The organism is Anaerobutyricum soehngenii, from assembly GCF_009697165.1.
Classification (GTDB): Bacteria; Bacillota; Clostridia; order Lachnospirales; family Lachnospiraceae; genus Anaerobutyricum; species Anaerobutyricum soehngenii.
This window is the reverse complement of record NZ_VULP01000009.1, coordinates 1-57,671: the sequence shown is the minus strand read 5'-3', so window position 1 is coordinate 57,671 and position 57,671 is coordinate 1. Positions and strand designations below refer to the sequence as shown.

The window sequence follows — 57,671 nt, the reverse complement described above, 5'->3', positions numbered from 1 at the left end:
TATTGCCACAACCGCTTCGTCTCCTGTTTTAGCAAGTGCGATAATGTCTCTGTCATCCCCACCGGTATCATTAATCTTTTGTTTTTCCCCGATTCGCTTTACATTTTCAATCAGATCGCGGTACTCTGCTGCCTGTTCAAATTCCAGTTCTGCTGCCGCTTTCTTCATTTTATCTTCCAGATTATTTATGATTTCTTTTTCATCGCCATTTAAAAACTTTAGGGCTTTATCCACATATTTCCGATACTCTTCTCTTGAAATATAATTTTGACATGGTGCATCACACTGATTTATCTGATGATAAAGACAGGGCCGGCCCTTCCCTATCTCTTTAGGCAAAGACCGGCTACAACTCCGTATTTTGTATACTTTTCTCATTAGTTCAATTGTATCTTTCACCGCCCCCGCACTTGTATACGGACCGAAATATTTCGATTTATCTCTCTTTACCTGTCGGCAAAATAAAATTCTTGGATAATCTTCCTGCACCGTAACACGAATGTATGGATAACTTTTATCATCTTTCAACATCGTGTTATAATGCGGGCGGTGTTCTTTAATCAGATTGCATTCCAAAACCAGAGCCTCTAACTCCGAGTCTGTAATGATATATTCAAAATAAGCAATATGAGAAACCATGTGCTGGATTTTTACACTCTTATTATAACTGCTCTGAAAATACTGACGCACACGATTTTTAAGAATTCGTGCTTTGCCAACATAGATAATTTCATCCTTGGCATTATGCATCAGATAAACTCCTGGCTTTGCCGGAAGTTTTTTCAGTTCTTCCTGAATATCAAACATAATTTACTCTTCCTGTTTTACTTCCTCACTGTCTTTCTTTTCGGTAACTTTCTGTGCATCCTGACTTTCCGCATCTTTTAATGAAGATTCTTCTGATACCGTTTCTACTTCGGATAACTCTGTTTTCTCCTTATCCTCTTCAACACTTTCCGGTTCATCTTTCTTTAAAGATTTATTGTAAATTTCCATAAATTCTTTACCGGTAATTGTCTCTCTTTCGATCAGGAATTCTGCGATCTCATCCATAACTTCTCTGTGATCTTCAATAATCTTCTTCGCCTTATCGTATGCCACTTTGAGCATTTCTTTTACTTCTTCATCGATGAGTGCACCTGTTGCATCGGAACAGTTCATTACCGCCCGTCCGTCAAGATAACGATTCTGAATGGATTCCAGACCCATAAGACCAAACTTCTCAGACATACCGTACTGTGTCACCATCGCTCTTGCAATCTGTGTTGCTCTTTCGATATCATTAGAAGCTCCTGTTGTAACAGAATGGAATACAACTTCCTCTGCTGCACGCCCTCCAAAAAGTGTTACAAGTTCTCCAAGCATCTGCTCTTTGCTCATAAGGTACTTTTCTTCTTCCGGAACCTGCATCGTATAACCAAGCGCTCCCATTGTTCTTGGAACAATCGTAATCTTTTGAACCGGTTCTGTATTCTTCTGTACAGCGATTGCCATCGCATGCCCCACCTCGTGGTAAGCAACGATTTTCTTTTCTTCTTCGCCAAGAATACGATCCTTCTTTTCTTTACCTGCAATAACTACTTCCACAGCTTCTAAAAGATCTTTCTGAGATACCGCTTCCCTGCCGGCTTTTACTGCCGCAAGCGCTGCCTCATTAATCATATTTGCAAGATCGGAACCAACCGCTCCTGAAGTTGCCAGAGCAATCTCATCAAAGTTCACTGTCTCATCCATCTTAACATTCTTTGCATGTACCTTTAATGTCTCAACACGTCCCTTAAGATCCGGTCGTTCTACAATAACTCGCCGGTCAAAACGTCCCGGTCGAAGAAGTGCTTTATCCAGTACTTCCGGTCGGTTTGTCGCTGCTAAAATAACAAGACCCTTTGAAGAATCAAAGCCATCCATCTCTGCAAGTAAAGCATTCAGCGTCTGTTCACGTTCATCGTTACCGCCACCGTAACGGCTGTCACGACTCTTACCGATTGCATCAATCTCATCGATAAAAATAATACATGGTGCCATGGACTGTGCCTGTTTAAACAGATCACGAACCCTGGAAGCACCAACACCAACGAACATCTCTACAAAGTCTGAACCACTTAATGAAAAAAATGGTACATTTGCTTCTCCGGCTACTGCCTTTGCCAGTAAAGTTTTACCTGTTCCCGGAGGTCCTACTAATAATGCTCCCTTTGGCAATCTTGCACCAATTTCAATATATTTACCTGGATTATGGAGGAAGTCTACCATTTCAGTAAGGCTTTCCTTTGCCTCATCCTGACCGGCAACATCTGCAAAAGTAACCCCTGTCTTTTTCTCGACATATACTTTGGCATTACTCTTTCCTACGCTGCCCATCATACCGCCGCCTTTGCCGATTCCACGCATAACGAAATACATCATTCCATAAATCAGCACAAACGGAAGTACATAACTAACCATAACAGAAAGAATCGCATTCGATCCACTGCTGTCCTGCTGTTCATAAGAGCTGATCTTATTCTGATCTTCTGCTTCTTTTAAACGATTGACGAGCAATGCATCATTCATTGAAACCGTATAATACGTTGTCTTCATTAATGGATTCTGCTGTGTTTTCGGTTCAATATAAATCTTGCGATCTGCGACCTGTACTTTTTTAATCTCTCCCTTATCCAGCATCGTAAGGAACTTACTATACGAAATCTTCTTCTGGGAGCCGTTTTTATAACGGCTCATCACAGAAGTAAAGAGAGCAGTAATTCCAAGACAAACGACCAGCAGGATAATCGCAGATTTTATGTTCTTCTTTTTGTTTGGATTATCGTTTTGATTATTTTTATTGTCCATTTACGCCTCCATGACGTTTTATAATTTCTTTAATACCTCAATGGCATCTTTCATATAATTATTTTCAACGTACTCAATCTTTCCTGCATCACAGGCTGCAGCAAGTGTTGGATCCATTGGAATCTTAGCCAGAACAGGAACTGCATACTCTGCTGCAATTTCATCGATATGGCTTTCTCCAAATACCTTGATCTTCTTGCCACAGTCAGGACACTCTACATAACTCATATTCTCTACTAAACCAAGAATAGGAACATTCATCATTCTTGCCATGTTAACAGCCTTCTCTACGATCATTCCAACTAATTCCTGTGGAGATGATACGATAACGATACCATCTAAAGGAACAGACTGGAAAATAGTCAGTGGAACATCACCGGTTCCTGGAGGCATATCGATAAACATATAATCAACGTTATGCCATAATGTTTCTCCCCAGAACTGCTTGATCACACCGCCAAGTACCGGACCTCTCCAGATAACAGGATCTGTTTCGTTCGCAAGCATCAGGTTCACAGATACAATATCAATTCCGCAAGTTGTTGTTGCTGGCAGAATCAGTCCATCTGCATTACCTACAAGATTTATGGAAAGTCCAAAAGCCTTTGGAATAGATGGACCTGTAATATCTCCGTCTAATATAGCTGTCTTAAATCCTTCTCTCATAGAAGCTGCTGCAAGAAGAGAAGTTACCATAGACTTACCTACACCACCTTTACCGGATACAACACCGATAACCTTCTTAACAGAACTTCCCTGACTTAGCTTTACAAGAAAATCTTCCGGTTTCATCTCTCTTTCTGCACAATTTTCTCCACAGCTGCTGCAATCATGTGTACACTCACTCATAGTATTTACCTCTCATTTACTTAAATTTTTAATAAAATTTTACCCCTGTTTTACTTGTTCATCTGTTCCAAAATTTCTTTGACATTCTTCTGAATATCTCCCTCAAATACAGCAGAACCACATACAAATATATTGGCGCCACATTCTGCGATTTCCGCTATATTAGAAGCTTTCACTCCACCATCAACCTGAATATCAACATCAAGATTCTTCTCGGTGATCATCTGACGAAGTGCTCTGACCTTTTCTCCACAGTAAGGGATATATTTCTGTCCCCCAAATCCAGGATTCACAGTCATCACCAATACCATGTCAAGCTCCGGCAGAACATACTCAATTGCAGAAAGCGGAGTAGCAGGATTAACAGCTACAGCTGCCTTCTTTCCACAATCCTTAATCTGATGCACAACTCTGTCAAGATGTGTACAGGTTTCCGCATGTACTGTAATAATATCTGCGCCTGCTTTCGCAAAGTCTTCAATATATCTTCCGGGATCCTCTATCATCAAATGTGCATCAAAAATAGCATCTGTCAATGGACGAAGTGCCTTGATTACAGGATTTCCAAAAGAAATCTGTGGAACATACATTCCGTCCATAACATCGATATGCACGTATTCTGCTCCAGCATCAATTGCAGCCAGAACATCCCTGCCTAAATTGGCAAAATCCGCAGATAAAATAGACGGTGCTAATATCTTCTTCATTGGTACCTCCTTAATTTTTAAAAATTTTATCAGTATCCTCTGACACTTTATAATTTAAAATAACTGTCCAGAATTCAAAATCAAACATATCTATATGATCTATATGACTCTGTGTAGTTACATTTTAAATGACGAGACAAAGTCTCACAGTATATCTTAACATAATCATCAAATACTGCAAGCTGAAAATATGAAAAAACCTTGAAAAAAGCTTGAAAATTTGCAATCCTTCTTCCTCCTATGCTACAATTCAGTCATAAGTCACCCGTTCGACTTCGATTAAAAAATCATACTTGTAATTATTTTAACCGCGAAAGGAGTTTATCATGCGTTTTTTTGATCCAACAAACACTTATGCAGAAAGAAACTGTATACAAAACCACAAAAAAGATTTACTGGCTTTGGGGACACGTGCTTTTGTCATTACCGGCCACAGTTCTTCTAAAAAAAATGGTTCATTAGATGATGTCATTGCTGTTTTAGAAGAGGCCTCCGTTCCGTATAAAGTTTTTAATGAAATCGAGGAAAATCCATCCGTTGAAACTGTCGTAAAAGCTGCAGAAATCGGCAAAGAATTTAAAGCAGATTTCGTTATCGGTATCGGTGGAGGTTCCCCACTAGATGCATCGAAAGCAATCGCTTTGTTAATTGCTAATCCGGAAGAAAGCGGAGACTGCTTCTATGTCGAAAAAGATTTAAAAGCTCTTCCGATCGCTGCTGTTCCGACAACCTGCGGTACGGGTTCTGAAATTACACCAGCTGCTGTTCTGACCCGCCACGATACACAGACAAAGAAAAGTATTTCCTACAAACTTTTTCCTGATCTTGCACTCGTTGACGGTAAATATTTACTTTCCGCAAGTAAAAATCTTTTAATCAATACATGTGTAGATGCACTTGCACATGCAGTTGAAAGTCGTGTAAATATTCAGACCAACATATATAATCAAATGTTTTCAAACTACGCTTTAAAGCTCTGGGGAGAAATCATTCCTTTCCTTCGTTCAGAGGATGAACTTACAGAGGAACTTGCCGATAAGCTGATGCTTACCTCCACAATTGCAGGAATGGCAATTGCGCAGACCGGAACTTCTATTCCTCATGCATTAAGCTATGATGTAACATATCATAATGGAGTGGCACATGGAAAAGCCTGCGGTATTTTCCTTGCTGCTTATCTTCGCATATATGCAAAGCACAAACCAGAAGATGTTGACGTAATCCTTTCCCTCTTAGGATTTGAAACACTCGATGACTTTGCTGCCTTCCTGAAAGAAATTTTAGGTATTGTAACTCTTACAGAAAAAGAAGTTTTATTTTACGTTGAGCGTATGATGGAAAACACATCAAAACTTGCAACATGTCCTTTTGAATTAACAAGGGAGGATATCGAGAAGATTTATCGAGAATCTATCGTGGTTGAATAAAAACAGACGAAAAACCCCGTATATCCAAGAAGAAATTTTGTGACTTTGCGTTGTGGAATTCTGACTGTAACCTTGCGAGCTCGTTTTCGAGCAAGGTTGTTTTATCAGGCAGAATGGAACGTTTAACGCAACGGAACAAAATTCCTTCTTAGATATACGGGGTTCTTCGTCTGTCTACCAAGTTCTACTCAGCTTTATATTATCGTCCTAAAATCTGAGCGATCTCAAACTCATACTGGTCAACATCTTTAGCCATTCCGAGTGCATCTTCAATATCGTAATCGATATACTGACCGTTACGGTATCCTACTACTCGGTTTGTTGCACCACTGCAAAGAAGATCTACTGCTAAAGCTCCCATGTAAGAAGCATATACTCTGTCTTTTGCAGTTGGGTTTCCACCTCTTTGCATATGACCAAGGATACTTGCTCTTGTCTCTACACCAGTTGCCTGTTCAATTCTCTTAGCCATTCCGTAAGAATGTCCAACACCTTCTGCGTTGATGATTAGGTGATGTTTCTTACCAAGTGCTTTCTTCTCAAGAATACTTTCAATTAACTCATTCTCAAGCTTTGGTCTATTACCATCGAAACGTTCTGGGATTAAGATATCCTCAGCACCGGAAGCGATACCACACCATAATGCGATATAACCAGCGTTTCTTCCCATTACCTCGATGATCGAACATCTTTCATGAGATGTAGATGAGTCACGAATCTTATCAATTGCCTGCATCGCTGTGTTCACTGCAGTATCGAAACCGATTGTATATTCTGTACATGCAATATCTAAGTCAATTGTTCCAGGAAGAGCTACTGTGTTAATTCCCTGTGCAGATAACTTCTGTGCTCCACGAAAAGATCCGTCACCACCGATAACAACAAGTCCGTCAATGTTATGACTTCTTAAAATCTCTGCTGCCTTTTCCTGATACTCTAACTGTTTAAATTCTTCACATCTTGCAGTAAATAAAGCTGTACCACCACGTGAAATGATATCACATGTGAATTCTTTCTTCATGTCAAAAATCTCATCGTTTAACAGTCCGCTGTAACCACGATAAATTCCTTTTACATCAATACCTCTTGCCCATGCGGTTCTGGCTACTGCTCTTAATGCGGCATTCATGCCCGGAGCATCTCCACCACTTGTTAAAATTCCAATTGTCTGAACTGCGCTAGTCTTGTTCATCTAACGTTACCTCCATTTCATAATTCCCTAAGTATACTCCCTAACGATTACATATATTATCTCTTTTTTTCAGATTTTTCAATACTCTTCTCGCGAACCTTTACATTTTTTTCACCAAAAAGTGATTTTAACTCGCTAAATACGTCATTTTTTGCGGAAATATTTTCGTATGATGGAAGTCTTTTTATTGCCTTTTCTTTTTTGGAAAAAATAACAATTTCATCTTTTCCAGGATGTTTTCTGATAATTCCATATAGTTTTTGTTGTTTTTCTGTGAATTCTTCAATATTCTCTGTCTGAATCCAGACTTCCTTCGGAATCTGTTCAATCGGAACAATATATTCTGCGATCAGCTTTCCGCTTTCTTCAGAAACAGAGGCTCTTCCTTTCACATAAATACCCTGATCTTCAATAAGATATGGCTTTACATTTTGATATATCGTCGGGAAGACAATAATCTCTACGGTACCGTATAAATCTTCAAGCATGACAAAAGCCATATTCTGATTATTTTTTGTAAGCTTTGCAGTGACGTTACTGATAAGACCACCAACAACATAATGCTGTCCATCCCTCACGACTGCACGTCCACTTTCTTCATCTGGCTCAAAATCTGTTGATTTCGCTGTTGTCTGTTTTTCAAGAGAATCCATATATTTCTGTAATGGATGCCCACTTACATAAATACCAAGAACTTCTTTTTCCAGCGCAAGTTTTTGTGCATCATCATACTCTCCGACATCAGGATATTGCATCTCATATTCTTTTTTTTCTTCTTCCGAGAAAAAGTCAAATAATGACATCTGTCCACTGATTGATTCTTTCCGTTCCCGATTTACCTCCTCAAGCACGACCGGATACACGAGCATCTGCTGCTTTCTTGTTTTTCCAAAACTGTCTAACGCTCCGGACTTAATAAGATTTTCGATCGTACGTTTATTAATTTCTTTGGAAGTGAGTCTTTCCATAAAATCTTTCAAATCTTTATATTTTCCGTTTTCATTTCTTTCCTGCGTCATTACATCGATGACGCTTTTTCCAAGACTTTTAATCGCTGCAAGCCCATATCGAATCGAATCGCCGGCAACAGAAAATCCTGCTTCCCCTTCGTTGATGTCCGGTGGCAGGATGGAAATTCCCATCACACGACAGGTATTAATATATTCTGTGATTTTCTTTGGGTTCGTAATAACAGAAGTAAGCAATGCCGCCATAAATTCTACCGGATAGTAACAGCGCAGCCATGCTGTCTGGTAAGAAACAACTGCATAGGCAGCCGCATGTGATTTATTAAATGCATATTTGGCAAAATCAATCATTTCATCAAAAATCTTATTTGCTGTTTCTTCCGGAATTCCTCGCCGGATGCACCCTTCGACGCCTTCTTCCTCATTACCGTAAACAAAGTTCTGACGTTCCCTTGCCATGACTTCACCCTTTTTTTTGGACATTGCTCGGCGCACAAGATCGCTTCGTCCAAGCGTGTATCCGGCAAGGCGCATTACAATCTGCATAACCTGTTCCTGATAAACGATACAGCCGTAAGTCGGTGCAAGGATTTCTTCCAATTCCGGACAGGTATATTGAATAGAATCCTGATTCTGCTTTCCCTTGATATACTTTGGAATAAAATCCATCGGACCCGGACGATACAAAGAAATACCGGCAATTACATCTTCCAGATTTGTCGGTTTTAATTCTTTCATGAAAGACTTCATTCCTGCACTTTCTAACTGGAACACACCCTCCGTCTTTCCCTGCCCGATCATCTCATATACTTTAGCATCATCATAATCAATTGTATCAATGCTAAAATCCTGCCCCAGCTTCTGTCCGATCATCCGGGCAGCATCCTGAATAACCGTTAAGGTACGTAAGCCTAAGAAGTCCATTTTCAGAAGACCTAACTCCTCAATCGTTGTCATCGTAAACTGTGTTGTTATGACATTATCTGCTCCTCTTGACAACGGAACAAATTCATCCAAAGGCTTAGAACCGATTACCACTCCTGCTGCATGAATCGATGTATGCCGCGGCAATCCTTCTAAACGCATTGACATATCAACAAGATTTTTTACTACCTCATCACTCTCATATGCCTGCCTTAATTCCGGATTAGATTTCAATGCTTTTTCAATCGTAATACCAAGTTCCATCGGTATCATCTTAGCAACATTATCTACCTGTGCATAAGGAATATCCAGTACACGACCAACATCACGCACTGCCATACGTGCAGCCATCGTACCAAAAGTTACAATCTGTACTACTTTATCTTTTCCGTATTTTTCATAAACATAATCAATAACTTCCTGTCTTCTCTCGTAGCAAAAATCGATATCAATATCCGGCATAGATACACGCTCCGGATTTAAAAAACGCTCAAAAATAAGCTGATATCTGATTGGATCGATATTCGTAATTTCAAGGCAGTAAGAAACAATACTTCCCGCCGCACTTCCACGTCCTGGTCCAACAGCAATCCCCTGACTTTTTGCAAAACGTATAAAATCCCATACAATTAGAAAATAATCAACATATCCCATATTTCTGATCGTACTAAGCTCATAGGAAAGTCTTTCCTGTAACTCTTTCGGCGGCGGATCCCCATATCTTTTCACCAGTCCTGTCTCACAAAGCTCCTTTAAGTAAGAAAATGCATCATATCCTTCCGGAACATCAAACTTTGGTACCTTTTGTTCGCCAAAAACAATTTCCACATTACATCGCTCGGCAATCTTATGAGTATTATCCATCGCTTCCCTGGCATACGGAAACACTTTCTGCATTTCTTCTTCGGATTTCAGATAATATTGCCCACCTTCGTAACGCATTCGGTCTTTGTCCGAAACCTTTTTTCCGGTCTGTATACAAAGAAGCAGATCATGTGGAATCGCATCCTCTTCTCTGATATAATGCACATCATTTGTGACAACCATCGGAATCCCCAGTTCTTTTGAAAGCCGTATAAGACTGGTATTTACCTGCGTCTGTTCACGAATACCATGATCTTGCAGCTCAAGGAAAAAATTATTCTCTCCAAAAATATCACGCATTTTTCTGACAGCGGCTCTTGCCCCATCAAAATCCTCTTTTAAAATCCTATTCGGAATCTCTCCTGCAAGGCAGGCACTCAATGCAATAATACCTTCATGATATTTCTCCAGCACTTCATAGTCTACCCTCGGTTTATAATAATATCCCTCAGTAAATCCTCTGGTTACGATCTTCATCAGATTCTTATAGCCCTGATTATTCTCTGCAAGCAAAACAAGATGATAATATCTGTCCTCTCCTCTTGCCTGTTCTCTATCAAATCTCGAACCCGGTGCCACATAAATCTCACATCCAAGTATCGGTTTTATCCCTACTTCTTTTGCTTTTTTATAAAAATCAATCACACCATACATGACTCCATGATCTGTAATAGCGATGCTATCCATTCCAAGTTCTTTTGCTCTTGGCAAAAGCTCTTTAATCTTACTAGATCCATCCAACAGACTGTATTCCGTATGCACATGTAAATGTGTAAATGCCATAGGTGTCTCTTCCTCCTCTTACAACATTTCGACAAATGCTGTCATTCTCGTATTGAGCTGTCCAATATCCTCCTGTGAATAATCGGTCTCCACATGAATATACGGAACGCCCTTTCCTTTTACAAACTTTTCAATACTCTTTGCCTCCACATTATATGTGTGGCATGCCTGCAATGTCATTTCCACAACACCATCAATCTGATATTCTTCTATTAATCTTCCGATCAATTCATAACGATTCTTATTCGGTGTCATAACAGAACAGCCAATCTGAAGATATCTTTCCGCAATCGCCTCATAAATATCCTCTGCTGATTCATCTATTAAACGGTCAACCGACTTTGTACCGCCACAATTTTCATAAGCAACAACAATCGCACCATTCTCCTCAAGCGCTTTAACAACTTTCATAGGTGCTCCGCTGCTTGGGCATCCGGTTAAAAGAATCCTCTTCTTTTTCGGCATTTTTTCGTTCTCTTCATACTCTTTCATAATCTTTTCACGAAGCGCATTGATTTCTTCTGGAACCTTTTCTTTATCAAAACGGAACTGACTTCCATATAATACATTAAACAATTCCTGTCCATTCATCGGTGCCGGGTCATTTTTCATAACTTCATAAAGATTTTTAAGCGCAATTCTATTTTCATTCATCATATGAACTGACTTACGAACGTTCTCCTCTGTAATCACCACTTTGAAAGTCTGCTCCAGATAAGATTTGAACTTAAGAATCTCTTCTTTCCAAAGTTTTAATGCCGTTTCACTCTGACTGTTTGGAAGTTCCATAACGTAAACATTTTTAAACTCTCCCATCAGTTCATACATCTTTTTCTTTCCATCACAGGTCGTCTCCCCAACTACCACATCTGAAAAATAAAAAAATGGACACTTATCTGATACCGCAAAGCCATAACTTGCCTTTACCATAGGACATAAATTTCTTGGCAAATCTTTCTCCGCCACCGGAATCGTCTCATCAGACGTAGAACAAAGTCCTACTGTAACCGCTCCCATAGCCATCGCAATCTCCTGCGGAAAATATGTACAATATGCTCCTATAACCGGAACATTTTTATCCTTAAGCTCCTTCATCGTTAAAAAAGAATTCTTTCTCTGTTCCGCAAAATCTTCAAAAATCTCCGGCAGTGCTTTAATTAATTCCATAATACTTATCCCTTTCTCAATAATTGCAATCTATGCCTTATTATAATAATACTATCAAAAAATAATCCCTGTCAAATTATACATAAGAAGATTTCCACACGATATTTTATCATATTACAGCATCACAATCCATACTTTCAAATTAAGCACCCACGATACTTGATACACGATTCTGAACAGTACCAGCTGAATGAGTTTCTTCATATTATAATGGGTTTTATAATCCCCTATTAAATAATACTCTTTGAATCAGACAGAATCCTTTTCATCCTCTCGCCATTCCTGCATTTATGAAAAGCCACAACAAGAACGATATTTTTATAACAATTTCTCTATATTTTCTTTCTCTTTTTCCTATTTCTTCCTTGAATTTTTGCCAAGTAGTATGTTATACTTTTTTTAGAAAGAAAGAGGTGTTTCAAATGACAGAACGTCAGTCCAAACTCATTAAATTGGTAAATCTTTATCAAAAAATCGAAGTGAGTCGTTTAGCTGAACTTTTAGATGTGTCTCAGGTAACCATCCGTAAAGACCTTGACCATCTTGAAGAAGAGGGACTTTTATCAAGAGAACATGGCTACGCTTTAATTAAGAATGCCAATGATATTAATACTCGTTTAACTATAAATTATGACAAAAAGATCGAGATTGCCACAAAGGCTGCTGAGATGGTTTCCAACGGCGAAACTGTCATGCTAGAATCTGGTTCTACTTGTACTTTACTTGCAGAACAGCTTGCAAAATTAAAAAAGGATATTACCATTATAACAAATTCGGCATACATAGCTATCCGCATTCGTGATCTTCCTATTCGTAAAGTCATTCTTCTTGGTGGTGAATACCAAAAAGAATATCAGGGAATGGTAGGACCACTTGTCCGCAAATGTGCAAAAGAATTCTATGTAGATAAATTCTTTGTAGGTACAGACGGATTCATTCCGGATGCCGGTTTTACCTGCGATGACCTGATGCGTGTAGAAACAATGAAATATATGGAAGGCTCTGCCAATCGTATGATCATTCTTGCAGACTCCAGTAAATTCAGCCAGAAGGGTGTTGTAATTCAGACAACCTTCTCTGAGATTGATACTGTTTGTACCGATGCTGATATTCCAGAAGATGCATTAGAGAACTTAAAGAGACATAATATTAACGTAGAGATTGCGGAATAACTACTAATTCATAGATTTCGTATAGACAAAAAAAAGAAATAATATCCTATCCCATCTGCTCTGTAGTCGCTGTGTTTAAAATGATCGTCCGCATCTTAAACGCGCTCCGAAGCCGCATCTGGGATAGGATATTATTTCTTTTTTTCTGACTATCTAAATCTACAGTTTTATTTTTCTTTCTGCAGCCAGGAAATAGCTTGAGAATGCTTCCCATGCTCTGTCTATTTCAAACTGGGAAGAATCTACACAGTCCTTCTGCCACCTAATTGGACTTGGATTAACACTAGGTGGCGATGATTTTCTCTGTGGTGTTCTGGCTGGAATTATTTTTTCGAATCACCTTAGTGTTGTAATAGTATAACCTTTTCTACAGGCAATTCTACTGTCTCTGGTACTGTTTCTCCAATTTCTTTCCATTCTTTTTTAGTGACTTTCCACCATAGCGGACTCGTACTTTTTCCGCTTTTATTTTCTAAGATAAGATACATCTCAAATGGTGCTTCGGATATGCGTTTCAACTGGCAATCTACCATATTCAACTTTATAGATGTATTATTATCTATGTCTGAAAACTTTACTGGACGGATTTCGTGTGCGCGGATTCCTACATGGGTAAGATTAGACGGAATTTTTATGTATTCTGGAAATGTGAGTTTTATATCCCACTCCGAAGCATAAATTTCCGATTCACTGAGTTTGTCTGCTTTAGAAATATTTTTACAGCCTGTGAGCCTTGCCGCATTGACGGTTCCCGGATTATCGAAAATCTCTTTTGTTTTTCCGACAGTTTCTAAGATTCCCTGATGCATGATTGCTGTGTCAGTACACATCTGATATACTTCATCTCTACTGTGGGATACCATGATAACCCCTTTTTTAAACTGACTAAGATAGGTCATCATTTCCTGCATCAATTTTTCTTTCAAATAGGTATCTAATGCTGAAAAGGGTTCGTCTAATAACAGAAACTTTGGCTCTGCTGCCATCATACGAGCCAGTGCCGCCCTCTGTTGCTGCCCTCCTGAAATACGAACCGGATACGAATTTTCTAATTCTTTTATATGAAACTGTTCCAGAAGGCGTTCTACGATATCTTTTTTTTCCTGTTTTGACTTTCCCGATGCTTCCAGTCCTGCTTCAATATTCTGTCGTACTGTCATATGCGGAAATAGTGCATAATTTTGAAATAGATATCCGACTTTACGTTTTTGTGGTGAAAGATCAATCCCTGCTTTCTTATCAAATAACACTTCACCATCAAGGACAATACTTCCTTCATCGGGTGTTTCTATTCCGGCAATACATTTTAAAGTCATACTCTTCCCACACCCGGAAGAACCAAGAAATCCAACAATTCCTTCCTCCATATCAAAGTCAACCGCTAATTCAAAATCTTTTAACTTCTTTTTTATGTGAACAGATAATGCCATAGTTCTAGCCTTTCTTCTCCATAGAAAAATAATTCATACATATGACTACAATAAAGGAAATACATACAAGAACCGCTACATACTCCCCTGCTTCCTTCATGTTACCTGATGCGACAGCGGAATATACCGCAAGTGGCAGTGTTCTTGTCTTTCTCTTGATATTACCGGCAATCATTGCTGTTGCCCCAAACTCTCCTAATCCTCTGGCAAAGGCGAGTACCGCCCCGGAGATAACTCCTGGCCAGGCAATCGGAAGCTGTACTTTCCAGAAGATCTTCCATTCACTCATTCCAATTGTCCTTCCTGCAGAAAGTACATCTGGATCTACCTGTTCAAAAGCCCCTCTTGCTGCCCGGTACATTAGCGGAAACGAGATAACAACTGCAGCTAAAACAGTTGCTCCCCATGAAAAGGCAACCTTGACAGCAAAATATTCAATAAAAAACTTACCGATTGGTCTTCGCATCCCGAAAATATATAGTAAAAAAAATCCTGCCACTGTTGGCGGAAACACGAGCGGCAGGGTAAATAGCCCATCTAATATTGTTTTCATCGTCTTACTCTTCAGACGGAAAACAAGCTGGGCTGCAGCTACTCCCAGAAAAAATGTAACAATAATACTGAGTGTAGCTGTCCTTAAAGATATAATAATTGGTGATAAATCTATTGTCATATATACCAGCCTGTCTTTTTATTACTTATGATATATTACTTATTACGTGTTACTTATTTATTGTGAATCCTGCTTTTTCTAAAATAGCTTTCGCTTCATCTGTCTGAAGGAAATCTTCAAAAGCTTTCGCTTCGTCTTTATGGGCAGAAGCAGATACGACACCTACTGGATAAACTACCGGTGTCTGCATCATAGAGTCTTCTGCCGTTGCTACTACTTCTACCTCTTTATCATCGCCATTGGTATTCTCGGTCTGTGCATCTGTTGCATATACAATACCTGCATCTGCACTGCCTTCTGCTACCCAGCTTAACACTTCTGTTACACTAGCTCCAAGACTTGCCTTCTTCTCTACTTCATTATAAACACCAAGATTGGTAAGAATTTCTTTTGCGTATTTACCTGCTGGTACACTCTCCGGATCACCAATTGCAATCGTGTCTGCCTTTGTAATATCCTTAAAACTCTTGATTCCCAGCTTAGAATCTTTCGGTGTAATCAGCACAACATCATTCTTTAACAGATCAACTACCGTATCTTTATCGATAAGTTTCTCCTCTGTCAATGTATCCATATTAGATGTTGCTGCGGAAAAGAATACATCGGCATCTAACCCAGATTCAATCTGCTGCTGTAAATCTCCAGAACTTGCATAAGTTCCTTCTACCGTTATTTCTGGATTCTCTTTCTCGAACAACGGAATCAGTTCATTATCAAATGTAGCCTGAAGACTTGCCGCTGCTGCCACAAGAATCTTGCTCTTTCCTCCTTCGGTTGTAACTTCTGTTGTTCCTTCTGATGCTCCCTTATTCGATGCGCCTCCACATCCTGCACAGGATAAAACCATACATACTGCCAAAGCTACAGCACCAATTCTCTTCACGAACTTCATGTTTCTCATAACTCTCTCCTCGTTTTATAATGTTTTGTAACGTTTTGTATTGTTCTTTTGCATTATATTTCATATGCCATATTTTGTCAATAAATATGCAACATGAATCTAACAATTTTTTAGTATTGCTAATAATTTTTAATTTACTAATTCAAGAATGCCCCGAAAGCTGACGCCAGCGAAGAGAGTCTATCATTGGTCACTGAATTAAATCAGAATAAATAATTTTTCCCATATTTTCTACATTATACCCACCAAGTCCGGCTACTTCTTTTTGATATTCAGGAGAACGAATGATTTCTATCATTTTCTGGTAAGGTTTTTTGGTGAAATCTTCTTTACGGATAACCATATCATAACTTTCTTCCTGTATAAAAAGAAAATCTATCCCCGGTACAGACAGACTATGCTTCTCGCTTCCTACCGCCACATCCACATCACCTCTGTTTACTGCCGCAGCCGCTTCTAGATGAGAACTCACTATATCCTGATATCCATTTACTTCCTGTGTAGGAATTCCTGCCTGTCGCAGCTTTTCATCAATAAGAACTCTTACACCACTTCCCGGTTCCCGATTCACGATTGTGATATCTGATCTTTTTAAATCCTCAAAAGACTGGATGTTTTTAGGATTTCCTTTCTGCACATAAAAACCCTGCTTTCTTTTTAAAAGATGTAAAACAACAATGTCGGTTCCCGGTAGCATACTGCTGATGTACGGAATATTGTAACTGTTCGTTTTTCCATGCCATAAATGCGCTGTTGCAACATTCACCTCTCCCTGGTACATTGCGTATAATGCATTATAACTTCCTTTATAAGAACGAAATACATTCTCCCCAATACACTGGTTTAAACGATTCGCTAATAAATCAAGAACCATATCCTGCCCACAGATAATAATCTGATCACACATGCCAGTCTGACCAGAACCCGGATTTGCCATTACATTTTTCTCTGTTCTATTCTGCGCATTCCTTTCAAATTCAACTTTTTCGATATTATTTTTCTGCTCTGAATTTCCCTCTTGATAAACCTTTGCCTGACTTCCATACTGAATATAAAATTCCAGATCTCCCTGACGAATTCTCAGCTGTTTTCCAAGCTTTGAAGCTTTCAAATCTCCACGCTTAATCATATCATACACTGTATTCTTTCTTACCTTTAATATTTCAGCCGCTTCTTTGGCAGTCAGTAACTTTTCACTCATCAATCATATATCCTTTCCTGTACTCTTTATAAGCTTCCTACAAATCGTTCTGTTTCTCACCACCTGAAAGAGGTGGGAGTCTTCTCGACTGAGATAAAATAAATCTCCAAACTGGGTAATTCTATTTTACACCAGTTTGGAGATTCACACAAACTGAGAAAATTCTAGCTTTCTCCAGCCAAAAAACAGCCCACTGAAAGGTCTTCCAAGAAAACAGAACCGTGAAAAATTCCAATATAGAAAATGGACTATCGGAGCAGCAAAAATGCAGCGGAGCATTTTTGCTGCTCCGATAGTCCATTTTCTATATTGGAATTTTTCACGGTTCGTCTGTCTTAATCAACCCTTTCAGTGGGCGTCTCGTTTGCCTGAGCAAACTAGAATTTAAAAATCAAATCCCTCAATTGTTGCGAAGTAATCTTCCGGTGTCTCCGCACGACGGATCATTCTTGTGCTTCCATCTTCCTGTAAAAGAATCTCCGCACTCTTTAAACGTCCATTATAATTATATCCCATCGCAAATCCATGTGCTCCCGTATCATGAAGTACGAGTAAGTCTCCCATATCAATCTTCGGAAGCTTTCTGTCAATTGCGAATTTATCATTGTTCTCACAAAGGGAACCGACAACATCATAAGTATGGTCACATGGTTCATTCTCCTTACCCATAACTGTGATGTGATGATAAGCACCGTACATAGCAGGACGCATAAGGTTCGCTGCGCAGGCATCTACACCGATGTATTCTTTATAAGTATGTTTCTCATGAATTGCTTTTACTACAAGATGTCCGTGTGGCGCAAGCATGAAACGTCCAAGTTCTGTAAAGATCTTTACATCTCCCATTCCTGCAGGAACTAATATCTCTTCGTAAGCTTTACGAACCCCTTCACCGATCGCAAAAATATCGTTTGGCTCTTTATCCGGTGTGTAAGGGATTCCTACCCCGCCTGATAAGTTGATAAATCCGATATGAACACCAAGATTCTCTTTTAACTCTACTGCAAGATTAAATAAAATCGCTGCTAATGCAGGATAGTATTCATTAGATACTGTGTTACTTGCTAAGAAAGAATGGATACCAAATTCCTTTACACCCTCTCTCTTAAGACGCTTAAATGCCTCAAAAATCTGTGGCTTTGTCATTCCATACTTGGCATCTCCTGGGTTATCCATGATGTCTGTTCCAAGAGAGAAATATCCGCCTGGATTGTAACGGCAGCAGATTCTTTCCGGAATACCACAGGCATCCTTTAAGAAATCAATATGTGTAATATCATCTAAGTTAATAATTGCTCCTAACTTCTTTGCAAGGATAAATTCTTCTGCCGGTGTTTCATTAGATGAGAACATAATGGAATTACCATCAGCAAATCCACAACGGTCGCTCATCATTAACTCTGTTAAAGAAGAACAGTCTGTTCCACATCCTTCTTCCTTTAAAATCTTAAGAATTGCAGGAGTAGGTGTTGCTTTCACTGCAAAATACTCTTTAAATCCTTCATTCCATGAAAATGCCTTATATAAATCGCGTGCTGTCTGTCTAATCCCCTTTTCATCGTATAAATGAAATGGTGTAGGATATTTCTCTACGATTTTCTCTAACTGTTCCTTTGTAACAAATGGTTTCTTTTCCATCTCTATTATCCTTCCTTATCTATATCTTTACTTTTTCCTTCTATCTCAATGAGTTTAATCTCATTCGCCAGTGCATCCTTTAACAGCCTTACCAGATTAGGATTCGCTGAATAAAGGCAGGCAGAAGTCTCTTCATCCTGGAGTTCTCCGGTAAGTGCATAACTTGAATCTGTAATAAGACGAATCTGCCCATCCACAGTCTCCTCACATCCTGTATGCCCAGATGCAAAACTTCTCTTTCCTGCGTAATAAATAATCGCTCCATCCAATATATACTGTTCATCAGTTAAAAGAACTACCTTTTTATTCTGTGCCGTCAATTCTGCTAATTCTTCTCTAAACAAATCTGCTACAGAAGCAGATACCGAGAGATATACTCGTTCTTTCACTTCCTTAAGCATATTTCGAAACTTATCCTCTATATGCCTTCTTCCCCGTATCGTAAGATACTTCGCATCTTCCTGCTTCTGCTTCGGAATCTGGCGTTCCAGTGTTTCTGACAGTTCTTCCATATAATGAAGCTTGTTTGAACAGAACTCCTTAATAGAAACCGCATGATACTGCACCGCCTGTTCTTCTGCCACATAAGCTGCTCCCTTATCTACTAAACCTGCCAGTGCCGCATATGCATTCGAACGGGAAATACCAAGCCGCTTCGCTGCCTCATAGCCACTAAGTGCACCTTCCCCTAAAAGAAGAATATATACTCTAGCTTCCTGTCTCGTAAGGCCAAAACTCATGAGTAATTCTACGTTATCCATAAGGTCCTCACATTCTGTCTTTGACTGTAAATAACAACAATTTATCAATAAGTAGTATCATTCAGTACCACTATAATTCATATCCATAGATTTGTCAAGATAAATTGGAAATACGAATTTGCTGGGGACACAGACGCCGCTTTAGTAGAAGATATTGAGCTGAATTGTAGTTCGTCTTCTAAAGAAAAAAAGAATTGTTATAAGTTTGATTTTGTTCCGTTGCGCTAAGCATTCCATTCTGCCCAGAAAAACAGGAACTTGGGAAAAACGAGTCCCTAGTTCCTATGGTCAGAATGCCATAGCGCAAAGTCACAAAATGCAATACTTATAACAATTCTTTTTTCTTTACCATAGCTTTCCTACAATTCAGCATAAAATTTTGTTTCAGCGGCTGTCTGGTTTTGATAACAAATAGCAAATTAATTATTTCTGTTGGAAAGAGAAGGGGATTGCCCAGAAGATTATGAGAGTTAACCAGAGAAAAAATTCTCCAGAAGGTAGGAGACAGAGGTGGGTGTCATCTCACATCTGATATAATTTTTATACAATCGAGTAAGAAAGTATCCTCTTCTGGAGATATTCATTCTAACGAAATCCATAGACTTTTGGAGAAACCCCATGTTTTCCTTAAACAAAAATACCAATTCTCACCAACTGTGAGTTTTATATAGTCAGAAAAAAGAAATAATACCATATCCCAGATGCGGCTTCGGAGCGTGTTTAAGATGCGGACGAGCATTTTAAACACAGCGACTACAGAGCAGATGGGATATGGTATTATTTCTTTTTTCGTCTACACGAAATCTACAAATTAGTATTTAAAAAAGCATCTGTTCTATTTCTATATGTGTTGGTAATATTGTTTCTACTTCTTTTTCTTCTCCTTTTTTATGCTCGGAACGGAGATATTGTATTCCATTCCGCAGATGCGCTTCTATAAGATTCAATACATAAATATTATCAAATCGATTATAAATAGATTCTCCGCTCAGTCCGGTGAGACAAATTAATTGTGTATTCGTTTTTTCGGCAAGATTCATTAATGGTTTTAAAAGATGTTCTGCATTGGTCTGTGCGAATGGATTATCCATCAAGAGTACTTTTCCTTCATGCATATCCATGAATATATCAGAATCATCTTTCCTCATATAATCCAACAGACTTGAGAGAATAACAAATGCCGACAGGAATCCTTCTCCTCCTGAATTTCTTGCTACCTGATTCCAGCTTATCTGTCGTTCTCTCTGTTCTTCAATTTTATAAAGCTGAATCTGTACATTTCCAATCCCTACTACAGTATCATATAAGTTTTTACTCGTAACTTTTCTTCCAATATATTCCTGCGCATTTTCATTGTTTTCAAATAAGTGTATTCCTTCTTCAGTGATTTCATCCACAAAATCACTGAGACGAAGATTATATAATTTTTCGTTATCTTCCCAGACAGGCAAGGTTATTTTTAACATTTTCAAGGATTTTTCTCTGATTTTTATTGTAGAGTTACTGCCTATCCGCGCAAGATTTTTATGGATATTTTGAATATAATCCTGCAAAAGTTCTGTGACATTTTTCTTTTCTGATTCAACCATCGAAATATCTACTTCCAGTTGTTTCATTAAAGAGTCGTAGGATGCTATCGTAACATTGAGCTGTTGTAAAACTTTATCTGCATCATCACAGATTTTCAGCATATTTTCTAATGGTGTTTTATAGCTTGCATCTTGAAAAGCTTCCTGCCTTGCAGCTTTGTTTAATATCTGTGCCAGATTTTCTCTGCATTTTTGAACATATCGATTTATATCGTTATAATCTCTGATTAAGATTCCTTTAAAATCTCGTAATTCTTTTGCATTCATTTTTTCAAAGTCCTGTTCAAAATGAATTTCTTTTCCTGCTAAGAAGTTATTATATTCAGAAAGTGCGGTAAGATTTTCCTGGTAGCTCTGCATTTTTTTATCTTGGATATCTTTTTTCTTCTCTAATTCTTTGATTTGATATATTGCCTGATTCTGCGCACTTTTTAAATCAATCTGACGAATTTTTTCTTCTGCTAAAGGTCCTTTCTTTGCACATTCTGATATAATCCGCTTTGAAAGATCTTCTAAACGGCTGTCCAATATTCCTATCTTTTTATCTTCTTCCGTTAGCAGTGCTTTTTTTATTTCTATTTTTCTGCTGCAGTCTTCTAATTCTACTTCCTGATGCAGTTTTTCTTTTTTATCATAAAGAACATTTTCCCATGCAGACTTTTTCAAATTATATTTCTGGCTTAGTTCCTCTAATTCTTCTGCGGATTTATGATAACGTGCCAGTGCTTTCTCTTCCTCTGCTTCTAAATCTTTTAATTCCTGTGAGATTTCCGCTGTAATTGCCTCATATCTGGCTTCTAATTTAAACAGTTCTTCCTCATCCAAAAAGGAATTTGTCTCTGTATTTTTTCCTGCTTTCTGATATCCGGCAAATTTCTGATATGTGTTTTGAAGTGTTTCGTTTTCCCTAAATAAAATGTTTTCCTGTGTGCCAAATTCTCTGTATTTTTCTTCCAGGATATTTATTTTTTCCTCCGTAAGATTCTGCCGGTTCTCTAAACGTTTTTCCTCTTCCTCACATTCCTGAAGTTTTTTATTATTTTTTTCGTATGCAGAGTATTCTTTTCTCAATTCTTCAAATTCTTTTGTCCGTTCTTTTTGAATTTCGATCATCCGCTCTGATTCCTGAATCAATTTTTGCAGCTTTTCAAAACTTTCCTTTAATGATTGAAGATTTTCTCTTTCCTGCTGTACCTCCTGATAGCTTTCTTTTTTTTCTTTTTCAAGCTTTTGCAGTTTTTTCTGAATATCTTCCCATAATTTTTCAGTTATTTTCTGACCTTTTATCTGCTCAAAACGATGAAAATAATCTTCATATTCCTGTTTGCAGATTTGTATACTTTCTTTAACCGCTTCTGCTTCTTTTTGTTTCTGTGTTATCATCTCCTGCATTTTTTCTTCATCAAGAAGATTCTCATTAAACAAAATATAAAAATGGATACCATTCATTTTTATAAAAGATTTTGTCAAATCTAACTCTATCGATTCAAGATGTTCTCTTTCTATGATCGGTATCGGAAATGAGGTATATGTTTCACCCTTTTTCTCTGAAAGCTTTTTTAACTCTTGTTGTGTTAATATAAGTGAATAAGGTAAAAAAGGATTTTTACTCACGATTCTTTTGTTTTTTTCTTCACCAAATCCATTCTTTTTCAGCCATTCCATCCCATAAATGACCGGGATGTCGAACTTCTCAAATTCTTCTCTGAGATTTTCCGGAAGTTCCATTACACGTCCACTGGTTAATAATTTATGTTCCTTTCGAATAATATCTTCTTTTTTTTCTAATTTTCTTTTCCTGTCCTCTAACTCTTCTATTTTCCCCCAGGCTTTATGAAGAATCTCTTCTCTGGCAAACAGTTTTTCCTGTGGCAGCTCCAGATACTTCAGAATATCTTTTCTTTCTTCTATTTCCTGTTCATAACTGTTCTTTTCTTCTATTGTTTGTTCTATTTCTACGTTTTTTTGAATATACTGTTCCTTTTTTTCCTCTAACATCCTTTCTTTTTTATAAATCTCTTCATTTGTATTTTGTAATTTTTCTTTCTTTTTTTTATTTTCCTGAAGTGATTTTTTTACTTCCTGTTCATAAGTTTCCTGTTTTATTTCAAGCATTCCTGGCTCATAAATTCCGAGTATATTTCTTGAAAGATTTTCTTTGTAACGTGTATTGTACTTTATTTCCGTATTGTCATAATTTCTAACCAGGCTTCGCAGGCCACCTTTTTGTTCTATGATCTTTTTTATTTCTTCCCGATAGTTTTCTAAACGTTCTTTCTGCTGCGCCACATCATCCTTTATCTGAATCTTTTGATTACTTATCTTAATTTGCCGCTCTTTATTATCTTCTATCTGTTTTCTATAATAATTGCATAGTAATCCACCAATTCTGTTTCTTTCCGGCTCTAAATCTTCTTCTCGTTCCCTGACAATGGCGGCTTTTTCTTTTCTTATTTCCCACTCCTGCCTGTCTTCATCCACCATTTCCTGCTGCTTCGCGCAACAGAATATATTTACTTTTTTCTGTATTTTTTCACGTTTTCTACACAGACTTTCCTTCTCTAAATCTATCATTTCACGATTACTTACATGATTGCTTTTTTCTCTGTTTTTCTCATGATATTCGCAGGATAATTCTTCGTATTTTATAAGTTCAAGCTCCTGTTCCTGTTTTTCTTTTTCCTGTATCAGCGCTTTTTGTTCCGTTTCCGCTTTCTCACATAGTATATTTAATTCTTCTATAAAAGCAGCAATTAATTTCTCCTGCTCTTCCCTTTCCTGTTCCCTAGAAAGAAACTCTTCTGCTCCTGCCTGAATTTCCACTGCTTCTTCTTTAAATTTTTGAATCGTATCCCGTCTTTTTAACTGCTCCTTAATATTTTTATATTTTCCGGCATATTTCTGAAGAATTTCCTGAAATTTTTTAATCTGATTTTCATCCTTATTCAGCTTGCTTTCAACGGCCTCTAAAAACCATTTTTCTACCAGTTCTTTTTCCGTCCGACAATCACTGAACAATTCTGATAAACCGGACTCTTTTACATTTACTTTTCTTATGATCGTTTCCCATTCTTTATAATTAATCTGGTACTCCTGCAGCTTGTAAAAGTATTGTCTCGACTGTGCCGGACTACTCATATCGTAACAAAAAAATGCATTTTTCCTATCTCTTTTATACTCTTCAAAAAGTTTTTTACAGGAATGATAACTTTTTAATTTCATTGTATTTTCATTCTTCTCTACCACCGACAAATGATAAATGTCATACATACAAGGCTCTTTGTATTCACTAATTATAGCCGTTATTTCAAGTGCATCTGTCTTTTCTTCGCTTATCTCCTGATTTTTTCGAATCATCAGCCCTGTAAGAACATAGCCTGCTCCTCCGTCAAGCAGCCACTCAACAAGAATAAAAGAAGGCTTTGCTGTCGTAAAATAACTCTCAAAAGGTCTATCCTTCGTTTTTTGCTTTCCTCTGTGAACAAATGGGGCTGTCATCATCTGAACAAGAACCGTTTTACCGCCACCATTTCTTAATGAAAGAAGCGTACTCTTTCCATTAAATTGCATACATTCATCATTAATTTTTATAGCATTATTATTATAATTGAGGTTAATAAACCGAACTGCATTAATTTTGCTCATTTTCAATTACCCCCAGTACATTTTTCACTCTACGATAATTATTCTGATTCAAAAGATTCCAATCCATAAAACTATCCAGTTTTCTTGTTGTCTTTATCACCTCATCCCTTTCCACATATTCGATCAAACCCTGCTTCTGTAAAAAAAGAAGTATATTATAAATAAACCCTTCTTTTGTTGTCTTAGCATGAGACCCTCGATCATCTGATTTCAATGCTTCATATGCATGCCACAGATCCAAAAAGGAAATTCCTGCCGTATCGATTTCTTCATCATTATCTTCTTTATGTTCCTCTTCGTAAGTAGCGCCTTCTCTTAAACGTTCTGATAAAATATTCATCAGCTCACCGGAACGAATATATTCTCTTGCTCTGCTGCTGTCTCCCTCCCCATCAAAAAATTCCGATAACAAAGTCAGAATCGTAAACTGTGATAAATAATAATCTTTGTTTGTCCCTGCCGATTTACATAATTCTTTTTTTAATTCCGCTTTGGAATATCCAAGAAAATTATTATTTTCCCTTGGAATCAGGTAAATAATGTTTCCATACCGCTCAATATCACAAGAAGCGGTTTCTCCCTGTGACTTTACAATATTCTGGACATTTTCTTCCTCTGTGTATGCCTTATATAATATCTGCTCCTCTTCTTCCCGAAGCTCATGATGCTCTAAAAGATAATAAAATATTTCTTGACTCTTTTTAATATCTTCTATTGTGTATGCCATTGTTCCTACTCCTATTTTGCGCTGTTATCCCGTACAGATCAACACTCTATATATATCAAAACATTTGAACATCGTATGGATCTGTATTGGTTCTTCTCATCTCTTATCCCTAAAAAAACAATCGCCTCTTCCTCTTCTAACCGCTCTGCTTTAATCAATCTTATCTTACTATTTTCAGGAATCTCTTCTACCAATTTTAAAAGCATTTCATTAAGCTGAAATCCTCCCGGCTGTTCCTGAATATATTCACTTTTTTCTTTTTTCAATGCAGCAATATCAATAATACGGTTGCGGATCAGTTCCACCATAATTTCTTTAAACACATCTACATTCGGTATAAAAATCTCTTTTTCTTCCGGGTAAGCTTCTATCCTTTCTTTTAACTCTCCTAGAGAAATCTTCCCTGTAACCGATGCTCTTTCAAGCAGATATCGAAGACTTTTCTCATAGACTAACAACTTCTTTCGCAGTTTTTCTTCTTTTTCTTTTTGAAAAGCTTCCTCATCAAAATCCAGTTCCTCCTCTATATCTTTATCCTCTGATATACCGACAGATTTCTCATAAGAAAATGCTTTGTTCAAATTATAAATTTTCTCTGGTTTTTTATTGAAAAGGGGTCGGAAAAACATATCCATATTTTCTAATGAAGCTGGTTTTTGCAATACCTTATCATAAAAATCTTTTCGTATCGAAAAACGTTGTATTAATCTTGCTTGTGATAAGCGTTCCAGTTCCTCTGTATACAATATTTTCAAATCAAAATGACTATTTAAAATCTTTTGATGCTCGTCAAGAACTCTTGTCAGATATTTCTCAATAATCTTAAGATTATTTAAATCCTGCTTCTCTTTTTTATCTAACTTGCGTATATTAATATTTTCCTCCTCTAAATCTTTCACACGCATCTGAATCATCTCTCTATAACTTTGAAACTTCTTTTTTGTATCTGTAATCGTATTTAAATTTCCTAATAAAATTTCTTCATAATCTTTTACAGAATAATTTAACGCATTTCTTCGGATCTGCCTCATGGCTTCCTGAACTTTCTGAAACTGTATCCGCATTAGATTAAATACGTTTTTTATATCATCCACTGCCTTATCATAACTCTGCTTTTCCAGATGAAGCCGAAAAATAATTTCATGAATATTAAACTTCATATTGTCTTCTATTTCCAAAGTTGATAAAAGCAGATTATATCCATCATCCGTCAGATAATATGATGTTCTTCTCACTTCGTTTTCTATATAAACAATTTTATTTGCTACATAACTGATCTGCATTTTTTCATATGCATTTTTTTCAAAATGATATCCATCAAAATATATAGGCCGCCCCTCATTAGACAACACTGTATTTACAATAAAATCCCCCAGCTTCCTGCATTGCTCATATGAAATATCTTTCTGCATATACTGCACATTAATCGTATCTATATATGTTGCTATATCATCCATCGTACACTTTTCTTCTTTTAACGATTGTTCCATAATATAAAGTAATACGATAAATAAAAGATTTATCTGCTCATCGAACTTTGTAAATCCATACTGTTTCCACGATAATTTCTGAACACTGTTTTGAACAATGACTGCATACAAACCTACATTTTTCATTCTCCGGGGGAAATTCTTCAAAAATTCATACTGCATATTTTTTCTCCATCTAACTAAAAATCTGAAATATTTAAAATTTCCTGTGGAACATATCTTCCCTTTTCCAAAATTTCTTTCATCTGCTTTATTCGTTCTGTTGAAAAATAAGAAAAGAAAATATTTTTTATATTTCTATTTTGCCTCTCTTTCGTCTCTGGAATACTGACAGCCTTCACAGCTTTATCTAACATCTTCTCATATCCGGCCATAAACGGAATGATTTTCCACTCTTCATTAAAAAGCTCAGCTAAATTCTCATAAATTCCAATACCTTCATAGTCCAGATCTCCAAAATAAAATATTTGGTTTCCTTCCGCCTGCATATAAGGTTCCACACACAAGTCAAAATCTTCAAAGCTTCGAAAAATCCCCTTTCCAGCTCCATAAATCAACGTATCAATCTTTATTCCAAGTATCTCCTCATTTCCTTCCAAAAGATGACGACGCATACTAAAAAAAGTATCTTTATTTTCTAATATTAACAAATTCTGCGGAATATTTCTTGTAAGTGAATAATATGCAAGCGGTTCTGTCGTCTCGTAAATATTAAAAAAAGACAGCTCCAGTCCACACCGATTCAAAATACGCTTTCCCTGTCCTCTAGATAAGAACTTCTCCTGTCCCCAGATTTCAAAACTGCGTTCATTTACCGATACTTTAAACTGAAGTGTCTTTTTTTTATTTTTCAAATATTGATTTAACTCAAGCACCCATGTCCTGTCTGCTTCATAACTTTCTAAATGTCTTAAATAATAATCTACAGAAATATCCGGAACAATCTCATATCTTAATTCTTCAATATAAGTGCTATAGTCCTTCTTTTCTTCCAATACCCAGTACTCACGATAAAGAGCCGGACTCTTTCCATTCAATCTGGAAGCCTTCACCGGCTTAATCTTCTCTTCCTCCAGCAGATTCATAATGTACTCATACTGTTTTTGATAAGTTTGTTCTCTGCATTTTTCTAAAAGTTTTTCCAATAAAATTTTTTTCATATTCAAATTTCTCTATAAGATATTTCCTATAGAAACCTCCCCTGTCTACATAGGTACTCTCAAAATCTTTTTTTACTTGATTTTAATACTTGATTTTAGTATTTCGTTTCACAAAAGAACTCCAAGAATACCTATATGTTAGATATGTTCATGCGGGCGCCATTGAGAATCATATTTCTCTGCCAGCTCTCTTAAAAGCTTATTATATTCTTTTACATGTTCTTCCGGTGTGATCTCACCATTCATAAGTTTCTGTCCAAGTTTTTTAAATGCATTCTCTGAATTCATTTTTAACTCTCCTTTTATTTTGTCTAAAATTTTTACGCATAGTTTTTTATTCTATCACAAAACAGAAGGAATGATAAGTAGAATTTTTAATACTTTGAATGTTTGAATGCTCTTCAAAAATAATACACTGATACTTTTTTAATTATAGCAGTTTCTAATGTCTTTAACCATAACTTTCAAGAATACCTCCGTAAAAAGATAAACAAAGCATAGATTCCACACATTGCAGGACAAAATATCTCATGATATACTTTTAAAAACACACCAAACTAAGGAGATGCTATTTATGAAAAAAGATGGTTTTTATTCATCCGGAGAATTTGCAAAAATGGCTCATATCACCAAGAAAACCTTACGGTATTATGATGCCCACAATATTTTAAAGCCTTCTTATCTGACTCCTTATGGGGCGCGCTTCTATTCCGATGAAGATTTTGCCCGCCTGCAACAGATTCTTCTATTAAAATATCTGGGATTTTCACTGGATGATATCCGGGAAATGACGATCAACGATTCTGACTATCATTTTATGGCAGATGCCTTGAAACTACAAAGAAAACTTGTTCAGGATAAAATAGAGCAGCTCCAGCTAGTAGAACGTGCGATTCAGGATACCTCCAAAGCAATTGAAGAAGAACACAGTGTAAACTGGAGTCAGATGCTTAAGCTGATTCATCTTACCGGTATGGAAAAAAGTATGAAAAACCAGTATCAGAATGCATCCAATATTTCCGCACGTATTCAGCTTCATAATAAATACAGCACGAACACACAAGGCTGGTTTCCCTGGATCTTTGATCAATGCCACATGGCAGAACATTCGACCGTTCTTGAGATTGGCTGCGGTGATGGTTCTTTATGGCTTGAAAATAAAGAAAAAATTCCAAAACAGCTCCATGTCGTTCTTTCAGATATTTCAGAAGGAATGCTTCGTGATACCCGGCGTGCCATTCATGCAAATGTAAAAACATCCCGCTTTGATTTCCAGGTTTTTGACTGCGAGCGGATTCCATATCCTGATAACAGCTTTGATCTTGTCATTGCCAATCATATTTTATTTTACTGCAAAAATCTTACCTCTGTTTTTGAAGAAATTTCCCGCGTACTAAAAACAGGCGGTACTTTTGTATGCAGTACCTACGGCGCAGCTCACATGAAAGAAATCAATGAGCTTGTCTCAGAATTCGATGACCGCATTGTTCTTTCAGCAGACCGGCTTTTTGAACGTTTTGGAAAAGAAAACGGTGCAGATCTTCTTGCTCCATATTTTCAAAATATAAAATGGTTATCCTATGAGGACTCCCTCCATGTTACAGAACCGGAAACCTTAATATCTTACGTTCTGTCCTGCCATGGCAATCAAAACCAGTATATCATTGACCACTACAAAGAATTTCGAAATTATGTAAGAAAAAAAACAGAAGATGGCTTCACTATTACAAAAGACGCCGGGATTTTTATTACTATTTAATTCATTGAGAGAAAACAGACGAAAATAAAAAGAATAGACTATAGCAAATGTAAAGATATCACTGCGTAGAAAATGCCTGTTCGGCATTTTTACTTGCTCTCACATTACATTTGCTATAGTCTATTCTTTTTATTTTCTGTGTGTTGGCTTCAGAAGGAATGAATTCAATAGTCTTTGGGAGGGATAAGGGGGAGAGGTCAGAAGACTACTGCTTACTCGGAAAATGTATCATGTACAGCGATAAATTGCAGTATCATCTTATCATCAGTGAAACTTGAAAAAAGCTTCAGCATAGCGAAGAGAGTAAGTAGCAGACTCCTGACCTCTCCTCATTCTCTCCTCAAAAACTATTGAATTCATTCCTTTTGGAACCAAAACACAGAAAAAAGAAATCATATCATATCCCAGATGCGGCTTCGGAGCGTGATTAGGATGCGGATAAGCATCTTAACCACAGCGACTACAGAGCAGATGGGATATGATATGATTTCTTTTTTCGTCTGTTTCCCCCAATGAATGAAATAGCAAAAAAAAACACTTGAAGGTGCCCTTAGGGCATCTTTTATAATTATGGTATCGTTATGACACAAGAGAAGGAGAATGTATAATGAAAGGTATTATTTTAGCAGGAGGTTCTGGCACACGCCTCTATCCTCTTACCATGGTAACTTCTAAACAATTACTTCCTATTTATGATAAGCCGATGATTTATTATCCGATGTCTGTTTTAATGAATGCGGGGATTCGAGATATCTTAATTATTTCCACACCACAGGATACCCCTCGTTTTAAAGAATTATTAAAAGACGGAAGTCAGTTCGGGGTAAATCTGTCTTATGCTGTACAGCCAAGCCCTGATGGACTGGCACAGGCATTTATTATCGGAGAGGAGTTTATTGGAAATGATACTGTAGCTATGGTTCTCGGTGATAATATTTTTGCCGGACATGGTTTAAAGAAGCGTCTTTGTGCCGCTGTCAAAAATGCAGAGAATGGTAATGGGGCAACTGTTTTTGGTTATTATGTTGATGATCCGGAACGTTTCGGTATTGTTGAATTTGACCGTAATGGAAAGGCTGTTTCTATTGAAGAAAAACCGGAACATCCAAAGAGTAATTACTGTGTGACTGGCCTGTATTTCTATGACAATCGTGTTGTAGAATATGCAAAGAATCTGAAGCCAAGTGCCAGAGGTGAATTAGAAATTACAGATTTAAATCGTATTTATTTAGAAAATCACTCATTAAATGTTGAACTTTTAGGACAGGGATTTACCTGGCTTGATACGGGAACACATGAAAGTCTTGTTGATGCTACAAACTTTGTAAAAACAATGGAGCAGCATCAGCATCGTAAGATTGCCTGTCTTGAAGAAATCGCTTATTTAAATGGTTGGATTTCTAAAGATGAAGTTCTCAAAGTTTATGAGGTATTAAAAAAGAATGAATACGGTCAGTATTTAAAAGATGTTTTAGATGGAAAATATCAGGAAAATTTATATTAAATACAGCAGATTTTGATGTTTCAGAATTACGGGAGCATCGTTAGCTACAGAGTAATTCGTAACATCAAGTTAGGGGCAAATACCTTTTGACTCTAACATCATTTATTTAAAAGGAGTATTTATTTATGACTATTATTGTAACCGGCGGTGCCGGATTTATTGGAAGCAACTTTATTTTTCATATGTTAAACAAATATCCTGATTACCGGATCATTTGTTTAGACTGTCTGACTTATGCAGGGAATCTCTCTACATTAGAACCGGTAATGGATAATCCAAACTTCCGCTTTGTAAAAGAGAGCATTACTGACAGAGAAGCTGTATACAAGCTGTTTGAGGAAGAACATCCTGACATGGTAGTAAACTTTGCGGCTGAAAGCCATGTTGATCGTTCTATCGAAAATCCTGAAGTTTTCTTAGATACCAATATTAAAGGAACTGCCGTCCTTATGGATGCCTGCCGCAAATTCGGCATCAAACGATATCATCAGGTAAGTACCGATGAAGTTTATGGCGATCTTCCTTTAGACCGCCCGGATCTTTTCTTCACAGAAGAAACACCGATTCATACCAGCTCTCCATACAGTAGCTCTAAAGCAGGAGCAGACTTATTAGTTCTTGCTTATCATAGAACTTACGGACTGCCTGTGACAATCAGCCGCTGCTCAAACAATTACGGACCTTATCATTTTCCTGAAAAGCTGATTCCGCTTATGATCGCTAATGCGCTAAATGACAAACCTCTTCCTGTTTACGGAAAAGGGGAAAATGTACGAGACTGGCTCTATGTAGAAGACCACTGTCGTGCAATTGATTTAATCATCCATAAAGGACGTGTCGGAGAAGTTTATAATGTCGGTGGACATAACGAAATGAAAAATATCGATATTGTAAAAATCATTTGTAAAGAACTTGGAAAACCAGAAAGCCTCATCACTTATGTTGCAGACAGAAAAGGCCATGATATGCGTTACGCTATTGATCCTACAAAAATTCATAACGAACTCGGCTGGCTTCCGGAAACCAAGTTTGCCGATGGTATAAAAAAGACAATTCAGTGGTATCTTGATAATAAAGAATGGTGGGAAACTATTATTTCCGGTGAATATCAAGACTACTATGAAAAGATGTACAAAAACCGTTAATTCATTTTTCACACACATGTACAAACAGTTATTTTTATCATATTCAACTTTATAAATATAAGAAAGAGGAATTATATATGAAATTTTTCGTAACAGGCGTTTGCGGTCAGTTGGGGCATGATGTCATGAACGAACTTGCATCCCGCGGTTATGAGGGGATTGGCTCTGATATCGCACCGGAATATTCTGGTGTGCAGGACAATACCGCTGTAACAAAAATGCCTTACATTTCATTAGATATTACGAATAAAGACGCCGTAAATCAAATCTTAGAAACAACTTGCCCTGATGTTGTTATTCACTGCGCTGCCTGGACCGCTGTTGATCTTGCAGAAGATACAGATAAACAGGACACCGTTAAAAAGATCAATGTTGATGGCACGCAGTACATTGCTTCTGCCTGCAAAAAACTTGGCTGTAAAATGATTTATTTAAGCACTGACTATGTTTTTGACGGACAGGGGACAACTCCATGGCAGCCTGACTGCAAGAATTATAGACCATTAAACATATATGGTCAGTCAAAACTTCTTGGAGAACAGGCAGTCGCAAACACTTTAGACAAATATTTTATTGTCCGCATTGCATGGGTATTCGGTCGAAATGGCAAAAACTTTATTAAGACCATGCTCACTGTCGGCAAAAATCATGACAAACTTACCGTCGTTAATGACCAGATTGGAACACCAACCTACACCTTTGACCTGGCAAGACTTCTTATTGATATGGCTGAAAGCGAAAAATACGGCTACTACCATGTCACCAATGAAGGTGGTTATATTAGCTGGTATGATTTTACAAAAGAAATCTTTCGTCAGGCAGTCGCGCTCGGTCATACGGAATATGATGAAAATCACATTACTGTAACACCCGTTACAACCGCTGAATACGGTGCATCTAAAGCCGCCCGCCCATTTAACAGCCGGCTCGATAAAAGCAAACTTATACAAGCAGGATTTACACCTCTTCCTGACTGGAAAGATGCACTGCAAAGATATTTAACTGAGATTTTAAATGAAGAATTTTAATAATTAAAATAACCAAATAATTAAAATACAGTAACAAAAATTAAAGGAGGTCTCTCTCTTGGGACAGATTAAAGTAAAAAAGAACGTTGGAGGAATCGAAGGTTTATGTATTATTGAACCTACCGTACATGGTGATTCTCGTGGCTATTTTATGGAAACATATAATAAAAATGATATGGCAGAAGCAGGACTGACAATGGAGTTTGTTCAGGATAATCAGTCTTCTTCTTCTAAAGGTGTTCTTCGTGGATTACATTTTCAAAAACAACATCCACAGGGTAAGCTTGTTCGTGTGATTAAGGGTACCGTTTTTGATGTCGTTGTTGACCTGCGAAGTCACTCTGAAACATATGGAAAATGGTTCGGAGAAATCCTTTCTGCAGAAAACAATAAACAATTCTATATCCCGGAAGGATTTGCCCATGGCTTTCTTGTTCTATCTGACACTGCAGAATTTTGTTATAAATGTACGGACTTCTACCGTCCAGGTGATGAAGGTGGTTTAGCGTGGAACGACCCTGAAATCGATATTAAATGGCCAAAACTCGTCGGAGAATATCCTGGTTCCCCAATCGGAGAAGGCTATCATTTAGAAGATGGAACTCCACTTACTTTAAGTGATAAAGATCAGAAATGGCTCGGAATAAAAGAAACATTTAAATTCTAATTTGTAGATTTCGTGTAGACGAAAAAAGAAATACTGGCATATCCCATCTGCTCTATAGTCGCTGTGTTTAAAATGCTCGTTCGCATCTTAAACACGCTCCGAAGCCGCATCTGGGATATGCCAGTATTTCTTTTTTCTGACTATACTAAATCCACAGTTGGTGAGAATTAGTATTTTTGTTTGAGGAAAATATGGGGTTTCTTCAAAAGTCTATGGATTTCGTTAGAATGAATATCTCCAGAAGAAGATATTTTTTACTTGATTGTATAAAATCATATCAGATGTGAGATGACTCCTATCTTATGGAGAATTTTTTCTCTGGTTAACTCTCATAATCTTCTGGAGAATCCCCTTCTCTTTCTAACAAAAATCACTAATTTACTATTTGTTATCAAATCCAGTCAGCCGCTGAAATAAAATTTTATGCTGAATTGTAAGAAGACTATGATAAAGAAAAAAGAATAGTTATAAGTATTGCATTTTGTGACTTTGCGCTGTGGAATTTTGACTCTGAAAACTTCGGACTCGTTTTTCCGAAGTTTTCGTTTTTTGAGGCAAAATGAAGCGTTTAGCACAACGGAACAAAATCTAACTTATAACTATTCTTTTTTCTTTACAAGACTAACTACAATTCATCTCAATATCTTCTACTAAAGCGGCGTCTGTGTCCCCAGCAAATTAGTATTTAATCCTCATTCTCCTCAATTGTGGATTTATGATAGTCAGAAAAAAGAATTGTTATAAGTATTGCATTTTGTGACTTTGCGCTATGAAATTCTGACTATAGGAACTTGGGACTCGTTTTTCCCAAGTTCCTGTTTTTCTAGGCAGAATGGAATGTTTAGCGCAACGGAACAAAATCAAACTTATAACAATTCTTTTTTCGTCTACACGAAATCCACAAATCAAATCATTATGATTCGCAAAAGATTTTTCTTTGCCAGTCGAATGGAAGCAATATTTTCCTTTTCAATTCTGGTAATGACTTCTGTAAAATAGAGATATTCTTTTTCGAAGTGAAGCAGGGCGGGCAGAACTTCTGATGCAAATCCCTGTCTTTGCCATTCTTTTAATATAGAATATCCAATTTCAACATAATAATCCTCCGTATTTTCCAACGGCGAAAAGCCGGCAATGCCAAGAAAGGTGTCGTCGGTTTTTTTGAAAATACCATAGATTCCGTAGCCATAAAAACTATATTGATTTTTTATATAATCTAAAAGAAAAGTTTCTGCAGCAACAGTTGTGCAGCAATTTTGTGGAAAGAAGCAGCCAGATGGATTATTTTTATTTTCTTTCTGTAACAATAAAAGTTCAGGCAGTTGTTTGACGGTAAGTTCACGAATAGTGCAACGGGAGGTTGTAGTTATCATCAGGGGAATATGATGATGTCTGCAATATACTTCTCTTAGAAAAAACGGACTGAGTGCATCTGCATCTAAAATCATCCAGGGCGTTCCCATCAGAGTTTCCTGCTTATTATTTTCGTGAGAAAATGCGATGGCTGGAAGATTATATTTTTTTGCAAGTTCTATATTTTGATCAAGATCACACAAGACAAGAGAAAAATCTGGGAAATCAGAGAAGGAAGGAAACTCTTTAGAAATTATAAAATTTATGGTATAGTTAAGATACTCTGAGGAAAAATGCCTGGCGATAGTATTTCCCAGGTTTTCGTCCATAATAATAAAAAAATTAAACATAACAGAGTCCTTTCTAACATATTCGTGTTTCTTATTGTATTTATCATACAAAAGAAAGGGATACTTGTAAAGAAGTTCTGTTTTGGAGGGTAATGATGCGAAAGGAAGAGAATATAGAAAATATAGAAAAGGAAGATCTGTGCAGTAAACTACAGGTTCATTTCATAGAGAATACAGAGGCGGAAAAGTCGGTAGAGGATACCGCATCGACAGATCAGATTTCAACTGATTCTTCTGTAAAGCCAGAAGAATGTTCTAAGAGAATGAATAAAAACAACAGTGAGAATGATGCACAGGAGGCAGCAAACGAAAGCAAACGCAAACATAGACATGAAAATATAACAAGCCAGAACGCAGAAGCTGTTGAAGAAACATTTTATAAAGTGACAGGAGAAGCAGAGCCGGAACGTAAGTCGCATCCGATTCGTAATGTGATACTGGGATTGCTGGTATTGATTCTTGTAGCAGGTGCCGCTATATCTTATCCGATAGGTAAAGAATATTTTCAGGAAAAGTCTGTAGCAGGAAAAGATATTGAAGTAACAATCAAAAAGGGAAGCACCTCAAAAGATGTGGGAGCGATTCTTAAGAAAAAAGGTGTTGTCCGTTATAAAACAGCCTTTTTATTAAAGTTATACTTCTCCGATTATAAAGGCAAGCTTCGTTATGGAACATTTGATTTAAACGATGGAATGAGTCTTAGCAAAGTAATTAAAGAATTAGCTACTCAGAATGGTCAGAAGGAAAATAAATTTACTATTCCGGAAGGATATACGATTGAGATGACAGCCGATAAGCTTGAAAAAGAAGGAATTATGACTGCACAGGAATTCCTTACAGCTGTAACAAAAGCGGCGGATACATCAAGGTATAAAAATATTCTTCCAGACAAAACAAAAGTATTTTATCAATTACAGGGTTATATTTATCCAGATACGTATTATTTGTCAAAGAATATTACAGGGGATCAGCTCGTAGCTAAGATACTCGAAGAGTTTGATAAAAAGTTTGATACGACAAGACAACAGAAAGCAGCTCAGCTTGGTATGTCTGTAGAAGAAGTATTAATTCGTGCATCTCTGTTACAGAAGGAGACAGAGTTACCAGAGGAATATCCAATCATTGCAGGAGTTATTCAAAATCGTCTCGATAAAAAGATGAAACTACAATTCGATTCTACAGCAGTATACGCAATCACAAAAGGTCAGTATGGCATTGCAAGAGTTATGTATAAAGACTTAGAAGTAGATTCTCCATATAACACTTACAAATATAAGGGACTGCCGGTTGGCCCAATCTGCAGTCCAAGCTTAGAAGCTATTGACGGTGTCTTGAATCCGCAGAAGAATGATTATTTATATTTCCAGATGAATACAGTGAAAAATGATGGCTCCAATATCTTCACCAAAACATATGAAGAACATAAAGCAGCATCAGCAACAACAGAACAGTAGAATACTAACATTCTGTCTTTTGCTATTTCACTTCAACAAAACATTTTTATTTTCAAGAATGCCCCGGCATTCTTACTGCCGGAGGCTATATCAGTGGGGGAGTCAATCCCATCTGATATATTAATGAGACAATGTACTTGTATATTGTCTCATTTTTTTCGCTTTTTCCGCATTTGTCTCACTTTTACGACCGTATGGTATTATCAAATTTTGTAAAATAAAACCATATAATGCGCTTACGCATAACAAAATTTGAAAGGAAGGTAAGAAATTATGCCAAAGCCAGTTGCGGAAACAGGCAACAAGAATTTAATCGGCTCTAACTTAATTGCTTTAAGAAAAAAACACCATTTATCACAAAGAGCACTTGCACATGAACTACAGCTCAAAGGTTATGATATTGACAAAAATGTAATTACAAGAATCGAAACACAACAACGTTTTGTAACAGATATCGAAATCCAAGCATTTTGTGAACTTTTCCACATCACATTTGAAGAACTAATAAATCCAAATATGAATTTGATGGACTAAAGAGACGAAAACCAGAAATTTAATATAGAAAAAAATGTGAAGATAGTCGCTTCGCAGAAAATGCCTGCTCGGCATTTTTACTCGCTCCGACATCACATTTTTTTCTATATTAAATTTCTGGTTTTCTGCTTTTTGGCTCCAGATGGAAATTAGTATTTAAATCTTGGATGGGAGAGAGGGGATTGTCCAGAAGTCTGTGGTTTTTATTTGGAATGAAAATCTCCAGAAGAGGGGTATCTTCTTACAATTCAGCATAGAATTTTGTTTTAGCGGCTGTCTGGTTTTGATAACAAATAACAAATTAGTAATTTATGTTGGAAAGATAACAATTTGAGTGTCAATCCTTTAGAATTTAATTTTTCGGAAGACCATAGCCTTCTGGCACATTCCATGTTGTTAAACCATAGATTTAGATAGTCAGAAAAAAGAAATAATGCCCTATCCCAGATGCGGCTTCGGAGCGTGTTTAAGATGCGAATGAGCATTTTAAACACAGCGACTACAGAGCAGATGGGATAGGGCATTATTTCTTTTTTCGTCTACACGAAATCTACAAACTAGTATTTTTTAAAATCTTTGTTCTAGTAAAGTATTATATATATTTATCTTTCCATAGCCCCATTCTCGGTTTGGATATTCATATGGTCCATCTTTTACCGCTCCCCGAATAAGATAGGTTCTCATGTCCTGCCCATTCATAAACGGGTCGTAGCCGGCAATAAATGCCCATTCCTGCATTAATGCTCCTATTCCCGCACCAAAGGCTGCTGCTATACTGCTTCCGCTTCGTACTCTTTCTTTTCCGGCTTTTTCTCCGTTTCTGTCAATTCTTGAAATCCCAGGGATTTTTACAGAGACTCCTGGGGCAGCAAGGTCCGGTACAATTCTTCCGTCTCTTGTATATCCTTTGCTTGCTCTTATATATAATCCTCCGGTTGTCACATCATATGGCGTATATGTTATGGCGTACTGAGCATTTCCTGGTGAAGTGACGGTCTGTTCGGAGTCTGGATTAATGAATACTGTTTCTTCTTTTAAGAAATTGCTGATTGGCATCCAGATATCGTACGTTTTTTCACCGTTTCCTGTTCCGTAAATAAAAAGCTTCCATATGCCGGGAACGAGATTTTTAAAATTCATCCGGATTACCTGCGAACCTCCTATTGTTGCTCCTGGAAAAGAACGTATTTCTAATAATGTATTTTCTGGAAAAAAGCGAATGCTTCGAAATTCTCCCATTTTAAGCTGCATACGCTCAATATTTTCTCCTCCGGGAGACAGAATCCCTACTGTATACACATTTGGCTCGTCACCCCAAAGCTCCATGATGAAGCCATTTTCTCCTTCTGCTACATTAAAATCAACTGTCTGATATTGTTCCTCTCTCCGTATTATTCCATGAAAATGATGACCGCTGATTCCTTCGTTTCCTCCTGCGATATGAAAAGAAATTTTGGGGAGTAGCGACAGATAGGAAATATATCTTGCCAGACCATTGGCTCCATTGTGTCCTCCAAGATTTGTTCCGATTCCAAGACAAATCGATACCGGTCTTCCCAATTTATTTGCCACACTGATGACATAACGTACTGCCAGCATAACGTCATCCTCCTGACAGGACCAGATGTCATCCGGAATAGAATAAAATTCGCGCAAATATTTTTTACTTTGTTTTAATTTTACAACAACAAGTTCCGCATCCGGTGCTACACCCGAAAATCCCTTATCGATATCTTCTCGTCCGGCTGCAACGGCTGAGAGAAATGTTCCATGTCCATTCTCATCTCCGGGGAGCTTTTTATCTTTCTTTTTAATTCCTTCACTAATTTCTTCTCTCGTCCATTCCGTTCCGTAAAGAAATCCTTCCGGTCTTATTCCACTCTGATCGCTCTGATCCCACAGTGAGACAACTTTGGAACTTCCGTCTTCATATAAGAAAAGGGATTCCTCTAATCGAATGCCTGTATCAATAATCCCGATCAAAATCCCACTTCCCCTGTAACCAAGCTGAGGAGATCGCCTGACTTTCAGAATTCCCGTTTCTTCTAATTCTTCTGAAGCCATCAGCCCATAGCATTTTGGAACGGTATCATATCGAAATCTTTTATCATCCCCTGTCAGGGGATTCTTCGACTTTATATAAACAATAGACTGATTATATCCTATAGGAAACACACAATAGTCTGCCAATTCATTTTCAAAAAAATTTTCATCAAGTAAATAATCAACAAGATATTCCTGATATTCTTCATTTGCCGGAACCCCAACACAATCCTTTTCCTGAAGCAATGCCTTTAATCCATCTTGATTATTTTCCATAAAATCTCCTTCTTTAAAATCTCTTTCTTTTTTTATATGAAAATCATTACATCACACATTATCTGAAATATTTTCTGGAATATTTTCTTTTATGTATATGCATTTTCAGGAAAAATGCTTCTATATTTTTGCTATTAACTTTTTTTGCTATGCCACAACAACGAATTGTCTATTTTTCATAAGAAATGTTTAAATATCTACCCTCAAATTTCTTTTCCTTCTATTGAAAACTGTCCTTTCAAATGTTAACATATTTATAATATTAGGATTAAAAAGTCAAACACCTTATCGTGCTGACCTTTTGACCCTGATATCATATTTATTAAATAAAGACCATAATTTAGAGCGTTTCTGCCTTTTTCTACATTTGGCACCGCTCTGAATCATTTTAACCAGTTACATTCATTAATTTTAGCGTTGAAAGTTTTGGAGGCATTTCCAGTGATCACAAAAACCATTACCATTAATTCTATGGATAAGATTAAAACTTTTGTAGACATAATTAATAAATTTAACGGACGTTTTGATTTAGTGTCTGGCTGAAGTATTGTCAATGCAAAGTCCATCATGGCCATTTTCAGTCTTGATATTTCCCGCCCGGTTTATCTCTACATCTATAACGAAGATTCCGCTGATTATGTTGCAAAAGCATTAAAAGATTTTGAAGTGAATGCATTGCAGATACAGGAACAGCTTTTAGCATAATGATATTATCCATTTGACTTAACTGATGAACACAAGAACATCAATTTTATCTCAGTCGAGAAGACTCCCACCTCTTTCAGGTGGTGAGTGACAGCAAATTTGTCTCAGTGGGAGTCCAATCTCTGACTGAGATAAACGCTCCGCGAGGATGCGCAGTGATTCTGTAAAGAATATGTCAGCTTACGCTGACCAGAATCACGCGCCAAGTCTCGCGGCTGCTCGACTTGAATTTAATTTAACAAAAAATGAACCAGAAAAAGTACAGATACGATGCCTGTACTTTTTCTGGTTCGGCCAATTTCTTCTATTGAAAGTCAAACACAGAATATTTATTTTTCTATTTTTTCTGGTTCTGGATATTCTTCTCCCTGTGTATCTACAGTTACGGATGCCATTACCTGTTTTTCGTATGGAGAATCCATAAATGTCTTCACAGATGCAATCTTATCTACAACATCCATTCCTTCAATTACTTTACCAAATGCGGCATATTCTCCGTCAAGATGTGGAGCTGCCTTATGCATGATAAAGAACTGGGAGCCTGCAGAGTTTGGCATCATGGAACGAGCCATGGAAAGCACACCTGCTTCGTGCTTTAACTGATTTGTAAATCCGTTATTAGAGAATTCTCCTTTAATACTGTATCCCGGATTGCCGGTTCCGTTTCCAAGAGGGCATCCTCCCTGAATCATAAATCCTTTAATAACACGATGGAAAATCAGTCCATCATAAAATCCCTTATTAATTAATGAAATAAAGTTATTCACTGTGTTTGGAGCAATCTGTGGATATAATTCTGCTTTGATTACATCTCCATTTTCCATCGTAATTGTAACAATTGGGTTTGCCATTGTACTTCATCCTTTCTCATAGTTCTATCTATTTCTATTTTTAACATAATAACATATTTTTTTATATTTTCCAACTAAATCAATCTCCAACTTTCTCTCATTTCCCTTCTGATAAAATATATGCTATAATTATTTTCGTTCGTTTTCAGAAAATTAATTCTGAATGCTTTTAATTTCATGATGTCTGGGGCAAAAGTTCAAAACTCCGTTCATTCTTGCACGATAAGGTATTTGACTTTGGGTCCCGCAAAATATAAGAAAGGATTTTTTATGAATAGAAAACTTTTATTTTTTGATATTGACGGCACACTGCTTGCCGGAGGCATTCCCGGATATATTCCTGACAGCGCTATGGAAGCTTTAACGCAGGCACAGGCAAATGGACATTATATTTTCATCAACAGTGGACGCACCTACGGATTTATGCCAGAAGCAATTAAAGAATTTCCTTTTGACGGCTATGTATGCGGCTGTGGTACAGAAGTAATCTTTCATGGAGAAACTCTTTATCATTATGATCTTGATGATACTTTAAAACGTAGTTTAGATGATATTTTAACAGAATGTAAAATTCAGGCAGTATATGAGGGCCGGAATTCTTGCTATTTTCAGAGAAAAAATGATGCAGAAGTCTTTGCACCGATTATCGCTATTCGTAATTCTCATGCGAAGGCAAATCTTGAATATCCCATTCGTTTTTTTGACGACCCTGTTTTAGATTTTGACAAGTTTATTATCTTAACGGACACAAACAGTGATGTTGATTTATTTCACACAAAGATAAAAGATAACTTTGACTTTATAATAAGAGAGGAAATGCATCCTTACGGATTCGAAGAGATCGTTCCTAAAGGATATTCTAAGGCAAGTGGTATCGATTTCATTGTAAAGCATCTTAAAGCATCTTTAGATGACTGCTATGTATTTGGTGATAGTACAAATGATCTTTCTATGCTCACTCATGTAAAGAATAGTATTGCTATGGGAAACGCCTATCCGGAAGTGCTTAGAAACACCTCCTATGTTACAACCCCGATTGACAGGGATGGAATCAGGAATGCCTTAAAGCATTTTAAATTAATTTAATATTGGTCGATTTTGATTTTCTATTCCTAAACATAATTAGATATACCTTCCAAAGATTAGCTTGCAGTTTTTTTCATAAACTGTTATAGTGGAGTAAATATTACAGTTACAGCTAGGGGGATATTTATGACAGATTTTCTTGTAAACAAATTTATAAAAGACAGTACCAATATTGGAAGTACAGAAGTCCGAACTCGCTACGGTATGCTTGCCAGCGTTGTTGGGATTTTTTGTAATGTTTTGTTGTTTTCCGTAAAGCTTACGATCGGACTTATTTTAAGTTCTCTTGCTGTTACCGCAGATGCTTTTAATAACTTATCCGATGCTGCTTCGTCTATTATTAGCTTTATCGGGGTGAAAATGGCCGGGAAGCCCGCAGATGCGGAGCATCCTTTTGGACATGGAAGAATTGAGTATATTGCGGCTTTAATTGTTTCATTTCTTGTTATTGAAGTTGGATTTACTTTCTTTAAAAGTTCGATTTCTAAGATACTGCATCCAGAAGAAATCAGTTTTGATCTTGTACCATTTGTTATCCTTATTTTATCAATCCTTGTAAAGTTATGGATGGCATTTTTTAATAATAAACTTGGTAAAAGAATTGATTCTAAAGTTATGCTTGCAACTGCAGCGGATTCTCTCGGAGATGTTATCACAACGAGTGCTACTGTACTTTCGATTATTATCTGCCACTTTACATCCATTAATGTCGATGCGATTGCCGGCCTTATTGTATCTGCTATTGTTATCTGGTCCGGTATCTCTATTGCAAAGGATACGTTAGAACCTTTAATCGGTGAGCGTGTCCCTGCGGAACTTTATCAGAAGATTACAGATATCGTAGAATCTTATGATGGAATTGTCGGAACGCACGATCTGATCGTCCATAACTATGGTCCGAATCGAAGCATGGCTACCATTCATGCCGAAGTTCCGAATGATATTAATATTGACGTATCGCATGAAATTATTGATAAGATTGAACGCGATGTAAAAAAAGATTTGAATATTCTTCTTGTTATCCATATGGATCCGGTCGAAATGCGTGATGAAGAAGTTCTTTCTCTTCGAGAGAAGACTTCCCGCATTGTTCATGCGCTTGATCCTGAATTGAATTTTCATGATTTTCGTGTTTTAAAAGAAAATGAACAACGAAATCTCATTTTTGATCTAGTGATTCCTGATTCTTATTCTGAAAAAGATGCAAACCGCGTGATGCATCAGCTTGTATCTCTTCTTCACGAAATGGATGGAAATGTAGAATGTATTATTACATTAGATAGAAGTTTTGAAGCACCGGAAAGCTAAGCCGTCACAACTTTTAGTTTTTCTTCCTATTCAATAAGCCGAGGCACAGATTTCCAATGTCTGTGCCTCATTTCATTTACTATTCTATATTCCCTGCATCGGATTTTTACAACTTGTAAAATCACCACTCTCTAGCTATATCTATCCTTATGAAGCCTCTTTTCATAAGCAATATACTTCTCTATTTCTACTTTATAATTTTCCTGTTTCATCGTTACAAAATAAACCTCAAGCATATAAAAAAAATATATAGATTCTGACTCGCAACAGTAACATTTCTATCTTTATATAACTGTAAAAAAAACTCTATCTGACGTAACTCTATTTCCCCATCCCAAAGTCTTTATAACTTCTCTTCCCATTCTTTTTCTTTAAACCCGACCAAAACAAAATCTTCGCCTACAACGATTGGTCGTTTCACAAGCATACCATCTGTTGCCAGTAACGCATACTGCTCTTCTTCACTCATTCCAAGCAGTTTATCTTTAATTCCATTATTACGATAAACCTGTCCACTTGTATTGAAGAAACGCTTTAATGGAAGACCACTTTTCGCATGCCATTCCTTTAACTCTTCCGCAGTTGGATTCTCTTCTACAATATGTCTGTCATCAAACTCCACATCATGATCTTTCAGCCACTTACCTGCTTTCTTACATGTGGAACACTTTGGATACTCTACAAATAAAACTTTCATCCTTATCCTCTCTCCTTCTTATCTTTCTTTAAAAATTTTTAAAATACTTTTATACCTTCCAAGAATCTAAATATTCTCTATCTGCCAATCAATTGGTTCAAGCTCATGAAAACGCAGGAATTCATTTGCCTGACTAAAATGCCTGCATCCAAAAAATCCACGATAAGCAGACAACGGACTTGGATGTGGCGCCTCTAAAATTAAATGATTGGGGTTCGTAAGCATCGGCTTTTTATTCTGTGCCGGCCTTCCCCAAAGCAAAAATACAATTGGCCGATCCTGTGCATTAAGTACACGTATCGCTGCATCCGTAAACTCTTCCCATCCGATTCCTCTATGAGAATTCGCTTGATGCGCCCGAACAGTAAGAACCGTATTTAATAAAAGGACACCTTGCTCTGCCCACTTTACCAAATACCCATTATTCGGAATATAACAACCAAGGTCATCATGAAGTTCCTTATAAATATTAACCAATGATGGCGGAATATCTACCCCCGGCTTTACAGAAAAGCTTAATCCATGTGCCTGCCCGTTATTATGGTACGGATCCTGTCCAAGGATCACAACCTTAACATCCTTTAACGGTGTCAAATGAAATGCACTGAATATCTCATCAGACGGAGGAAAAATTTCATGCGTCTGATATTCCTCATTCACCTTTTTATAAAGTTCCCTGTAATACGGTTTCTTATATTCCTCTTTGAGCGCCTCCGCCCAATCATTATTAATCGCTGCCATATTTTATCCTCTGTTTCCTTCACTGTTTTATCTATATTGCTATTATAGCCTATACTCATGAACAGTGCAATAACTACTAATTTGTAGATTTCGTATAGACGAAAAAAGAAATAATACCATATCCCATCTGCTCTGTAGTCGCTGTATTTAAGATGCTCGTTCGCATCTTAAACACGCTCCGAAGCCGCATCTGGGATATGGTATTATTTCTTTTTTCTGACTATACAAAACTCACAGTTGGTGAGAATTAGTATTTTTGTTTGAGGAAAACATGGGGTTTCTCCAAAAGTCTATGATTTCGTTAGAATGAATATCTCCAGAAGAAGATATTTTTTACTTGATTGTATAAAATCATATCAGATGTGAGATGACTCCTATCTTATGGAGAATTTTTTCTCTGGTTAACTCTCATAATCTTCTGGAGAATCCCCTTCTCTTTCTAACCCAAATTACTAATTTGCTATTTGTTATCAAATCCAGTCAGCCGCTGAAATAAAATTTTATGCTGAATTGTAAGAAGACTATGATAAAGAAAAAAGAATAGTTATAAGTATTGCATTTTGTGACTTTGCGCTGTGGAATTTTGACTCTGAAAACTTCGGACTCGTTTTTCCGAAGTTTTCGTTTTTTGAGGCAAAATGAAGCGTTTAGCGTAACGGAACAAAATCTAACTTATAACTATTCTTTTTTCTTTACAAGACTAACTACAATTCAGCTCAATATCTTCTACTAAAGCGGCGTCTGTGTCCCCCTCAAATTAGTATTTTTGTTTGAGGAAGAATAAGGGGATTGTCCAGAAGTCTATGGCTTTCCAGGGAATCAAATTCCAAGAAACTGACATTTATATAAGGAGTTCTATTTCTTTTGCCGGTATCCCTTGCTATTTTCTTATCGCGAAATAGTTCTTTGATTAAAAGTCAGAATCTTCTGGAGAATCCCCTTCTCTTTCCAACACAAATCACTAATTTGCTATTTGTTATCAAAAACAGACAGCCGCTGAAACAAAATTTTATGCTGAATTGTAAGAAGACTATAATAAAGAAAAAAAGAATTGTGATAAGTTAGATTTTGTGACTTTGCGCTGTGGAATTTTGACTCTGAAAACTTCGGACTCGTTTTTTGAGGCAAAATGAAGCGTTTAGCGCAACGGAACAAAATCAAACTTATCACAATTCTTTTTTTCTTTAGAAGACTCCATATAATTCAGCTCAATATCTTCTACTAAAGCGGCGTCTGTGTCCCTAGCAAATTAGTAGTTTATGATATATTTTGCTGATTGGCAGCCCTACGACGTTATAATAATCTCCTTTGATTCCAGAGATAAATACCGCTGCCGGTCCCTGAATACCATATGCACCAGCCTTATCTAACGGATCACCGGAAGCGACATAATCTGCAATTTCCTGTTCTGACATTGACACCATCGTGACATCCGTACACTCATGAAATGTTTCTCTTTTTTCCACAGTACCTTTTTTTACGTAAAATAATGCAACTCCTGTGTATACCTGATGAGTTCGGCCGGAAAGGGAAGCCAGCATTGTCTTTGCATCTTCTTCATCCACAGGTTTCCCCAGAACTTTTCCTTCGAGTACTACTATGGTATCTGCCCCAATTACAAGACAGTTATCCTCTGCTTTATTATGAAGTCTAACTACCGCCTCTGCTTTTCTCGCGGCAAGTTCTTCCACCATTTGTTCTGGTGACTCTTCTATAACATTCTCATCTGCATTACTTACTTCTACTTTAAATTCAAAACCGGCCTGCGCCAAAAGTTCTCTCCTTCTTGGGGAACCGGATGCTAATATGATATTCATGATTTTACTTGCTCCTCTTGCGTTCTTATTTTCTCCCGAATTAATACCATCTTGTCATCGGCAAATCATTATTTACTCCATTCGTAAATAGAATCTGATGCAAATCAATAATACCATTCATAAATGTTGCAGCGCAAGCACAAAGATATAATTCCCACATGCGAACAAATCGTTCACCAAACATTTCTCTTATTTCATCTTTATGCTTCTGGAAGTTTTGATTCCAGCAAAGTAATGTCTTATTATAATGTCTTCTTAAACTTTCTACATCCAATGTATAAAATTGATGATCCCCTGCGATATGAATAATCTCACGCAAAGATGGTATAACTCCTCCTGGGAAAATGTATTTCTTTACCCATGCATCACCCGGATGCTCCTGCAATGCACTGATATAATGAAGCAGGAAAAGCCCACCGGGATTCATAATGCTTTTTACACATTTCATAAACAGTTCATAATTATCTCTTCCAACGTGTTCAAGCATTCCGACACTGACAACACGATCAAATTTTAAGCCGGATTCAGGTAAATCTCTGTAATCCATCAGACGTACTTCTAACTGGCTTTCCAGATGATTTTCCTTAATTCGCTCCTCAAACTTCTTCTTTTGCTCTTTACTTAAAGTAATTCCGACACCTTTAATTCCGTACTTTTTCGCCGCTTCAATCAGTAAATACCCCCATCCGCAGCCTATATCACAGAGTGTCATCCCCTCTTTCAAATACAGTTTCTTGAGAATTCTTTCTACCTTCTGCACCTGTGCCTGATATAACGTATCCTCTGGATGCTTAAAATATCCACAGGAATAGCTCATCGTCTCATCAAGCCACATCTTGTAAAAATCATTCCCAATATCATAATGAGAAGACACTTCCTTCTGCTGATTCTTCTTTGTAAGTGAAGAAAAAATTAATTTCTTCAATGCTTTCTTATCCGTAGAAAACTTGCCCATCTGTCCTAAAAACATATTCAAAGCATGGTACAGATCACCTTCTATTTCAAGCTTTCCATCCATGTAAGCTTCGCCAAGCGCAATTGATGTACTCGTTAGTAATTCTTTCATCGACGGAATCTCATGAAAAATAACTTTAAATTCCGGTTCCCCCTTACCTATATGGCTTACCTCATCTCCAATTTTCACATCAAATGGATGTTCATCAAATTTGCTTAAAAACTTTACAAATTCTTTTTCTGTCAAATTCATCTCTGTCACTCCAATCTTTTGCTCAATCAATCGGATGTCTCCTCGATGAAGGTGTAAAATCGCCTTGTCTCTACGAAACATTCTTCCATAAAATAACTAGTTTATTCAGTTTTATTACAGAATATATTCTGCCATAGGGGATTATAGCACTTTTTGACACTTTTCATAAGAAAAAAATGACAAGGTTTTTGTAAATTGTGATTCTGCTTGCCACTTTACTGACACGAATCTTTTGAACTTGAACTTCTGTATTATTTCTAAGCTTAACCTTTATGTCTGTCTCTACACTTTTTGAGGAAGCTTGCAGTTCCTTTCTTGATGCTGAAAATGTAAATTCTACATCGCCAAGTACAGTTGCATCTGGAGCCTCATATTCCCGAGTTATATAACGTATGATTTTAAACGGTATCTTTAATTTTTCTATCTTCTCAGGAAATGTATATCCATCAAATACATACTTTATAAGAACCTCTGTCCCTTTTTCCCCAAGACTGTGACTTATCTCTGTACTCCGGTTTCCCATAACATCATCCATGCTCTTTCCATTGATGCATATGCTTCCACTCGGCGCAATGTCCACCTGATCCTCATCTTCGTTTACACTTTCTCTTTTGTCGTTAACATCCAGCAAAACATAAAGAGTATCTTCATCTAATATAACATTTTCCAGCGTAACATCCACATCCGCTACCGTTTTTGTTGTATTGAGTATCTGCGCATACGAAGTCAGATCTTCACGACTTCCCAATATTCTGTCTATCTTTATTCTGATATTTTCTGCCATTACCCTTGCCGTCGGGTTAAATGACACACCAGAAAGCAGCAATGACACAATAATTGCAAAACACGCCGCTATCTTTACAAAAATCTGCTGTACATTTCTTATAGGCTGTATCCACTCTCCTGCAGCTTCTTCAATAAAACGGTCATCGATATCCGTCACTTCCTTTAAGAAATCCCACTTTTTACTCATAATGCTCTCCTCCTTCTCTATAAAATATATAATAAATTCTGCCATAAGTCTTGTAGCAGATTTATATCTCACACTGCATAGTAATGAAATTACTTTTTCCTTTACTATATATGCCGAAAAAATAAGTACTTCTGTTGCATGGAATTACTATTTGATTCATTTAGAAGAAAACAGACGAAAAAAGAAACAATACCCTATCCCATCTGCTCTGTAGTCGCTGTGTTTAAAATACTCATTCGCATCTTAAACACGCTCCGAAGCCGCATCTGGGATAGGGTATTGTTTCTTTTTTCTGTGTTTTGGCTCCAGAAGGAATGAATGCAATCATCTTTGGGAGAGAGAAGGGGGAGAGATCAGAAGACTACTGCTTACTCGGAAGATGTATTGTCCAGAAGATTCGGTGTTTTCTTTAACGAACAGTAAAAATAAAGTGGATTGTCATTTTACGAGAAATTAAAGTAGTCACCTTTAGAGCTATCTTGAATGCGACAATATAATGATAAATGTATCATGTGCAGCGATAGCTTCACCTCCATTAATATACTTACAAGTATTATACTCACGAGTTAGTAACTTACGAGTATATTATTTGCAAATATATTCAAGTCGAGCAACCGCGAGACTTGAATAGAATGAACATCTCCAGAAGAGGCTAGTTTTCCAAAACCATCCAGCTGCTAAAACAAAATTTTATGCTGAATTGTAAGAAAACTACGATAAAGAAAAAAGAATGGTTATAAGTATTGCATTTTGTGACTTTGCGCTGTGGAATTTTGACTCTGAAAACTTCGGACCCGTTTTTCCGAAGTTTTCGTTTTTTGAGGCAAAATGAAGCGTTTAGCGCAACGGAACAAAATCAAACTTATAACCATTCTTTTTTCTTAGAAGACCGCGTACAATTATTCAGTAAGGAGATATCCCTCTTCTGGAGATTCTCATTCCAAATAAAAACCACAGACTTCTGGACACTCCCCTCTCTCCCATCCAAGATTTAAATACTAATTTCCATCTGGAGCCAAAAAGCAGAAAACCAGAAATTTAATATAGAAGAAAATGTGATGTCGGAGCGAGTAAAAATGCCGAGCAGGCATTTTCTGCGAAGCGACTATCTTCACATTTTCTTCTATATTAAATTTCTGGTTTTCGTCTCTTTAGTCCATCAAATTCGTATTTATAAATTGGAATATCCCATCAGGGCGGTATCTACTTCTCTTGCACAGTCACGACCTTCGCGAATTGCCCATACAACGAGTGACTGTCCTCGATGCATATCACCTGCGGTAAAGACTTTATCTACGTTTGTCTTAAAGTGTCCTACCTCTGTCTTTACATTCGTGCGTTCTGTGAGATCTAAGCCAAAAGCTTTTGTAACATATGGCTGGCTTCCTAAGAATCCTGCTGCGATTAATACTAAATCAACAGGTACTTCGTACTCGCTTCCAGCGACTTCTGCCATGATGTTTCTTCCGGCTTTTTTGTCGAATTTACTTTCGAGTTTGACAAGTTTTGCCTTGCACACTTCGCCTTTTTCATTGGCAATGAATTCTTTTACGGTTGTCTGATATACTCGTGGGTCTTTGCCAAATACAGCGATTGCCTCTTCCTGACCGTAGTCTGTCTTGCAGACTTTTGGCCATTCTGGCCATGGGTTGTCTGCCTGACGTTCATCTGGGAGTTTTGGCATCATTTCTAACTGGATCAGGCTCTTACATCCTAAACGGATTGAAGTTCCTACGCAGTCATTTCCAGTATCACCACCACCGATAACCATAACGTTTTTACCTTTGGCATCGATGTATTTTTTATCAGCGAAATTGGAATCTAACAGGCTCTTTGTTGCTGCTTTTAAATAATCTACTGCAAAATAGATTCCTTTGCTTTTTCTACCTGGAGCTTTGATGTCTCTTGGATTAGATGCTCCACAGCAAAGTACAACTGCATCATACTGTTTCTTTAATTCCTGTGCTTTTATGTCTACGCCGACATTTACACCTGTCTTGAATACAACGCCTTCTTTTTCCATGAGCTTTACTTTTCTCTGGATATATGTTTTCTCAAGCTTCATATTTGGAATTCCGTACATGAGTAATCCGCCGACGCGGTCAGAACGCTCATATACTGTTACAGAATGTCCACGACGGTTTAAGTATTCTGCTACGCAGAGTCCGGATGGTCCAGAACCTACGATAGCGACTGTTTTTCCTGTGCGTACTTCTGGTGGTTCTGGTTTAATGAGACCACTTTCATAAGCTCGCTCTATGATACTTAATTCTTTTTCTTTGATATTAACCGGATCCCCGCCTAAGTTACAGGTACATCCAACCTCACAAGGATGTGGGCATACACGCCCTGTAAATTCAGGGAATGGATTTGTTTTTTTCAGACGGTTGTAAGCCTCATCCCAGTTACCTGTATAAGTAGCATCATTCCATTCAGGAATCAGGTTGTTAAGAGGACATCCGGTAACCATTCCTTTAATTAAAATTCCGGACTGGCAAAATGGAACTCCACAGTTCATACATCTTGCACCCTGTCTCTCCTGTTCTTTTTTGGACAGGGGAGTATGAAATTCGTTAAAATGTTTGATTCGTTTTAACGGCGCTTCACCTACGCTTTCTTTTCGTTCATATTCTAAAAATCCAGTTGGTTTTCCCACAGCGCTCTCCTCCTATCCTCTTTTAATTTCATAAAATGCTTCAATCTGTGCCTGTTCTGCGCTAAGACCTTTTCCTTCCATTTCGGAAATCTTCTGGAGCATCTTCTTGTAATCGTGTGGAATGATTTTCTTAAACTTCGGCAGATATTTGCTGAAGTTATTTAAGATTTCTTTACCTTTTTCAGAGTTTGTATATGCCACATGAGCAGTAATCATATCCTTGATTTCCATAACATCATATTTAGAAACAACCGGTTCGGAAGAAACCATTTCTTTGTTAAGGCTTAAATACAGATCATTATCCTCATCAAGAACATAGGCAACACCGCCGCTCATTCCGGCTGCAAAGTTCTTTCCTGTCTTACCGATGATCAGAACCTTACCACCTGTCATGTACTCACATCCATGATCGCCAACACCTTCGACAACTGCGGTTGCACCAGAGTTACGAACACAGAAACGTTCACCTGCGACACCATTAATGTAAACCTTACCGCTTGTTGCACCATACAGTGCTACGTTACCAACGATGATATTTTCTTCTGCTTTAAATCGGATTCCTTTTGGAGGATAAACAATCAGCTTACCACCAGATAATCCCTTACCAAAATAGTCATTACTGTCACCGACAAGCTCCAAAGTAAGACCATTTGGAATAAATGCTCCAAAGCTCTGTCCGCCGGCGCCTGTACACTGTATAGTAAATGTATCGTCTTCTAATGTATCATAGTATTTCTTTGTAATTTCAGAACCAAAGATTGTACCAAAGGATCTGTCTGTATTTCCAACATCGATAGAAATACTTCTCTTCTGCTTTTTATCGAGTGCTGTCTTTAACTTCGTAAGAAGAACTTTTTCATCTAATGTCTTTTCTAATTCGAAGTTGTATTCATTCTTCTTGTTGTAGCAGATTGGATGTTTCTTATCTATATATGGATTGTTCAAAATAGCTGATAAATCTAAGTGATACTCTTTTGCTTCTGGAAGTTCCTTTAACAAATCTGTACGTCCTACCAGCTCATCTACTGTACGAACACCAAGCTTAGCCATATATTCACGCATTTCCTGTGCGATGAATTTCATATAGTTTACAACATATTCTGGTTTACCTTTAAAACGCTTTCTAAGTTCTGGATTCTGTGTTGCAATACCTACCGGACAGGTATCTAAATTACAAACTCTCATCATAACACAGCCCATTGTAATCAGCGGACCAGTTGCAAATCCGAATTCTTCTGCTCCAAGCGCTGCCGCCATTGCTACGTCACGACCACTCATAAGCTTACCGTCTGTCTCGATAATTACTTTATTACGAAGGTCATTTTTAATTAATGTCTGGTGTGTTTCTGCAAGTCCAAGCTCCCAAGGAAGTCCGGCATTATGAATGGAAGAATTACGAGGTGCTGCACCTGTACCTCCGTCATGTCCGGAAATAAGGATTACCTGTGCACCAGCTTTTGCTACACCGGCTGCGACTGTTCCGACACCTGCTTCGGATACCAGTTTTACAGAAATACGAGCATCCCTGTTCGCATTTTTCAAGTCATAAATTAACTGTGCTAAATCTTCGATACTGTAAATATCGTGATGAGGTGGTGGTGAAATAAGTCCTACACCAGGTGTTGAATGTCTTGTCTTTGCAATCCAAGGATATACTTTTCCTGCTGGCAAATGTCCACCTTCACCAGGTTTTGCTCCCTGTGCCATCTTGATCTGGATTTCCTGTGCGCTTACCAAGTAACGGCTTGTTACACCAAAACGTCCAGAAGCCACCTGCTTAATTGCGGAACATTTATTCAGTCCATCCGGTCCAACCGTCAGACGTTCTAAATCCTCTCCACCTTCACCAGTGTTTGATTTACCATGAATCATGTTCATCGCAATTGCCAGAGTCTCATGTGCTTCTTTGGAAATAGAACCGTAACTCATAGCACCTGTCTTAAATCGTTTCACAATAGAATCTACAGATTCAACTTCTTCGATAGGAACTCCTTTGGATGGATAATTAAAATCCATTAATCCACGAAGGCTTACTGGAGAAGTTTCTTTATTAATCATGGAAGTATACTGTTTGAACAGGTCATAATTATTTGTCCATGCTGCTGTCTGTAATGTATGGATCGTAAGTGGATTATAAAGATGTTCTTCTTTACCGCTTCTATATTTATGATCTCCTTCACTATCAAGACTCAGATCATTTTTCAGACCTAACATATCAAATGCTTTTGAATGATGGAAATCTACGTCTTCTGCGATATCCTCTAATGTAATTCCTTCTACGCGGCTTACTGTATTCGTAAAGTATTCATCAATCACTTTCTTGCTGATACCAACTGCCTCAAAAATCTGAGAACCCTGATAAGACTGCAGAGTGGAAATACCCATCTTAGATGCAATCTTTACGATACCATGAAGAACAGCGTTATTATAATCATTTACTGCTGCATAGTAATCTTTCTTTAATAGGCCATCCTGAATCAGCTTCTTAATACTAAACTGTGCCAGATATGGATTGATCGCACATGCACCGTAGCCTAACAATGTTGCGAAATGATGTACTTCTCTTGGTTCACCACTCTCTAAGATAATGCTTACAGATGTACTCTTCTTTGTCTCGATCAAATGATGATGTACCGCAGATACTGCTAATAACGATGGGATGGCCACATGATTCTCATCCACGCCTCTATCTGTAAGGATAACAATATTTGCACCATTTTTATGTGCCTGATCTACTGCGATATATAAATGATTGATTGCCTTATCAAGCGGTGTTCCTTTGTAGTAAGTAATCGGCACATCTTTTACATTAATATTCTTTACCTTTGCATGACGGATCTTTAATAAATCTGTATTTGTTAAAATAGGATTATGTATCTTAAGTACATGACAGTTTTCTGCTTTTTCTTCTAAAACATTACCCTCTCCACCAACATAGATTGATGTAGATGTAACGATTTCTTCACGAATCGCATCAATAGGAGGATTTGTTACCTGTGCAAAAAGCTGTTTAAAATAATCAAATAATGGATGATGTCTTTTAGAAAGTACGGCTAACGGAGTATCAACACCCATTGCTCCGATTGCTTCACTTCCATTTAATGCCATCGGTAAAACAGAATCTTTTACTTCTTCATAAGAGTAACCAAATGCTTTCATCAGTCGGTTGCTCTCTTCATAATTGTACTCTTCTACTGCAACGTTCGGAATCTTTAAGTCTTTTAAGAATACAAGATTATCAGATAACCATTCACCATAAGGCTGTTTCTTTACATAAGAATCTTTAAGAATATCATCATCAATCAGCTCACCTTTTACAGTATCTACAAGAAGCATCTTGCCCGGATGAAGTCTCTCTTTCTTTACGATATGTGTTGTGTCAAAGTCTAAGACACCTACTTCAGAAGAGAGAATCAGCTGATCATCGTCTGTAATATAGTAACGGGAAGGTCTAAGACCATTACGGTCAAGTACTGCTCCCATGATATCTCCATCTGTAAAAAGAATGGATGCCGGTCCATCCCAAGGCTCCATCATGGTTGCATAATACTGATAGAAGTCTCTCTTCTCTCTGCTCATTCCTTCGTTATTTTCCCAAGGCTCCGGAATTGTAATCATCATTGCTAGCGGAAGTGGCATTCCACTCATCAGAAGGAACTCTAATGTATTATCTAATCTTGCAGAGTCGGAACCATTTGGATCAACAACTGGTGTCAGCTTGATCATTTCATCTTTCAGATAATCAGATTCCATGTTTTCTTCACGCGCTAACATTTTATCAGCGTTACCACGAATCGTATTAATCTCACCATTATGAACAATGTATCGATAAGGATGTGCTTTCTCCCAACTTGGTACGGTGTTGGTAGAGAAACGAGAATGAACTAATGCAATTGCAGATTCATAATCTTTATCCTGAAGATCATTGTAAAATAATCTTAACTGTCCAACTAAGAACATACCTTTATATACAATCGTTCTGCTGCTTAAAGAAACAACATAAGTAGAATCGCTGGACTGTTCAAATACTCGTCTTACAATATAAAGACGACGGTCGAAGTCAAGTCCTCTTGGAACATCAAATGGTCTCTTTACAAACCCCTGCATGATACATGGCATACAGTCTGCCGCTTTCTTTCCAAGAATGCCCGGTTGAATCGGAACTTCTCTCCAGCCAAGGAAGTTTAACCCTTCCTTCTCAACAATAATCTCAAACATTTTCTTTGCACGATTTCTCTGCAGTTCATCTTGTGGCATAAAGAACATACCAATACCGTAGTCACGTTCCTTGCCAATAGAAAAACCGAGAGTACTACAGGTCTTTTCGAAGAATTTATGGGATATCTGCACTAAGATACCTACTCCGTCCCCTGTTTTACCCTCGGCGTCCTTGCCGGCTCTATGTTCAAGATTTTCAACAATTTTCAAGGCATTCGATACTGTCTCATGGCTCTTAAGACCCTTGATGTTTACTACAGCACCAATACCACAGTTATCATGCTCCAGACTTGGATCATATAGACCCTGTCGCATATTGTCCTGATACATGGTCTCACCCTTTCTTGCATCACTATAAAATAGTAAATATTCATCAGTTGTAAATTATATTTTTGTAATTAGTAATTGCCAGAAACTCTTCATCAATCCTCATGATTTCATAATCTCATCCTCTTATGATTTTATGATTCTGAAAAAGTATTTATAAATATCTGGAGAATCACATATTTAAAAAAGTAACAAATTCATTTTCAGAAGTAGTTACGATAACTTCCTGCATTTCTTTTTGTTGCTATCATATTACAACATTTTGTGTGGGTTGTAAATATAAACATTAAGGTAAATTATCTAATAATTTGATTATTTATTTTTAAATACATTATTTTCTGATTATTCCTCTTATTTTGTGAGTTATTGTAGTTAGTTTATTTAATTTTTATTTCTTTTTAGGTCGTATTGTTCTTATAAAAGCACAATTTTGTTTGTGATTTTCCCCCTTTATTCATCGTTATTTTTAGATTCCAAGACAATTCACACAATTATAAATGTAATTTTTAAATATAAATCCTGCATTTTATTAATACTACATACAAGGTAACTTAAAAAAATTAAGTACTTATCCAACCTGGCATACTAATTAACAGATATCAAAAAACGAAAGGTAAGATAATGATTCTGAGAAAGCTGAAAAAATATATCCTCCAGCAGGATTGCAGAGATGCACAGAAGAAGTATGTCATGTATTGCATGATGTGCATCTCACAGCAAGAATGCCGGGACATTCTTGCATATGTGAATATTCCTGTGCGGTAACACCGCAAATCCGGCAGACGGGAAACCGTCTGTCCGGGCTTGCGGGAACCGCTTATGCGAGTTTACTCGCGTAATGCTTTATCCAAGCCATATACCTCTCGCATTGA

The 57,671-nt window shown here is 37.3% G+C and carries 40 protein-coding genes (1 of these 40 running past the window's edge); 12 read left to right on the top strand and 28 right to left on the bottom strand.

From position 1 onward, the window contains the following. The 4 genes in view from uvrC to rpe are tightly spaced (at most 50 nt apart) and all read right to left on the bottom strand, a layout consistent with a single transcriptional unit that may run on beyond the window. On the bottom strand, positions 1–807 hold the beginning of the coding sequence (gene uvrC, locus FYJ25_RS06090; protein WP_147607751.1) for an excinuclease ABC subunit UvrC. It extends 1,083 nt beyond the left edge of the window; the window shows 807 of its 1,890 coding nt (coding positions 1–807); the start codon lies at positions 805–807; its stop codon lies off the left edge, out of view. Between the two features lie 3 nt (positions 808–810). Beyond that, entirely contained in the window at positions 811–2,832 is a 2,022-nt protein-coding gene (gene ftsH / locus FYJ25_RS06085) for an ATP-dependent zinc metalloprotease FtsH (protein ID WP_021907410.1), read from the bottom strand. Between the two features lie 18 nt (positions 2,833–2,850). Beyond that, a complete protein-coding gene (locus tag FYJ25_RS06080; protein ID WP_154580793.1) occupies positions 2,851–3,681 on the bottom strand; it encodes an Mrp/NBP35 family ATP-binding protein in 831 nt (276 codons plus the stop codon). 50 nt (positions 3,682–3,731) lie between these two features. Next, positions 3,732–4,388 (bottom strand): ribulose-phosphate 3-epimerase, encoded by a 657-nt coding sequence (gene rpe / locus FYJ25_RS06075; RefSeq protein WP_096239057.1) that lies wholly within the window; start codon positions 4,386–4,388, stop codon positions 3,732–3,734. A 326-nt stretch (positions 4,389–4,714) separates the two neighbouring features. On the opposite strand from rpe, the gene FYJ25_RS06070 reads away from it, so the two are divergent. Next, the gene (locus FYJ25_RS06070) at positions 4,715–5,815 is read left to right on the top strand and encodes an iron-containing alcohol dehydrogenase family protein (protein WP_147607753.1); all 1,101 of its coding nucleotides are present in this window, start codon (positions 4,715–4,717) and stop codon (positions 5,813–5,815) included. Between the two features lie 199 nt (positions 5,816–6,014). Here FYJ25_RS06070 and pfkA read toward each other — a convergent pair whose 3' ends face one another. From pfkA to FYJ25_RS06055, 3 genes are read right to left on the bottom strand one after another with little or no spacing between them, the layout of a single operon-like run. Next, positions 6,015–7,007, bottom strand: coding sequence for a 6-phosphofructokinase (gene pfkA / locus FYJ25_RS06065; RefSeq protein WP_154580792.1), 993 nt, complete (start codon positions 7,005–7,007; stop codon positions 6,015–6,017). Between the two features lie 56 nt (positions 7,008–7,063). Then, the gene (locus tag FYJ25_RS06060; protein ID WP_154580791.1) at positions 7,064–10,546 is read right to left on the bottom strand and encodes a DNA polymerase III subunit alpha; all 3,483 of its coding nucleotides are present in this window, start codon (positions 10,544–10,546) and stop codon (positions 7,064–7,066) included. Between the two features lie 18 nt (positions 10,547–10,564). Further along, positions 10,565–11,713 (bottom strand): double-cubane-cluster-containing anaerobic reductase, encoded by a 1,149-nt coding sequence (locus tag FYJ25_RS06055; RefSeq protein WP_154580790.1) that lies wholly within the window; start codon positions 11,711–11,713, stop codon positions 10,565–10,567. Positions 11,714–12,135: 422 nt separating this feature from the next. Here FYJ25_RS06055 and FYJ25_RS06050 point away from each other — a divergent pair, with 422 nt between their 5' ends. Then, entirely contained in the window at positions 12,136–12,885 is a 750-nt protein-coding gene (locus FYJ25_RS06050; protein WP_021907416.1) for a DeoR/GlpR family DNA-binding transcription regulator, read from the top strand. Between the two features lie 341 nt (positions 12,886–13,226). Here FYJ25_RS06050 and FYJ25_RS06045 read toward each other — a convergent pair whose 3' ends face one another. The 11 genes from FYJ25_RS06045 to FYJ25_RS05995 all read right to left on the bottom strand — a co-directional run bounded on the left by FYJ25_RS06045 (position 13,227) and on the right by FYJ25_RS05995 (position 28,388). Beyond that, positions 13,227–14,315: a sulfate/molybdate ABC transporter ATP-binding protein gene (locus FYJ25_RS06045; RefSeq protein ID WP_096239052.1), complete on the bottom strand. Its 1,089-nt coding sequence runs from the start codon at positions 14,313–14,315 to the stop codon at positions 13,227–13,229. A 4-nt stretch (positions 14,316–14,319) separates the two neighbouring features. Next, positions 14,320–14,982: a molybdate ABC transporter permease subunit gene (gene modB / locus FYJ25_RS06040; protein WP_334296208.1), complete on the bottom strand. Its 663-nt coding sequence runs from the start codon at positions 14,980–14,982 to the stop codon at positions 14,320–14,322. A 55-nt stretch (positions 14,983–15,037) separates the two neighbouring features. Then, a complete protein-coding gene (gene modA / locus FYJ25_RS06035) occupies positions 15,038–15,889 on the bottom strand; it encodes a molybdate ABC transporter substrate-binding protein (protein ID WP_154580788.1) in 852 nt (283 codons plus the stop codon). Positions 15,890–16,079: 190 nt separating this feature from the next. Continuing rightward, positions 16,080–17,090, bottom strand: coding sequence for a helix-turn-helix transcriptional regulator (locus FYJ25_RS06030; protein WP_242970645.1), 1,011 nt, complete (start codon positions 17,088–17,090; stop codon positions 16,080–16,082). Between the two features lie 384 nt (positions 17,091–17,474). After that, positions 17,475–18,728, bottom strand: coding sequence for a diaminopimelate decarboxylase (locus tag FYJ25_RS06025; RefSeq protein WP_096239049.1), 1,254 nt, complete (start codon positions 18,726–18,728; stop codon positions 17,475–17,477). Between the two features lie 5 nt (positions 18,729–18,733). Next, positions 18,734–19,489 (bottom strand): TrmB family transcriptional regulator, encoded by a 756-nt coding sequence (locus FYJ25_RS06020; protein WP_154580787.1) that lies wholly within the window; start codon positions 19,487–19,489, stop codon positions 18,734–18,736. A gap of 818 nt (positions 19,490–20,307) precedes the next feature. Then, complete coding sequence (locus FYJ25_RS06015; protein ID WP_154580786.1) at positions 20,308–24,723, bottom strand: coiled-coil domain-containing protein; 4,416 nt, start codon at positions 24,721–24,723, stop codon at positions 20,308–20,310. Continuing rightward, on the bottom strand, positions 24,710–25,450 hold the full coding sequence (locus FYJ25_RS06010; protein ID WP_154580785.1) for a DUF6063 family protein: 741 nt from the start codon (positions 25,448–25,450) through the stop codon (positions 24,710–24,712). The genes FYJ25_RS06015 and FYJ25_RS06010 overlap by 14 nt, the downstream gene beginning before the upstream one ends. Before the next feature lie 38 nt (positions 25,451–25,488). Beyond that, positions 25,489–27,102, bottom strand: coding sequence for a hypothetical protein (locus FYJ25_RS06005; protein ID WP_096239045.1), 1,614 nt, complete (start codon positions 27,100–27,102; stop codon positions 25,489–25,491). 17 nt (positions 27,103–27,119) lie between these two features. Then, positions 27,120–28,100, bottom strand: a complete 981-nt coding sequence (locus tag FYJ25_RS06000) for a DUF2220 family protein (protein WP_154580784.1) — start codon at positions 28,098–28,100, stop codon at positions 27,120–27,122. Between the two features lie 138 nt (positions 28,101–28,238). After that, on the bottom strand, positions 28,239–28,388 hold the full coding sequence (locus FYJ25_RS05995; RefSeq protein ID WP_021908304.1) for a hypothetical protein: 150 nt from the start codon (positions 28,386–28,388) through the stop codon (positions 28,239–28,241). Positions 28,389–28,674: 286 nt separating this feature from the next. On the opposite strand from FYJ25_RS05995, the gene FYJ25_RS05990 reads away from it, so the two are divergent. From FYJ25_RS05990 to rfbC, 5 genes are all read left to right on the top strand, one after another. After that, positions 28,675–29,859, top strand: a complete 1,185-nt coding sequence (locus FYJ25_RS05990; RefSeq protein WP_147607765.1) for a MerR family transcriptional regulator — start codon at positions 28,675–28,677, stop codon at positions 29,857–29,859. Between the two features lie 607 nt (positions 29,860–30,466). Then, positions 30,467–31,363, top strand: a complete 897-nt coding sequence (gene rfbA, locus FYJ25_RS05985) for a glucose-1-phosphate thymidylyltransferase RfbA (RefSeq protein ID WP_154580783.1) — start codon at positions 30,467–30,469, stop codon at positions 31,361–31,363. A 125-nt stretch (positions 31,364–31,488) separates the two neighbouring features. After that, the gene (gene rfbB / locus FYJ25_RS05980) at positions 31,489–32,508 is read left to right on the top strand and encodes a dTDP-glucose 4,6-dehydratase (RefSeq protein WP_096239042.1); all 1,020 of its coding nucleotides are present in this window, start codon (positions 31,489–31,491) and stop codon (positions 32,506–32,508) included. Positions 32,509–32,585: 77 nt separating this feature from the next. Further along, a complete protein-coding gene (gene rfbD / locus FYJ25_RS05975; RefSeq protein ID WP_096239041.1) occupies positions 32,586–33,536 on the top strand; it encodes a dTDP-4-dehydrorhamnose reductase in 951 nt (316 codons plus the stop codon). A gap of 58 nt (positions 33,537–33,594) precedes the next feature. Next, entirely contained in the window at positions 33,595–34,203 is a 609-nt protein-coding gene (gene rfbC / locus FYJ25_RS05970) for a dTDP-4-dehydrorhamnose 3,5-epimerase (RefSeq protein ID WP_021908298.1), read from the top strand. A gap of 905 nt (positions 34,204–35,108) precedes the next feature. On the opposite strand, the gene FYJ25_RS05965 is transcribed toward rfbC, so the two are convergent. Then, positions 35,109–35,666 (bottom strand): GNAT family N-acetyltransferase, encoded by a 558-nt coding sequence (locus tag FYJ25_RS05965; protein WP_167513780.1) that lies wholly within the window; start codon positions 35,664–35,666, stop codon positions 35,109–35,111. A gap of 332 nt (positions 35,667–35,998) precedes the next feature. On the opposite strand from FYJ25_RS05965, the gene mltG reads away from it, so the two are divergent. Both mltG and FYJ25_RS05955 read left to right on the top strand, forming a co-directional pair. Continuing rightward, the gene (gene mltG / locus FYJ25_RS05960; RefSeq protein ID WP_096239039.1) at positions 35,999–37,360 is read left to right on the top strand and encodes an endolytic transglycosylase MltG; all 1,362 of its coding nucleotides are present in this window, start codon (positions 35,999–36,001) and stop codon (positions 37,358–37,360) included. A gap of 273 nt (positions 37,361–37,633) precedes the next feature. Continuing rightward, complete coding sequence (locus FYJ25_RS05955) at positions 37,634–37,894, top strand: helix-turn-helix domain-containing protein (protein ID WP_021907427.1); 261 nt, start codon at positions 37,634–37,636, stop codon at positions 37,892–37,894. A gap of 567 nt (positions 37,895–38,461) precedes the next feature. Here the strand turns inward: FYJ25_RS05955 and FYJ25_RS05950 are convergent. Beyond that, positions 38,462–40,213 carry a S8 family peptidase gene (locus FYJ25_RS05950; RefSeq protein ID WP_154580782.1) on the bottom strand — a complete coding sequence of 584 codons (1,752 nt, stop codon included), beginning with the start codon at positions 40,211–40,213 and terminating at the stop codon, positions 38,462–38,464. A 567-nt stretch (positions 40,214–40,780) separates the two neighbouring features. On the opposite strand from FYJ25_RS05950, the gene FYJ25_RS14840 reads away from it, so the two are divergent. Next, the gene (locus tag FYJ25_RS14840; RefSeq protein WP_330578279.1) at positions 40,781–40,918 is read left to right on the top strand and encodes a hypothetical protein; all 138 of its coding nucleotides are present in this window, start codon (positions 40,781–40,783) and stop codon (positions 40,916–40,918) included. Positions 40,919–41,247: 329 nt separating this feature from the next. Here the strand turns inward: FYJ25_RS14840 and FYJ25_RS05940 are convergent, their stop codons facing one another. Beyond that, entirely contained in the window at positions 41,248–41,769 is a 522-nt protein-coding gene (locus FYJ25_RS05940; protein WP_021907603.1) for a peptidylprolyl isomerase, read from the bottom strand. Positions 41,770–42,039: 270 nt separating this feature from the next. On the opposite strand from FYJ25_RS05940, the gene FYJ25_RS05935 reads away from it, so the two are divergent. Continuing rightward, positions 42,040–42,855 carry a Cof-type HAD-IIB family hydrolase gene (locus tag FYJ25_RS05935; protein ID WP_167513779.1) on the top strand — a complete coding sequence of 272 codons (816 nt, stop codon included), beginning with the start codon at positions 42,040–42,042 and terminating at the stop codon, positions 42,853–42,855. Positions 42,856–42,981: 126 nt separating this feature from the next. Continuing rightward, positions 42,982–44,163, top strand: coding sequence for a cation diffusion facilitator family transporter (locus tag FYJ25_RS05930; protein ID WP_154580780.1), 1,182 nt, complete (start codon positions 42,982–42,984; stop codon positions 44,161–44,163). Between the two features lie 343 nt (positions 44,164–44,506). Here the strand turns inward: FYJ25_RS05930 and FYJ25_RS05925 are convergent, their stop codons facing one another. The 7 genes from FYJ25_RS05925 to gltB all read right to left on the bottom strand — a co-directional run bounded on the left by FYJ25_RS05925 (position 44,507) and on the right by gltB (position 56,802). After that, the gene (locus tag FYJ25_RS05925; protein ID WP_096239034.1) at positions 44,507–44,860 is read right to left on the bottom strand and encodes an arsenate reductase family protein; all 354 of its coding nucleotides are present in this window, start codon (positions 44,858–44,860) and stop codon (positions 44,507–44,509) included. A gap of 66 nt (positions 44,861–44,926) precedes the next feature. Then, positions 44,927–45,601 (bottom strand): uracil-DNA glycosylase, encoded by a 675-nt coding sequence (ung, locus tag FYJ25_RS05920; protein WP_021906456.1) that lies wholly within the window; start codon positions 45,599–45,601, stop codon positions 44,927–44,929. A 1,241-nt stretch (positions 45,602–46,842) separates the two neighbouring features. Next, positions 46,843–47,421 carry a Maf family protein gene (locus FYJ25_RS05915; protein ID WP_209292829.1) on the bottom strand — a complete coding sequence of 193 codons (579 nt, stop codon included), beginning with the start codon at positions 47,419–47,421 and terminating at the stop codon, positions 46,843–46,845. 37 nt (positions 47,422–47,458) lie between these two features. Continuing rightward, positions 47,459–48,625 (bottom strand): class I SAM-dependent methyltransferase, encoded by a 1,167-nt coding sequence (locus FYJ25_RS05910; protein ID WP_096241519.1) that lies wholly within the window; start codon positions 48,623–48,625, stop codon positions 47,459–47,461. A 163-nt stretch (positions 48,626–48,788) separates the two neighbouring features. Further along, positions 48,789–49,598, bottom strand: a complete 810-nt coding sequence (locus FYJ25_RS05905; protein WP_167513778.1) for a DUF4179 domain-containing protein — start codon at positions 49,596–49,598, stop codon at positions 48,789–48,791. 1,171 nt (positions 49,599–50,769) lie between these two features. Beyond that, the gene (locus FYJ25_RS05900) at positions 50,770–52,254 is read right to left on the bottom strand and encodes a glutamate synthase subunit beta (RefSeq protein WP_096239031.1); all 1,485 of its coding nucleotides are present in this window, start codon (positions 52,252–52,254) and stop codon (positions 50,770–50,772) included. Positions 52,255–52,266: 12 nt separating this feature from the next. Next, entirely contained in the window at positions 52,267–56,802 is a 4,536-nt protein-coding gene (gene gltB, locus FYJ25_RS05895) for a glutamate synthase large subunit (protein ID WP_021906354.1), read from the bottom strand. Positions 56,803–57,671: the final 869 nt, after the last annotated feature.

Coding starts and splice junctions, on each gene's coding strand:
- pfkA (WP_154580792.1), bottom strand. CDS start 7,007: ATGAACAAGACTAGCGCAGTTCAGACAATTGGAATTTTAACAAGTGGT.
- FYJ25_RS06005 (WP_096239045.1), bottom strand. CDS start 27,102: ATGCAGTATGAATTTTTGAAGAATTTCCCCCGGAGAATGAAAAATGTA.
- modA (WP_154580788.1), bottom strand. CDS start 15,889: ATGAGAAACATGAAGTTCGTGAAGAGAATTGGTGCTGTAGCTTTGGCA.
- mltG (WP_096239039.1), top strand. CDS start 35,999: ATGATGCGAAAGGAAGAGAATATAGAAAATATAGAAAAGGAAGATCTG.
- FYJ25_RS06010 (WP_154580785.1), bottom strand. CDS start 25,450: ATGGCATACACAATAGAAGATATTAAAAAGAGTCAAGAAATATTTTAT.
- FYJ25_RS05995 (WP_021908304.1), bottom strand. CDS start 28,388: ATGAATTCAGAGAATGCATTTAAAAAACTTGGACAGAAACTTATGAAT.
- FYJ25_RS06080 (WP_154580793.1), bottom strand. CDS start 3,681: ATGAGTGAGTGTACACATGATTGCAGCAGCTGTGGAGAAAATTGTGCA.
- FYJ25_RS06015 (WP_154580786.1), bottom strand. CDS start 24,723: ATGAGCAAAATTAATGCAGTTCGGTTTATTAACCTCAATTATAATAAT.
- FYJ25_RS06050 (WP_021907416.1), top strand. CDS start 12,136: ATGACAGAACGTCAGTCCAAACTCATTAAATTGGTAAATCTTTATCAA.
- ftsH (WP_021907410.1), bottom strand. CDS start 2,832: ATGGACAATAAAAATAATCAAAACGATAATCCAAACAAAAAGAAGAAC.
- gltB (WP_021906354.1), bottom strand. CDS start 56,802: ATGTATCAGGACAATATGCGACAGGGTCTATATGATCCAAGTCTGGAG.
- ung (WP_021906456.1), bottom strand. CDS start 45,601: ATGGCAGCGATTAATAATGATTGGGCGGAGGCGCTCAAAGAGGAATAT.
- rfbB (WP_096239042.1), top strand. CDS start 31,489: ATGACTATTATTGTAACCGGCGGTGCCGGATTTATTGGAAGCAACTTT.
- FYJ25_RS05955 (WP_021907427.1), top strand. CDS start 37,634: ATGCCAAAGCCAGTTGCGGAAACAGGCAACAAGAATTTAATCGGCTCT.
- FYJ25_RS05910 (WP_096241519.1), bottom strand. CDS start 48,625: ATGAATTTGACAGAAAAAGAATTTGTAAAGTTTTTAAGCAAATTTGAT.
- FYJ25_RS06045 (WP_096239052.1), bottom strand. CDS start 14,315: ATGGCATTATCTGTTCACATAAAAAAGAAGTTAAAAGATTTTGAATTA.
- FYJ25_RS06055 (WP_154580790.1), bottom strand. CDS start 11,713: ATGGAATTAATTAAAGCACTGCCGGAGATTTTTGAAGATTTTGCGGAA.
- rfbD (WP_096239041.1), top strand. CDS start 32,586: ATGAAATTTTTCGTAACAGGCGTTTGCGGTCAGTTGGGGCATGATGTC.
- FYJ25_RS05925 (WP_096239034.1), bottom strand. CDS start 44,860: ATGAAAGTTTTATTTGTAGAGTATCCAAAGTGTTCCACATGTAAGAAA.
- rfbA (WP_154580783.1), top strand. CDS start 30,467: ATGAAAGGTATTATTTTAGCAGGAGGTTCTGGCACACGCCTCTATCCT.
- FYJ25_RS05930 (WP_154580780.1), top strand. CDS start 42,982: ATGACAGATTTTCTTGTAAACAAATTTATAAAAGACAGTACCAATATT.
- FYJ25_RS06020 (WP_154580787.1), bottom strand. CDS start 19,489: ATGGATAACGTAGAATTACTCATGAGTTTTGGCCTTACGAGACAGGAA.
- FYJ25_RS05940 (WP_021907603.1), bottom strand. CDS start 41,769: ATGGCAAACCCAATTGTTACAATTACGATGGAAAATGGAGATGTAATC.
- FYJ25_RS06000 (WP_154580784.1), bottom strand. CDS start 28,100: ATGAAAAAAATTTTATTGGAAAAACTTTTAGAAAAATGCAGAGAACAA.
- FYJ25_RS14840 (WP_330578279.1), top strand. CDS start 40,781: ATGGCCATTTTCAGTCTTGATATTTCCCGCCCGGTTTATCTCTACATC.
- FYJ25_RS05965 (WP_167513780.1), bottom strand. CDS start 35,666: ATGGGAACGCCCTGGATGATTTTAGATGCAGATGCACTCAGTCCGTTT.
- FYJ25_RS05950 (WP_154580782.1), bottom strand. CDS start 40,213: ATGGAAAATAATCAAGATGGATTAAAGGCATTGCTTCAGGAAAAGGAT.
- FYJ25_RS06030 (WP_242970645.1), bottom strand. CDS start 17,090: ATGAGTGAAAAGTTACTGACTGCCAAAGAAGCGGCTGAAATATTAAAG.
- rpe (WP_096239057.1), bottom strand. CDS start 4,388: ATGAAGAAGATATTAGCACCGTCTATTTTATCTGCGGATTTTGCCAAT.
- FYJ25_RS05905 (WP_167513778.1), bottom strand. CDS start 49,598: ATGAGTAAAAAGTGGGATTTCTTAAAGGAAGTGACGGATATCGATGAC.
- FYJ25_RS05935 (WP_167513779.1), top strand. CDS start 42,040: ATGAATAGAAAACTTTTATTTTTTGATATTGACGGCACACTGCTTGCC.
- FYJ25_RS06060 (WP_154580791.1), bottom strand. CDS start 10,546: ATGGCATTTACACATTTACATGTGCATACGGAATACAGTCTGTTGGAT.
- FYJ25_RS05990 (WP_147607765.1), top strand. CDS start 28,675: ATGAAAAAAGATGGTTTTTATTCATCCGGAGAATTTGCAAAAATGGCT.
- FYJ25_RS06025 (WP_096239049.1), bottom strand. CDS start 18,728: ATGGAAAAGAAACCATTTGTTACAAAGGAACAGTTAGAGAAAATCGTA.
- FYJ25_RS06070 (WP_147607753.1), top strand. CDS start 4,715: ATGCGTTTTTTTGATCCAACAAACACTTATGCAGAAAGAAACTGTATA.